At 69.8% G+C, this 57,671-nt stretch carries 45 protein-coding genes and 3 pseudogenes (1 of these 48 running past the window's edge); 26 read left to right on the top strand and 22 right to left on the bottom strand.

Annotation, left to right across the window (positions count from 1 at the left end; translation table 11 throughout):
• From JW592_RS00240 to JW592_RS00230, 3 genes are all read right to left on the bottom strand, one after another.
• Window positions 1-382, bottom strand: partial view of a hypothetical protein gene (locus tag JW592_RS00240; protein WP_229374965.1) — the 5' portion only. 62 nt of this gene lie to the left of the window's left edge; 382 of the gene's 444 nt are visible here — the first part of the coding sequence; its start codon is at window positions 380-382; the stop codon falls past the left edge of the window.
• A 48-nt stretch (window positions 383-430) separates the two neighbouring features.
• Window positions 431-808 (bottom strand): hypothetical protein, encoded by a 378-nt coding sequence (locus JW592_RS00235; protein ID WP_209262750.1) that lies wholly within the window; start codon window positions 806-808, stop codon window positions 431-433.
• 156 nt (window positions 809-964) lie between these two features.
• Window positions 965-1,603, bottom strand: a complete 639-nt coding sequence (locus JW592_RS00230) for a hypothetical protein (RefSeq protein WP_209262749.1) — start codon at window positions 1,601-1,603, stop codon at window positions 965-967.
• Between the two features lie 146 nt (window positions 1,604-1,749).
• Between JW592_RS00230 and JW592_RS00225 the strand changes: the two genes are divergently transcribed.
• From JW592_RS00225 to JW592_RS00210, 4 genes are all read left to right on the top strand, one after another.
• Window positions 1,750-2,184 (top strand): SMI1/KNR4 family protein, encoded by a 435-nt coding sequence (locus JW592_RS00225; protein WP_209262748.1) that lies wholly within the window; start codon window positions 1,750-1,752, stop codon window positions 2,182-2,184.
• A gap of 306 nt (window positions 2,185-2,490) precedes the next feature.
• Window positions 2,491-2,751 carry a hypothetical protein gene (locus JW592_RS00220; RefSeq protein WP_209262747.1) on the top strand — a complete coding sequence of 87 codons (261 nt, stop codon included), beginning with the start codon at window positions 2,491-2,493 and terminating at the stop codon, window positions 2,749-2,751.
• Window positions 2,748-5,915 (top strand): helix-turn-helix transcriptional regulator, encoded by a 3,168-nt coding sequence (locus tag JW592_RS00215; RefSeq protein ID WP_307805236.1) that lies wholly within the window; start codon window positions 2,748-2,750, stop codon window positions 5,913-5,915. The genes JW592_RS00220 and JW592_RS00215 overlap by 4 nt, the downstream gene beginning before the upstream one ends.
• Before the next feature lie 388 nt (window positions 5,916-6,303).
• Window positions 6,304-6,732, top strand: coding sequence for a MepB family protein (locus JW592_RS00210; RefSeq protein ID WP_229374964.1), 429 nt, complete (start codon window positions 6,304-6,306; stop codon window positions 6,730-6,732).
• Window positions 6,733-6,873: 141 nt separating this feature from the next.
• Here the strand turns inward: JW592_RS00210 and JW592_RS00205 are convergent, their stop codons facing one another.
• Window positions 6,874-7,611 (bottom strand): NIPSNAP family protein, encoded by a 738-nt coding sequence (locus JW592_RS00205; protein ID WP_209262746.1) that lies wholly within the window; start codon window positions 7,609-7,611, stop codon window positions 6,874-6,876.
• Between the two features lie 128 nt (window positions 7,612-7,739).
• Between JW592_RS00205 and JW592_RS00200 the strand changes: the two genes are divergently transcribed.
• The 3 genes and pseudogenes from JW592_RS00200 to JW592_RS00195 all read left to right on the top strand — a co-directional run bounded on the left by JW592_RS00200 (window position 7,740) and on the right by JW592_RS00195 (window position 9,729).
• Window positions 7,740-8,759 carry a helix-turn-helix transcriptional regulator gene (locus JW592_RS00200; RefSeq protein WP_209262745.1) on the top strand — a complete coding sequence of 340 codons (1,020 nt, stop codon included), beginning with the start codon at window positions 7,740-7,742 and terminating at the stop codon, window positions 8,757-8,759.
• A 69-nt stretch (window positions 8,760-8,828) separates the two neighbouring features.
• Window positions 8,829-8,976: pseudogene (locus JW592_RS32385) on the top strand (IS5/IS1182 family transposase); the annotation flags it as partial.
• A 42-nt stretch (window positions 8,977-9,018) separates the two neighbouring features.
• Entirely contained in the window at window positions 9,019-9,729 is a 711-nt protein-coding gene (locus JW592_RS00195) for an MOSC domain-containing protein (protein ID WP_209262744.1), read from the top strand.
• Between the two features lie 671 nt (window positions 9,730-10,400).
• Here JW592_RS00195 and JW592_RS00190 read toward each other — a convergent pair.
• From JW592_RS00190 to JW592_RS00160, 7 genes are all read right to left on the bottom strand, one after another.
• Entirely contained in the window at window positions 10,401-10,784 is a 384-nt protein-coding gene (locus tag JW592_RS00190) for a VOC family protein (RefSeq protein ID WP_209262743.1), read from the bottom strand.
• Window positions 10,781-11,074 (bottom strand): ArsR/SmtB family transcription factor, encoded by a 294-nt coding sequence (locus tag JW592_RS00185; protein ID WP_209262742.1) that lies wholly within the window; start codon window positions 11,072-11,074, stop codon window positions 10,781-10,783. The genes JW592_RS00190 and JW592_RS00185 overlap by 4 nt, the downstream gene beginning before the upstream one ends.
• A gap of 71 nt (window positions 11,075-11,145) precedes the next feature.
• Window positions 11,146-12,726: a S41 family peptidase gene (locus JW592_RS00180; RefSeq protein WP_209262741.1), complete on the bottom strand. Its 1,581-nt coding sequence runs from the start codon at window positions 12,724-12,726 to the stop codon at window positions 11,146-11,148.
• Complete coding sequence (locus tag JW592_RS00175) at window positions 12,723-14,276, bottom strand: amidohydrolase family protein (RefSeq protein ID WP_209262740.1); 1,554 nt, start codon at window positions 14,274-14,276, stop codon at window positions 12,723-12,725. The genes JW592_RS00180 and JW592_RS00175 overlap by 4 nt, the downstream gene beginning before the upstream one ends.
• Window positions 14,276-15,043 carry a uracil-DNA glycosylase family protein gene (locus JW592_RS00170; RefSeq protein ID WP_209262739.1) on the bottom strand — a complete coding sequence of 256 codons (768 nt, stop codon included), beginning with the start codon at window positions 15,041-15,043 and terminating at the stop codon, window positions 14,276-14,278. Before JW592_RS00170 ends, JW592_RS00175 begins: the two co-directional genes overlap by 1 nt.
• A gap of 392 nt (window positions 15,044-15,435) precedes the next feature.
• Complete coding sequence (locus tag JW592_RS00165) at window positions 15,436-17,061, bottom strand: esterase/lipase family protein (RefSeq protein WP_307805235.1); 1,626 nt, start codon at window positions 17,059-17,061, stop codon at window positions 15,436-15,438.
• Between the two features lie 340 nt (window positions 17,062-17,401).
• A complete protein-coding gene (locus JW592_RS00160; RefSeq protein WP_209262738.1) occupies window positions 17,402-17,554 on the bottom strand; it encodes a hypothetical protein in 153 nt (50 codons plus the stop codon).
• Between the two features lie 426 nt (window positions 17,555-17,980).
• On the opposite strand from JW592_RS00160, the gene JW592_RS00155 reads away from it, so the two are divergent.
• Window positions 17,981-18,586 (top strand): hypothetical protein, encoded by a 606-nt coding sequence (locus JW592_RS00155; RefSeq protein ID WP_209262737.1) that lies wholly within the window; start codon window positions 17,981-17,983, stop codon window positions 18,584-18,586.
• A gap of 34 nt (window positions 18,587-18,620) precedes the next feature.
• On the opposite strand, the gene JW592_RS00150 is transcribed toward JW592_RS00155, so the two are convergent.
• Both JW592_RS00150 and JW592_RS00145 read right to left on the bottom strand, forming a co-directional pair.
• Complete coding sequence (locus JW592_RS00150) at window positions 18,621-20,093, bottom strand: glycoside hydrolase family 5 protein (RefSeq protein ID WP_209262736.1); 1,473 nt, start codon at window positions 20,091-20,093, stop codon at window positions 18,621-18,623.
• 199 nt (window positions 20,094-20,292) lie between these two features.
• Complete coding sequence (locus JW592_RS00145) at window positions 20,293-22,014, bottom strand: BCCT family transporter (RefSeq protein ID WP_229374963.1); 1,722 nt, start codon at window positions 22,012-22,014, stop codon at window positions 20,293-20,295.
• Between the two features lie 516 nt (window positions 22,015-22,530).
• Here JW592_RS00145 and JW592_RS00140 point away from each other — a divergent pair.
• The 4 genes from JW592_RS00140 to JW592_RS00125 all read left to right on the top strand — a co-directional run bounded on the left by JW592_RS00140 (window position 22,531) and on the right by JW592_RS00125 (window position 27,610).
• Entirely contained in the window at window positions 22,531-22,893 is a 363-nt protein-coding gene (locus JW592_RS00140; protein WP_209262735.1) for a bifunctional 3-phenylpropionate/cinnamic acid dioxygenase ferredoxin subunit, read from the top strand.
• Window positions 22,894-23,060: 167 nt separating this feature from the next.
• On the top strand, window positions 23,061-23,927 hold the full coding sequence (folP, locus tag JW592_RS00135; protein ID WP_229374962.1) for a dihydropteroate synthase: 867 nt from the start codon (window positions 23,061-23,063) through the stop codon (window positions 23,925-23,927).
• 148 nt (window positions 23,928-24,075) lie between these two features.
• On the top strand, window positions 24,076-25,197 hold the full coding sequence (locus JW592_RS00130) for an aromatic ring-hydroxylating oxygenase subunit alpha (RefSeq protein WP_209262733.1): 1,122 nt from the start codon (window positions 24,076-24,078) through the stop codon (window positions 25,195-25,197).
• Window positions 25,198-25,243: 46 nt separating this feature from the next.
• Window positions 25,244-27,610 (top strand): FdhF/YdeP family oxidoreductase, encoded by a 2,367-nt coding sequence (locus tag JW592_RS00125; protein ID WP_209262732.1) that lies wholly within the window; start codon window positions 25,244-25,246, stop codon window positions 27,608-27,610.
• Here JW592_RS00125 and JW592_RS00120 read toward each other — a convergent pair.
• Together JW592_RS00120 and purU are read right to left on the bottom strand one after the other, a co-directional pair.
• Window positions 27,598-28,389: an IclR family transcriptional regulator gene (locus tag JW592_RS00120; protein ID WP_229374961.1), complete on the bottom strand. Its 792-nt coding sequence runs from the start codon at window positions 28,387-28,389 to the stop codon at window positions 27,598-27,600. The genes JW592_RS00125 and JW592_RS00120 overlap by 13 nt on opposite strands.
• Before the next feature lie 107 nt (window positions 28,390-28,496).
• Window positions 28,497-29,369, bottom strand: a complete 873-nt coding sequence (gene purU / locus JW592_RS00115) for a formyltetrahydrofolate deformylase (protein WP_209262731.1) — start codon at window positions 29,367-29,369, stop codon at window positions 28,497-28,499.
• Between the two features lie 435 nt (window positions 29,370-29,804).
• Here purU and JW592_RS00110 point away from each other — a divergent pair, with 435 nt between their 5' ends.
• The 13 genes and pseudogenes from JW592_RS00110 (at window position 29,805) to putP (ending at window position 51,600) form a co-directional block, all read left to right on the top strand.
• Window positions 29,805-32,243 carry a GcvT family protein gene (locus tag JW592_RS00110; RefSeq protein WP_209262730.1) on the top strand — a complete coding sequence of 813 codons (2,439 nt, stop codon included), beginning with the start codon at window positions 29,805-29,807 and terminating at the stop codon, window positions 32,241-32,243.
• Between the two features lie 14 nt (window positions 32,244-32,257).
• Entirely contained in the window at window positions 32,258-33,220 is a 963-nt protein-coding gene (locus tag JW592_RS00105) for a bifunctional methylenetetrahydrofolate dehydrogenase/methenyltetrahydrofolate cyclohydrolase (protein ID WP_209262729.1), read from the top strand.
• On the top strand, window positions 33,217-34,449 hold the full coding sequence (locus JW592_RS00100) for a sarcosine oxidase subunit beta family protein (RefSeq protein ID WP_209262728.1): 1,233 nt from the start codon (window positions 33,217-33,219) through the stop codon (window positions 34,447-34,449). Before JW592_RS00105 ends, JW592_RS00100 begins: the two co-directional genes overlap by 4 nt.
• A 10-nt stretch (window positions 34,450-34,459) precedes the next feature.
• Window positions 34,460-37,572 (top strand): annotated as a pseudogene (locus JW592_RS00090) (sarcosine oxidase subunit delta family protein).
• Complete coding sequence (locus JW592_RS00085) at window positions 37,565-38,230, top strand: sarcosine oxidase subunit gamma (RefSeq protein WP_209262725.1); 666 nt, start codon at window positions 37,565-37,567, stop codon at window positions 38,228-38,230. Before JW592_RS00090 ends, JW592_RS00085 begins: the two are co-directional and overlap by 8 nt.
• A 141-nt stretch (window positions 38,231-38,371) precedes the next feature.
• The gene (locus JW592_RS00080; protein ID WP_209262724.1) at window positions 38,372-39,457 is read left to right on the top strand and encodes an S-(hydroxymethyl)mycothiol dehydrogenase; all 1,086 of its coding nucleotides are present in this window, start codon (window positions 38,372-38,374) and stop codon (window positions 39,455-39,457) included.
• Window positions 39,454-40,086, top strand: coding sequence for an MBL fold metallo-hydrolase (locus tag JW592_RS00075; RefSeq protein WP_209262723.1), 633 nt, complete (start codon window positions 39,454-39,456; stop codon window positions 40,084-40,086). The genes JW592_RS00080 and JW592_RS00075 overlap by 4 nt, the downstream gene beginning before the upstream one ends.
• 262 nt (window positions 40,087-40,348) lie before the next feature.
• Window positions 40,349-43,039: a SpoIIE family protein phosphatase gene (locus JW592_RS00070; protein WP_229374986.1), complete on the top strand. Its 2,691-nt coding sequence runs from the start codon at window positions 40,349-40,351 to the stop codon at window positions 43,037-43,039.
• Between the two features lie 353 nt (window positions 43,040-43,392).
• A complete protein-coding gene (locus JW592_RS00065; RefSeq protein WP_209262721.1) occupies window positions 43,393-43,716 on the top strand; it encodes a bifunctional 3-phenylpropionate/cinnamic acid dioxygenase ferredoxin subunit in 324 nt (107 codons plus the stop codon).
• Window positions 43,713-44,915, top strand: a complete 1,203-nt coding sequence (locus tag JW592_RS00060) for an NAD(P)/FAD-dependent oxidoreductase (protein ID WP_209262720.1) — start codon at window positions 43,713-43,715, stop codon at window positions 44,913-44,915. Before JW592_RS00065 ends, JW592_RS00060 begins: the two co-directional genes overlap by 4 nt.
• Window positions 44,916-45,072: 157 nt before the next feature.
• Window positions 45,073-46,338 carry a serine hydroxymethyltransferase gene (gene glyA / locus JW592_RS00055; RefSeq protein WP_209262719.1) on the top strand — a complete coding sequence of 422 codons (1,266 nt, stop codon included), beginning with the start codon at window positions 45,073-45,075 and terminating at the stop codon, window positions 46,336-46,338.
• 69 nt (window positions 46,339-46,407) lie between these two features.
• Complete coding sequence (locus JW592_RS00050) at window positions 46,408-47,790, top strand: L-serine ammonia-lyase (protein ID WP_209262718.1); 1,383 nt, start codon at window positions 46,408-46,410, stop codon at window positions 47,788-47,790.
• A 177-nt stretch (window positions 47,791-47,967) separates the two neighbouring features.
• Complete coding sequence (gene putP, locus JW592_RS00045; protein ID WP_209263102.1) at window positions 47,968-51,600, top strand: sodium/proline symporter PutP; 3,633 nt, start codon at window positions 47,968-47,970, stop codon at window positions 51,598-51,600.
• A gap of 27 nt (window positions 51,601-51,627) precedes the next feature.
• Here putP and JW592_RS00040 read toward each other — a convergent pair whose 3' ends face one another.
• From JW592_RS00040 to JW592_RS00020, 5 genes are all read right to left on the bottom strand, one after another.
• Window positions 51,628-52,419: an ABC transporter permease gene (locus JW592_RS00040; RefSeq protein WP_209262717.1), complete on the bottom strand. Its 792-nt coding sequence runs from the start codon at window positions 52,417-52,419 to the stop codon at window positions 51,628-51,630.
• A complete protein-coding gene (locus JW592_RS00035; protein ID WP_209262716.1) occupies window positions 52,416-53,351 on the bottom strand; it encodes an ABC transporter ATP-binding protein in 936 nt (311 codons plus the stop codon). Before JW592_RS00035 ends, JW592_RS00040 begins: the two co-directional genes overlap by 4 nt.
• A 166-nt stretch (window positions 53,352-53,517) precedes the next feature.
• The gene (locus tag JW592_RS00030) at window positions 53,518-53,841 is read right to left on the bottom strand and encodes a winged helix-turn-helix domain-containing protein (protein WP_209262715.1); all 324 of its coding nucleotides are present in this window, start codon (window positions 53,839-53,841) and stop codon (window positions 53,518-53,520) included.
• Window positions 53,838-54,302, bottom strand: coding sequence for a hypothetical protein (locus tag JW592_RS00025; RefSeq protein ID WP_209262714.1), 465 nt, complete (start codon window positions 54,300-54,302; stop codon window positions 53,838-53,840). Before JW592_RS00025 ends, JW592_RS00030 begins: the two co-directional genes overlap by 4 nt.
• A gap of 222 nt (window positions 54,303-54,524) precedes the next feature.
• Window positions 54,525-55,499 (bottom strand): ArsR/SmtB family transcription factor, encoded by a 975-nt coding sequence (locus JW592_RS00020; RefSeq protein ID WP_209262713.1) that lies wholly within the window; start codon window positions 55,497-55,499, stop codon window positions 54,525-54,527.
• A gap of 48 nt (window positions 55,500-55,547) precedes the next feature.
• Between JW592_RS00020 and JW592_RS00015 the strand changes: the two genes are divergently transcribed.
• The gene (locus JW592_RS00015; RefSeq protein ID WP_209262712.1) at window positions 55,548-56,171 is read left to right on the top strand and encodes an isochorismatase family protein; all 624 of its coding nucleotides are present in this window, start codon (window positions 55,548-55,550) and stop codon (window positions 56,169-56,171) included.
• Window positions 56,172-56,367: 196 nt separating this feature from the next.
• Here JW592_RS00015 and JW592_RS00010 read toward each other — a convergent pair.
• Both JW592_RS00010 and JW592_RS00005 read right to left on the bottom strand, forming a co-directional pair.
• A pseudogene (locus JW592_RS00010) lies at window positions 56,368-56,802 on the bottom strand (LmrA/YxaF family transcription factor); the annotation flags it as partial.
• Between the two features lie 154 nt (window positions 56,803-56,956).
• A complete protein-coding gene (locus JW592_RS00005) occupies window positions 56,957-57,565 on the bottom strand; it encodes a hypothetical protein (protein WP_209262711.1) in 609 nt (202 codons plus the stop codon).
• Window positions 57,566-57,671: the final 106 nt, after the last annotated feature.

Raw genomic sequence — 57,671 nt, 5'->3', positions numbered from 1 at the left:
TCTTCTGACCTGCCCCGGCGTCGTACCGACCGTCCGTTGTCCTGCGTGAGTACTGGACTTTGGCGATGACTTTGATGCGCCCGTCGGCGCCGAACACATGCCCCTCATAAGTGAAGCTGGAACCATCCTTGCTCACGGGATGGTTCTTGAGCGCCGTGTTGACGATGGCGCACTTCTTGATGTTGTGCTTTGCCGAGAAGTGCTTCCAGCCGAGCTCGCTGTTTCCCACCCGGGTCGGAATCTTCCGGTCGTCCGCGTCCCGCTGCTCACATTTCACGGTTTTGCTCCAGGCCGGGGCGGCCTGCGCGGGAGTGACCGTACCGACGAAGAGCGCGGCTGCGCCTACGGTCGCCGCGGTGAGCGATGAGGTGAGCTTCTTCATTTGTCCTCCATGGCATGAGGGATGTCCGCTGGTCGGGCTGCCAGGAGGTCAGGCCGAATGAATTCCGCTGTTCGGACCGATACCGACTACGCACGGGCCGGCCTGCAGACGCTGAGTCGGGTTTCCGTCCTTCCGGTAGATCCAGTTGGACGCCAGGTCGGGTGTCCGGACGCAGTCGGCGATCAGTCGGACCCTGCCGCTGTAAACGCGGCACCAGGTGTAGGCGTAGTGGTCGGTGGTGTGGATGCGCGGGCACTCGTACGAGGCGTTCGCTGACGCGAGCAGGGTGACGCCGCCCCCGAGGCCGACCTCCGTCCCGGACGCCGCGGAGGCGGAGGACAGCGGAATCAGTGCGACTCCGGCGGCCATCGCGGCCGTGACCGCGGCGACGACCTTGGACCGTGTGCCGAGCATGATGCGAGCCATGGAGAAAACCCCACTTCGTCTGAGTGCTTCGATTGCTTCGGAGCATCACGAACGGCATGAGGCAGCGCAACGATTCATCCTTGTCCCGGACAGAGTTGAGCTGTCCTTCCTGGTAGGCGTGTTGTACGGGACAGGCCGCGCGGGAGCCGGACGAGGTCACCAGTAGGTGAGATCAACCGCGTACGAGGCATGCGGGTCCGCTTCCTCGGCTGCCACCCTGCCCTCCTCGGTGATCAGGGAAGGCAGCGCGGCCAGGAGAGCGGTGAGCGCACCCGAGGGACGTACGTCCACGGCGAGTACTCCATGGGTGTCCTCGGTGTCGACGTAGAGGCGCAGCAGGTCGGGCTCCCGACAGAGGAAGCCGAGCAGGCGTGGGACGGGTTCCGTCTCGGTGAACGGGTGGACGAGCGTGCGCAGAATTGTGAAAGCCCTGTCGCCCGGAGATTCCCTCACCGTCTCCGCGACGGACGGATCGACCTGGACCAGAGGCATGCCCAGAACTCTGCCGACTCGGACACTCGCGGCGGTGTACGGACCGGTGTGCACAGCCCGGAGGACGGCTGCGACGTCGTACACGTGAAGAAACTCCTCGCCCGCACGAAGGGGAATCTCGTAAACCGTCAGGCCGTCCGGAACGTGCGTGCGTTCGTCTCCTGTGACGATCCGGGTCGATTCGCCCGCGCCGGGGACGGGGAGAACTCCGCGCACACAACTGGTCCCGGCGAAGGGGGCCTGGGTGTAGTAGATCAGCAGCCGGGTGATCTCCGCCTGCCGTTCAGCGACTTCCTCGTCCATTCGGTCTCCCTCTCTCCCGCCGGATCGCGGTTCGCCTGGACGAAAGGTAGGGCACGGGCTCTGCACTTGTTCTTCGGCCTCGCTGCCGATGTGTCCTTGCCGGGGGTGCCAGGGAAGCGCTCGGCCGATTTGCCTAGGCTGAGCGCATGTGGAGAGAGACCGCCCGTCAGGCGTTCCCCGGGGTGGAGTTCAGCGAGCCCGCAGACGCGGCGAGGGTGGCTGCCGCTGAGCAACGGCTGGGATGTCCGATGCCGTCTGAACTGGTGAGCTTGCTCCGGGAGACGGATGGCATGGTGGGGCAGGATGGAGTGGACACGGTCTGGCCCTTGCAGCAGATCGTCGAGCAGAATCTTCATTCCTGGTCCGATCTGGCCCTCGCTGATCTGTATATGCCGTTCGACGCGCTGCTCTTCTTCGGCGACAACGGCGGCGGCGATCAGTTCGCCTTCGTCCGTCTCCCCTCACGAGCCGACATCTTCGTGTGGGAACACGAGGACGACAGCCGCCGGTGGGTCGCCCGCGACCTGCAGGACTACCTCGTCCGGTCGCTGACCGACGGCGGAGACGACTGGTACCGGTAGTCGATCAGATCCGGCGCCCGGTTTCAGCAAACTTGTTCCTCACGGAGGCCCTTGGGGGGAAGGAGTCTGCTGCAACCTGGCGCGTTCGGGGGGAGAGAGAGCGTTCGCGGTGGCGTCACACGTCCGGGAACGACTTCTTTGACTGCCTGACCGTGGCGGTACACAGGGCAACTCATATAAGGCCCCTCATCCCAGGTCCTAAGGACCCTCCGTGCGGCAAGATGCGCAGGTCTCCCGATGTGGCGCCCCCACCTTGGACACGACGCTGGAAGCACGGCAAGAGCCCAGTTCGTCCAAGGAGACGCCATGATGCACCACGAGTTCCAGGCCGCTCGCCAGGCCGCATTCCTCGCCCGGGCCGCGCAGCGCCGCCTGGTCCGGGAAGCCGAGCGCGCCGCCGAGGCAGCCCGCAGCGCCCTCGGCTCCGACGACGCCCTCGGCCCTGACGACGCCCTCGGCCCTGACGACGCCCTCGGCCCTGACGACGCCCTCGGCTCCGAGGACGCCCTCGGTCCCGGCGACGCCTTCGGCGCCGACAGCCGCAAGCACCGCTTCCGCGCCGCGTGACGGAGCAAGGGCGCCGCATCGCCGGGCACCCGGCTGCGGCGGTCCCCGCCGACTCCGAATCCACTGTCCCTCACTTCGTACGGCATGCGATGCTCAGCACCGTGCACAGCAGTCATATAAGCCCCGTGTTCGTAGGCCGCAGGGCCGAGCTGACCACCCTCGGCGAGGCGCTGTGCCGGGCGGATGCCGGGGAGCCCCGCGCCGTGTTCCTGGGGGGCGAGGCCGGCGTCGGCAAGACGCGGCTGATGCAGGAGTTCCTCGGCCGGGCGGCCGCCGGCGGGGCCGTCGTCGCCCTCGGCGGCTGCGTCGAAACCGGTGGCGACGCCCTGCCGTACCACCCTGTCTCGGCTGCCCTGCGCTCCCTGCACCGTCAGCTCGGCGCGGAGCTGCTCGCCGCCATCGAGGGCCAGGAGGGCGAGCTCGCCCGGCTGCTGCCCGAGCTGGGCGAGATGGACCGGGAACGGCCTGAGGCCGATGGCCGTTCCCGCCTCTTCGAGCTCACCGTCCGCCTCCTCGAACGCCTCGCCGCGGAGCGGACCCTCGTCCTGGCCCTGGAGGACCTGCACTGGGCCGACCGCTCCACCCGCGAGCTGCTCAGCTACCTGCTGCGCGCCCTCACCGACAGCCGGCTGCTCATCGTCGCCACCTACCGCGCCGACGACCTGCACCGCCGCCATCCGCTGCGCCCTGCCCTCGCCGAGTACGAGAGGCTGCGTACCGTCACCCGGCTCGAACTGCCCCGTTTCGACCGCGTCGAGGTCGGCCGCCAGCTCGCCGCGATCCGGGGCGAGGCCCCGCCCGAGCAGATGCTGGACCGGGTCTTCGAGCGCTCCGAGGGCAACGCGTTCTTCGTGGAGGAGCTGGCCTGCAGCATCCTGGACGGCTCCCCGGGCGGTCTCAGCGACTCCCTGCGTGATCTTTTGCTGGTCAGGGTCGAGGCGCTCCCGGACGAGGTGCAGCGGGTGGTGCGGATTGCCGCTCAGGGCGGCTCCCAGGTGGAGTTCCGGCTGCTGGCCACCGTCACGGGCCTCGCCGAGGGCGAGCTGATCGAGGCCCTGCGTACGGCTGTGGGCGCCGCCGTCCTGCAGCCCGCGGAGGAGGGCGAGTCCTTCCGCTTCCGGCACGCGTTGATGCGCGAGGCCGTGGTCGGCGACCTGCTGCCCGGCGAGCGCTCGCGGCTCAGCCGCCGCTACGCCGAGGTGCTGGAGGTCGACCCCACGCTCGTGCGGTCCGAGGAGCGGGCCGGGCGGCTGGCCGGCTACTGGTTCGACGCCCGCGACCCTGCCAAAGCGCTGCCCGCCCTGATCGCTGCGGCGGCCGCCGCCCGCGGCCGGCACGCCTTCGCTGAGCAGCACCATCTGCTGGAACGGGCACTGGAGCTGTGGGAGGACACTCCTGCGGAACTGCGCCGCCAGGCGATGCGGCAAGCCGTCGACGACGGCTTGTGCCCCGCCATCTCCCCGGACGCGTCAGGGGGCTTCGTCGACCTGCTCGCCGCGCTCACCGTCGCCGCGCGCCTGACGGGAGAGCGGGAGCGGGCGCTCGCCCTCTGCAAGCGGGCGCTGCGCACGCTGGAGGGCGACTCCTCGACGAGCTCCCGGGAAGGTCTCGGCTCCGCGGAGGCAGAGGATGTTCCATCGGGCAGTGGAGATCCCATCCGAGCGGCCTGGTTCTGGACCGAGCGCTACCAGCTGATGCGCGACCTCTCCCGTTCCGACGGCTGGGACGAGATCGCCCACGCCCAGAAGCTGGTGAAGGGCCTGCCGCCGTCCGTCGTACACGCTGATGTGCTGACCCACGCCGCGTACTGGTACGCGGTGCACCAGCCGGGGCCGACGGCGGTCGAGACCGCGAAAGAGGCGGTGGAGCTGTGCCGGATGACGGGAGCCGAGACCACCGGCCTTGTCGCGCAGCACACCCTGGCCTGGCTCACCATCGACTCGGGCGACGTCGAGGGCGGGCTCGCGCAGGCCCGCGCGGTGTGCGCCCGGGACCCGGAGCCGGGCAACGCACACGTCGTGCTGCGCGGCTACGGCAATCTCTCCACGGCGCTGCACGGCCTCGGCCGCTACCTCGAGGCCGTCGAGGTCGCCGAGAAGGGCAGCGGACTGGCCGACCGGCACGGATTGCCGGACACCGCCTCCTTCATCGACGCCAACCTCGCCGAGTCCCTCATCCAGCTCGGCCGCTTGGCCGACGCGGACGACGTACTCGAACGGGCCGCAGGCCGCCGCGGGGTGAGCCTCCGCACCCAGGGACAGATCGCGGAACAGAAGGCCGAACTGGCCCTGGCCCGTGGCTGCTACGACGAAGCCCGCCGCTGGCTGAAGGAGTCCGACCGCGGGACCACCGGCGCCTACCCGGAGCCGCAGCACACCCTGGCCATGGCCAGGGTCGCCATCGCGCTGGCGGCCGCTGACGGCCGGATCCTCGACGTCCGCTCCCTGCTCGATGCCGCGGTCGGCGAAGCCATCGCCCCCGGCCACCAGCGTTACGTCTGGCCACTGTTGTACGAGGCAGCCGCGGCGGAGGCGCGGGCCCGCGGGCTCGCGGTGGCCGAGCCAGGGCGCAAGGCAGCGGTCGAGCTGATACGCAAGGCGATGAAGGGCCAGCCCAAGTTCGTACCGACATGGGCCACGCAGGCCCTGATGACCGAGACCGAGCTGCTCACCGCCGAGGGCCGGGACGCCGCCGACCACTGGAGGCAGGCCGTTGCCGCGGCGGAACAGCTGGAGGCCCCGCCGCTGCTCGCCACCGCCCGGCTGCGCTTCGCGGAGGTCCTGATCACCCACGGCGGTCCCGGGGCCCGCCGAGCAGCCGGTGAGCTGCTTCGGCAGGCCGAGGCGGTGGCGCGTGAACTGGGGACGCCGCTCCAGACGGAGATCGCCACGCTGGCCGGCCGGGCGCGGATCCCACTGCAGCAGAACGACGGGGAGGCGGACCCGCCCCCGGCGCCGACGGCGGCTCTCGGGCTGACAGTCCGGGAGCGGGATGTACTGCGGCTGGTCGCCGCCGGGCGGAGCAACCGGCAGATCGCGGAGGAACTGTTCATCTCGCCGAAGACCGCGAGTGTGCACGTCTCCAACATCCTCGCCAAACTGGGCGCCTCAGGCCGCGGGGAGGCCGCGGCCATCGCGCACCGGCTCGGGGCTTTCGACGAGTGACGCTCCGCCTGAGGCTCCCAGCTCGACGTGCCGGTGACCACTACCCGTTCCGCCACAGGCTTCAACCGGGGGCATCCGCTGCCCTCGTCCCTCTCGCGGCTCGGGCGGGGCCGGGTCTGCGGTCCAGCTCGCCCGTGTCGCCGAACGCGGCCGATGACCGACCAGTCGGCACCCGTGCGTCGCACTCCGAGCCACGGCCGGTGGGCCACTGTCGGGTCCGGTCAGCAGCGGTGACAGAATGGGGCGGATGACGCCGAATCGTGAGGGCTGTTCGGATTCCCCGACCTCGGAGAGCGAGCCTTGGTTCGACCTGGGTCAGGCCCATGCTGATCTTCTCGCCGCGAAGAGACTGGTTTACGACCCGAACGGCTTCACATGCTCGCAACCGATGGCCGAAGCTGAAGGTGCCGAGTACGGGGCCCAGCAACTGACAGTGGACGGTCTGTCGGTGCGGTTCCGTGCCGCCAAGACCACCCCCACCAAGGTCGGCCAGTTCGTCACCGTGTGGAAGAGATCCGCGCAGGGGCCGATCCAGCCGTTCGACGTCGGCGATCCTCTCGACCTCATCGTCGTCAGCTGCCGTGACGGTCACCACTTCGGACAGTTCGTCTTTCCGCGGGACGTGCTGTACGAACGGGGTATCCTCGCGCGAGGTGGTGTCGGAGGCAAGCGCGCGTTCCGTGTCCATCCGCCCTGGGTGACCACGACAGCGCGCCAGGCCCGCAGCACACAGGCATGGCAGACCAACTACTTTCTGCACATCCCTGAAGACCGCCCCGTCGATTCCACCCGTGCTCGGGCGCTCTACCACCCTTGAAGCCACGGCCGTTCGCCCTGGCGGCTGGGAAGTGTGACAGTTCCGCGACCTCGTCCGGTGCGCCGCAACGCTGCGGCACACCCATTCCCCCCAGCGGTCCTGATGAACTCGCTTCGCTGAGGCAAGGCTGGATGAGACAGGTCAGGAGATGAGCGAGCGGCCTGTCGGCGCCAACCGTAGGGTCCGGGGGGCTGTTGTCTGTTCTCGCTCGATGCCCGGCAGGACCTCGTGGGTGAGGGGATGGGCCAGTACGTCAGCGAGGTGGCGTCGGTACGCGCTCTCGTCGGGGTACGAGGTCAAGATCACGGCGACGTTCTCCCCGGTGCGGACCGGCAGCCTGGCGAATGTGTTGTGCGCCGTCTCGGAGGTGAGGGCGGCGAACGGCGCGGGTCCCGTCTTCTGGAGCACTGGCAGGAGACCGTCCCGGATCAGTGCGATGCCGTCGTGTCGTCCGGGAGGGAAGGACCACACGCGGGCGGACACGAATCGGTCCGGTGCCGGAGCACCGGCCTGCGGCCGCTCGGACGGGGAGACGGCGAAGCCGCTCTCGTCCGACAGGGGACGCAGGAGGAGGACATCGTCCGAGTCGAGCATGGTGGCGTTGGCCTGCGGGCCGTGCGCGGCCCAGACGGGGCCGCCGTAGAAGGCTGTCAGGGCCTGGTGCCGTACCGCCATGTCCCGGAACCCGCGCAGCCAGACGAAGCGATCCGGATCGTCGAGGTCCCGGAACTGGCCGAGCACGACCATCCCGGCCTCTTCCTGGGTTTCAACGAATGCCCGGTCGAACAGCTCGATGAGCTCGTCGCGCCGACCGGAGCGCAGCGTGTACTGGCGAAGTTCGATCACGGCGAGGCAGTCGGCGGGGTTGGTCGGGGGCACGGCAGGCTCCTGTTGCGTTCTCTTCCGCGGGCACGTGATGCCGGCTCGTTCGGTCGGAGCCGGGCGCGAGCTGACAGTAGGGGGGCCGTGTGCCAGGTGCTGTCAGGGTTTCGGGGGAGAATGCGCCCATGTCTGCCGGTCGACTGCTGTCGGTACTGCTGTTGCTGCAGTCGCGTGGCCGTATGTCCGCGCGAGGGCTCGCCGATGAGCTGGGCGTCTCTGTACGGACCGCATACCGTGACGTGGCGCGGCTGCAGGCCGCTGGGGTCCCGGTCTATGCGGAGCCGGGCCGCGGAGGCGGCTATCAGTTGGTCGACGGCTATCGCACCCGTCTGACCGGGATGAGCGAGGGCGAGGCGCGGGCGCTGTTCTTCGCCGGACTGCCCGGCCCCGCCGCCGACCTGGGGCTCGCGGCGGAGGTGACGGCAGCACGGCTGAAGCTGCTGGCTGCGCTGCCGACGGGACTGCGTGAGGAGGCCGCGCGGACCGCGGCGGTGTTCCACCTGGACGCTCCCGGCTGGTACCGGGAACCCGAGCAGACGCCGTATCTGCCCTTGTTCGTCGATGCGGTGCTCACCCAGCGTGCGGTAGACGTCCGCTACCGTCGCTGGCGCGCGCCGCAAGAGGTGCGCCGCCGCCTTCGACCTTACGGCCTGGTACTCAAGTCCGGTGTCTGGTACCTCGTGGCCGCCGGAAAGGACCGGATCGCGACCTACCGGGTGACCCAGGTCCTCGACGCGGTGCTGAGCGACGAGCGGTTCGACCGGCCGCAGGATTTCGACCTCGGCGCGTACTGGACCTCCTACCTCGACGATTTCCAGACACGCCGCTACACCGGCACGGCCACCGTCCGCCTGTCCCCAGAGGGACGCCGACGCCTGCCCGACAACGTTCCTCCGGAGGTGGTGCGGGCAGTCGACTCCACCGCGACCGCCGTCGGGGACGAGGGATGGGTCGAGGCGGTCATCCCGACCGAGAGCACCGAGCACGCGTGCGGAGAGCTGCTGCGGCTCGGTATCCACGTCGAGGTCGTCGCGCCGACCGAACTGCGCCAAGCCATGGCCGACACCGTGGGCGTACTCGCCAGAGCCTACGGAACCGCCGACGTGGTTCAGGCGACCGGCTCACTCACCAGCAACCTCGAATGAGGCGGGACATACTGACGCCCGACCGCATCATCGCCCACCTCGACCCTGCGCCCGCGCTCCAGCGGCGCAAGCAGCAATCGCAACGACTGCAAGGCATGGGAGATGTCCGGTGTCAGGGATGCCGTCGGGAAGAACACGGTGCTCGCGCGGCTACCGGGGCACCGGCCTGATCACCCCGCATCGCCGCGAGAGCGGCCAGGCCGAACTTCCGGCATGGCCCGGCCAGTGAGTACACCCTCGCTCTTGTAGCCTCATCCGGATGGTGACCGAAGCGGCCGTGATCGAACGGATCTGGCGGTATCCGATCAAGTCGACAGGGGGCGAGATACTCGACCAAGCGGAAGTCGAGGAAAGAGGGTTTGTCGGCGACCGTCTCTTCGCGGTGCGCGACGCTCAGGGCAAGTTCGGCTCGGGGAAGAACACGCGTCGCTTCCGCAGGATGCCGGGACTGCTGCATCTGCGTTCCCGCTACGTGGACGACGCCGGTGAGCCTGAACTGCTCGACCCGAGAGGCACGGTGGTACCGGAGCCGAACGCCTATCTCCGTCGTTACCTCGGTCGCGAGGACGTCGAGGTAGCTCGCGAGGCGGCAATCTCTCACTTCGACCAACTGCCCATCAGCGTGTTGACCACGGCCACCCTCGACTGGGTGCGTTCAGCGGTGCCCGATGTACCCGTCGATGAGCGACGCTTCCGGCCGAATCTCCTGGTACGCACACCACCAGGCACTCCTCCCTTCGTGGAGGACGAGTGGTTCGGAAGTAAGGCGCGGATAGGCGACGCGGTATGCGTTGAGTTCGTGCGGTCGAGTGAGCGATGCGTGATGACCAACGAGGCTCAGCAGGACCTCCCGCACTCCTCGCTGGTATTGCGGGCCATCACGAAAGCGCACGACATGCGGTTGGATGGGCTTGCCACGGTTGTGTCGCCAGGGCAGGTGCGGACCGGAGACCCCGTCGTTCTGCTCTGACGGCCGCCGAAAGCGGGGCGGCCGGCCACCAAGGGCCGACCTCGTGGACTGCAAAGCGCATCACACGGTCGAGCGAGGGATCAATTCAGTGGCGCATCTCAGCTGACCCGTCGGGGCGGGTGTCACTCCTCTCCGCCTGTTCGGGCTTCCGCGGCTGTCTCGGCATACGCCGCCCGGCGCTGGGACCGCTGCTCCACGCGAAGCAGGAAGCTCACGATTGCGCAGCCGAGCGCTCCGGCGAGGAGAAGGCCGGTGTACCCCATCTGTTGGATGTGGCGCGCATTGCACTCGGGAGTCTCGACGAAGGGAGTCTTCGGTGCGACGGACGACCCGCAGGGTGGCGGGTAGGCGCTTTGATCGACACTGTGCACGGGGACAAGCAGCGCAACAGCCGCCGCGACGACGAGTGCCAGAGCCAACCCGGCCAGAAAACGAGACCAGGCAACCGCCTTATCCGATGGCTCCGCTCCACCGATGCGCCCAGCTTCTCCCGACACACTGCCCCCTCACATCTCCACTCTTTCCCTGGCCCTGGATGAGAGTACGGGGAACTGCCGCAGCCCACACCCGGAGCCTCCGGGTGAGCCGTCACCGGGGTGTGAGTTTGCGTATCTCCTGTATCCAGGTCAAGGCTTCCGCTCTGGGCTGACGAAGGGCGGCCGTCGCCGCGCCTACTGCTGGTGGATCTGGATCAGGTTGCCGCAGGTGTCGTCCAGCACAGCCGTGGTGACCGGCCCCATCCGGGCGGGCTCTTGGACGAACTGCACGCCCAGTCCGCGCAGCCGCTGGAACTCCGCGTGTGCATCGTCCACTGCGAACGACGTGGCGGGGATGCCGTCCGCGACCAGCGCGTCCTTGTAGGGCTGCACAGCGGGATGGGTGTCGGGCTCGAGCAGGAGTTCGGTGCCGTCGGGGTCCTCGGGGGAGACCACGGTCAACCAGCGTGCTCCGCCGAGGTCGAGGTCTGTCTTCTTCGTGAAGCCGAGCTTCTCCGTGTAGAAGTGCAGGGCCTTGTCGAGGTCGTCGACGAAGACGCTGGCAAGCTGAATCCTCATGGATGACGCTCCGGTCGTTCGGGCTTGAGCCATCGGGACACGATGTGCTCGAGGGGTTCGGTGTTCAGGTCGTGGAACTTGTAGCGCCCCTGGCGCCTGGTGCGGATCAGTCCGGCGGATTCCAGCACGGCAAGGTGCTGGCTGATCGCTTGGCGGGACGAGGCGAGGCCGTGCTTGGTGGTGAGCCGCGCACAGATCTCGAAAAGGGTCTGACCGTCCCGCTCGGTCAGCTCGTCCAGGACCGTCCTGCGGGTGGGGTCGGCCAGGGCCTTGAAGACATCGTCCGTCATAACCACATGATATGCAAGTGGCGACTTGCCTGTGAGCGGCGCGGAGCGAAGCCGGCACCGCGCCCGGTGAGTCACGACAGCAGGGCGGCGGCAGCCGCCAGGAGGTCCTGGTTGCGTCCGGTGACATCGCGTTCGGTCAGCTCGTGCAACTCGTCCGTCCGCACTCCGAGGTCCTCCAGCGGGACATCGACGTTGCCGCGCGCCCTGGTGGCGCGCCGGAGCGCGACGCGGAACCCGGCACCGCGCGGCAGCTCACCGAGCAGCTCGGGCAGCCATACGCGCAGCAGTTCGTGCGTCCACACGTTGGCGCCGCCGGCCCCGGTCCGCCAAGCGGTCCCCAGGACGGGGCCGAGGCCGTTGTCCTGGAAACCGGCGGCGAAGACGTCGGCGGCTGAGTAGGACAGCGCGTCGGTGATCAGGACCTTCGGTCCGGTGTAGCGCGGAAGACCGGCTGTGACCGCTTCGGGGTCGGTGAGCGGGAAGCCCTGGGAGTGCACCTCGCCGGTCTCCACGGCGGCGCGGATCGAGCTCGACCAGACGCGGAAGCCCGGGTTGGACCGGGCCAGCGTGAGCGCGGCGCGCGTGGTCGGCAGCGAGAAGCTCACGGGGACGACAGGATGCCCGCTGAGGATCTGCAACGCGGACTCCGCCGCCGGGACATGGCCGCCCGGGTTGCCGCGGATGTCAACGATCAGCCCTTCCGCTGGAGCGCGCGCCACCATCCGTGCCAACTGCTCGGCGAACAGCCGGGCCCCCGAGACGTTGAACGAGAAGATGCGCAGATACCCGTACGAACGTCCGCGCAGCCGCAGCGTGCGGTAGGCGACCACACCGCGGAAGGCCCGCGGGGACGGGCGCCGTGCCTGGGGCGGGGCGAACAGCGCACGTTTGATCTGCCGCGTGGCCTCGTTCCCGGCGTCGATGCCGAGGCTGGTTGCCAGCGTGGGCACCGGGTCCTGTGCGCGCCCCGCCCGCCACTCGGCGGCGCGCACCCGCCACGGGAGGCGCGTCTCGCGGCGGCGCCCGGCACGGGTGCGGTAGGTCAGCAGTACCCAGCGCTCGTCGGGCGGTGGACCGGTGCGCAACGAGCGCAGCGTCAGCGACTCCAGCCCGCGCGCCAGGCGCGCGTCCGGGTTGGAGCCCGCCTGCGCTGCCGCGTTGCGTTCGATTGCGCGTTCGATCGGTACGCCGTTCCAGGTCTCCAGTTCGGCGCCGACGTCGAAGCCCGCGTGCGCCAGCGAGCGGTCGATCTTGGAGACGATGTGGTGCGGCCTGCCGTCCGGGTCGACGTAGCGTTCGACGAGGAAGCCCAGCGTCGCCACATGACCGCGGTACGGGTCCGGCAGTTGGTAGCCGGTGTGCAGGTCCCGCAGCTCCTGGAAGACACCCGCCAGCTCGGCGTGGAACTGAGGCTCGCTGAGCGGCCTCAGGCGGCGTTCCAGCAGCCTCAGGCGCTGGACCGGGTCGGTGGCGTGCATCGCCCGCTTCAGTGGGAGGTGTACGTACAGCTCCTCGAGCAGCACCCGGGCCGCGGCCACCAGGCGGTGGCGGTCCGCGAGCGGCAGCGGGTCGTCGGCGGCCCGTTCCAGGAAAGCGTCGAGCCCGATCGAGTCGGGCAGGGTGTGGGTCGGCTGTGCCACCGTCGCGCTCATGTGTAGTACTCCGCGAGGTGCTGGAGCTGGGGCACACCGCTGCGGGCCACGGCGGCGAAGTATGCGGCGTCGTGCGTCAGCGGGTCCGGACGCGGTACGACCAGGTCCTGCGGGACCTCCGCCGCGGCGGCGAAGGTGCCCGCGTCGCCCTCCGGCATGTCGCCGAAGAGCACCAGCGGCGCCTCGGGATCGTCCAGCGGGCCGCCCCAGTCCGCGAGCGCGTCCTGCGCGGACCGCCAGGCGGCCACCGGATCGGCGCGTACCCTCTCCAGCGCGCGCTTGACGCCGGGCCAGTCGAGGGTGGCGTCGCCGCGGTCCGGCTGCCGTACCGCCACCCGGCGCTTGAGCCCGGCCACCGTGAGGGTGTCGGTGTGTGTCGCACCGGCGGCGGTCATCAGCCCCGGCGTGCCGTAGAACGGCCGGCCGCGCACCAGTACCAGCCGTACGTGCCGCTCGGTCGCGTTGATCAGATTGCGGTAGACGTCCCGGCCGGGGTCGTGGCGATCGAGTACGAGCAGGTCCGCGGCGCTGCCCCGCCGCAGCCGGCCCACCTGCGGCCCCCAGGCGGTCGCCAGCGCGTCACCGGGGTTGGCGGTGACCATGTCGCACAGCTCCCGGTCGCTGAAGTGCCCTCCCATTTCGAGCTGGTTGACGGCGTCGGCGACCTTCAGCTCGCCGAGCACATGCTTGGTTCCCGACGGCGACCAGTCGGAGCCCAGCGCGATCCGCAACCCCTTCCTGTCGGCGTCCACCACGCTCGTCGTCTCGTGGTAGAGCCAGTAGTTGGAGAACGGCGACCATACGACCGTCCCCCGCGCGGCGGCGTCGATCGCCGCCACCGCGTCCTGCCACGTCCCGAAGTCGGCACCGGTCAGCGCGGTGCCGTGCACGCCGATCAGGCCGGGCTTCAGACACGGCCCGAGTTCGACGAACTCGTCGTGCACGGTCGAGCCACGCCTGCCCTCCGCGACGTGGTAGATCAGCACCCGGGTGCCGTCGAGCTTGTCCGCCCGGGTGTCGCGCAGTTCCTCGGCGTCGAGCTGGAGCGCCGCGGTCATCACCATGTCGGTGCCCGTCGGCAGCTTCTCGTTGTCGACGATCCGCAGCAGCCAGCCGTCGACGGGACGGGTGGAGCGCGGGGCGCCCTGGATGGCTGTTGTGCCACCGATCAGCGCTTTGACCTCGACGTACTTGACCAGCGCCTCGGGCGCCGCGTGACCGAGCACCTTGGCGGGCCAGGTGACAGAGGTGGAGTAGTCGGGCGGATGCCGTTCGCCGACCCAGCGGTCGTGGTGCGCGTAGGGCACACCGACCGCCTCCCACAGCGGGAGCGTGTTGTACGCGAGGTGGTTGTGGAGGTCGATCAGACCGGGGAGGATCATCGCCTCCGTGTCGATCCGCGGCGCGTCGGAGAACCCCGCGGGCGGAGCCTGACCGGCCGACCGTACCGCGGCCAGCCGGCCGTCGTCGCCGACGTACACGGCGCCCGGGTCCAGGACCCGGTGCTCGTCGTCGAAGGTGACGACCGTGCCGCGGAGCACGAGTGCCATCAGTCCGGCGCCTTCCAGACCAGCGTGTGCCCGTCGTCCGGCGAGGGGCGGCTGACGGAGTTCTGCGCTCCACTCGGCCTGGCACGCACCCACGCGTCGTCGCCCAGGAACGCGGGCGCACCGAAGGGCAGGTCGCGGCGGGGGATCGGGCTGTAGTCGGCCTCCACGAAGTCCGCCCCGTAGTTGGGGCCGGTGTTGTCACCGTCGTCGTCCGGCGTCACGGTCTCGCGCAGCTGTGTGACGGCACCGCGCCAGGCATCGAGCAGCGCCTCGGGGTCATGGCTGGAGGGGTGGGGCACCTCGACCAGCGTGACCCGCGGTCGTGACGTCCACAGCCGGACCGCCTCCCGGGCCATGAACCCCATCGCGACGACGGCCTGGAGCGTCGGGTCGGTCGCCCGGTCGAAGACGGCGTTCCGCCACTGCGTCTGTGCCGGTTCGGCCAGGCGGTCCTTCATCGCGAACGCCTGGCTCGGGTGCACCGCATACGCCCATGCGTTCAGACAGACGTAGGAGCGGGTCAGCCCCAGTTTGGTGAGGAAGCCCTGCACCCGCTGGCCGGCGTTGCCGACGAGGCTGCGCCCGGCGATCCGCTCGGTCGGTCCGGGGTCAGAGGCGACGATCAGCACACGGGCTGAGCCGTCGAGCCGGCCGCGGTAGAAGATCGGCCCCCAGTCGTACCAGAAGGCGGACTCGACGGGCGGGTCGGGCACTTGCGCGAAAAGCTCCGCGAACTGGGCCGTCGGCCCGCGGTCGAACTCCGGCATGGCGCAGTGCCTCCTCGCCCTTCTGACGGGTACTCGTCGCCCCAGCTGCGACAGCACACCTCGGCACTCCAGGGCGAGCTGCGGGCCTGTCGGCCGTGACGGGATCCGACTCCATGGATCACTCCGCGCCACTCCGCACAAACCACCACAGCCGCCAACTGGCCGAGATGAGGAGCCCGGACGACAGCTCGGAGAACCGCCGCGTCCCCCGATCGGCTGACACCTGCTGTCGCCTGGCATGCGTCGATCGGCGTGCGTCGATGCAGGGAGGGGCCCGCCGTGTCGGCTGCCGCGACAGGTGCTTGTTGCTCTCCGGCACACGTCGCCGGCCACCGCCGATGGACCCGCCTCAGCCGGCTCGACCGGCAGTCGGCCGACTGCGCACGAATCGGTCACCGAGTGGTGCGGCGGTCATGCACATGAATCCTCACCGTGGCGTCAGCGCCCAGAACGGGGAGAGCGCGCGCGGTGGGAGGCAGAGCGATACCGCAAAAGCGGTCCTCGCCGTCGCGCTCCATCGTCGCCGGGTGGCGCTGTGCCGGGGGCAGGCCGTCGGTGATCGGGTCGAAGCTGTCGCTTGAGCCCTCGACCATGGAGTTCCACGCCGCCCATGCCTGGACATCGCCGCCCTGTGCGTCGGGCCCGATGTCGACGATGAGGGAGTCGCTCCAGGCCGGCACCTGCTCCAGATGGTCGGCGAAGCGGAAGTGGTCGTCGTGTGCGTCGAGTTTGAACACCCGAAGCGTGAGGCTGTAGCGCATCCGCGGAGCGGCACTCTTGTCCGAGGGAATCCCCGGCTCGGGGCGAGCAGGCTCCAGCAGAAAGGTGCGGGCCAGCGGAACGGTGCCGTCGGGTCTTCCTTCAAGGCGTCGGATCTCCCGGCTGAGCTGAATCGGACACCAGTGGGAAGTCTGCTGTTCGCTGATGATGACCGGAAGCCCACGGATGGCGAGGCGCATGTCCGCCTGCCACTGTTCGTCGTCCACGGCGGCAGGCAGGCCGGTGAGACCGAGAGTGACCTGCCAGGGGCCGAAGAGGAAGCGGCGCAGGTTCTGATAGCCCTCCTCGGAATTCACCTCCCCGTAGGGACCTGAATGGGAACGGTGGATGTAGGCGCGGGGGGCGCGGCGCACATAGGCGTGGTCGATGGACACCAGGCCGTCGCTCTTGGGGCCGACGGTGAGCCGGGCGAGCCCGTAGTCCTTGGGGTTGGTGCCCACGAGACAGAAGATGTTCTCGGTGGGGAAAGCTTCCTCCGGCACGTTCTGCGGATCGAAGGCGGACGAGCGCGGGGGAGTGTCGCCGAACTTCGCGCCGGGCTCGAGGTAGCCGTACATCTTCTCCGGGGCGAAGATGTCCGAACCGGCCGGGCCGAAGGTCTGCTGCGCCCAGTCGAGGGCATCGAGCTGGAAGTCGATACCGCCGTGCGGGGTGCCGTAGGTGAAGAACTTCGCCACCAGGTCCTTGGCCGGCAGCCGGGACCGGCCGTCCTCCTGTGGCTGGAAGCAGATCTTCTGCATCATGCAGCGCACGACCAGACCGCCCATCGAATGGGCCACGACGTGGACTTTGGGGGCTCCGGTTTTCTGCCGGATCAGCGTGATCAGGTCGTACAGGCCGGCGGCTGCCGCCTCGATGTTGAAACCGTCGGCGGTCACCCGGTGGTGCACCTTGTTCCAGAGGTGCTTGAACACGTTCTCGTGCGGGGGCGGGACAAAGGTGGTGGCTGCCTGGTCGTAGAAGCGGTACACCCACAGTGAGGCAGGTGTGAGCGCCGCGTCGGCGGAGTCGAGGAGGTGCCGGTGCTGGTCTCCCTGTACGAGCAGCCGGTAGCCCTCGTCCCCCATCAGCCGCAGCAGCGGACCTTCGAACTGGTAGAAGCGAGGATCGCCGTCTCCTCCGATACGGACGTGGGTGGCACCGCGGTTGAACCCGTAGAAGGGGTCGTCCACCACGTTGTCGATACCGGCCGTCGGCCCGGCGTATCCCCGTACGTAGATGATCGGCAACTTGTCCACCCGGAACCTCCCGAAGCGCGCGACGTGGCGAGGGGCTACCGGAACAGCTCCGGTCCAGACGCACCCGGTCTGCGAGGCAAGCGTGCCATGCGAATGCGCGATGGCTGCGCACCGCCGCAGCCAGGGGCGGACACACCAGTCGGACAGCGGACACGACGGGGGTTACGGGCGGTGTGACACGGGGGCCGCCGCTCCTCCCGGGGCAGTCGGCCACGCAACTGTCAGCGGAGGCAGATCGCTGAGGGGGGTATGGGCGACAGCGCCCGTACGTTCCAGTGCGGCGGCGCAGACGAATGCCCGACTCCACTGCGAAGCCGGGCAGGAGGCACTCCGCCGGTTGTCAGGGGGCCAGGACGAAGAGCCCGAAGAGCAGGAAGCCCACGCTGAGGAGGAAGATTCCGCCGAACAGGAACAACTCCGCACGGCGACTCAGCGGGTTCTCCTGGAAGTATTTCAGGGGCTCTACTTGTATGCCGTGCGGTCCCAACGCCATTGGCTTCCCCTCTCCTGCCTGACTGACCGTCACTTACCCGGCTCCGCGTGTTTCATCCTCTGCTCTGGGGAATGGGCGGGCAGGTGATGGCGGCGGAGTTCGGCCGTGCCGATGCCTTCACCTTGTCGGTCCTGTGTGCGGCGGCCGAAGGCAGGACTGCACCACTCCCCGCAGTCGAACAGACACCAAGGGATACGATGTTCGACGATGACTGTTCCTCCGCCCCAGCCTCCGCAACAGCCCCCTGGTGCTCCTCCCGCACCGCCGTACGGGGGCGGGCCCTACGGCCAACCCGCACCCCAGCCTCCCCATACGGGATACCTGTCGTACCCGGCGTACCCCTCCTATCCCGGGCGGCCCGGCGGAGGATGGGGGGCTCCTCCGCCGCCCCCGCGGAACCGGGGCGGCTGGAAGGCCGTCGGTGTCGTGGTGGCTCTCCTCGCCGCCGGATCGGTGTTCTCCTTCCTCGGCCAGCAGCGGGACTCGAACTCCCGCCCGGAGGGAGGGGCGGCCGAGGAGAGCGGAGGCAGCCGCTACCACGTCTCGCTGCCCAAAACCGTGGACGGCGGACGACTGGCGCTCGACGAGGACCTCAGTGACAAGCCCGAGAACCAGAACCCCGACCTGAACCCCGGGGACGCCCAGTACGTGGCCTGGTATGCCTCGGACTCCGGCGACGAACGTTACCTCTTCGTCGGCTACAACTCCGCGGCCGCCGAGGACGGCAGTTCCGCGGACAAGATGCTCGACGGTCAGGTGGACGCCTCCGACACGTCCAGCCCGCCCAAGCGGCACCACATCACCCCGCCAGGAGCCGACGAGCCCCTGACCTGCATGGTGATACCGGCCCCGGAATCAGGCCGGGGCGCAGTTGCCGCTACCTGTGCCTGGGACGACACCGGCTCGGCCGCCTCCGTCAGCGACGGTGGCGACACTGCCGCGGCAGCCACGAGTGTGAAGGACTACGACCTCAAAGCGTTCGCCGAGAAGGTCGACCGCATCCGACGCGACGTCCGCAACCCGGCTTCCTGAAGCCCGTGGCCCGAACCACAGTGGATCGCCGACGTCACCGCCCCGGTCCGGGCCTCTGTGGGGGGCGGGGGAGGGGAGTGACACGAACCGTGACCGTCGCGCCCGGCCGCGCGTGCACCCGTGCCATGGCCGTCCGGTCCGAGGGGAGCACCGGCGTCGCGGTCCCGGCAGGGCCCGTCACCTGGACCCGCCATCCGCCCGGGTGCGGCGGTACGCGCACTTCGGTGCTGCCGTGGCCCGCGCGGTAGGCCAGCCGGTAGGCACCGGTGTCCGGGGCGTGTTCCTCCGTGGTGACCTTGCCCGCCACGGCCGCGGCGTACGGGGCTGCGGTCTGCTGCTTGTTGGTGCGGAAGCGGCCCTTCTCGTCGACGGCACAGTAGCCACTCCCGTAGCACCAGACATAGCTTGCCCAGCCCGAGCTGTAGCGGTTCAGCGAGGCGAGCGCGTCGCGGTAGAAGCGCGCCATGTTCGGCAGGGCGTTGTTGAGCGGCCCCCACTCTCCCACTACCACCGGGATGCCGTACCGCGTCGGGTAGTCTGTCACGGCTGCCTCGTAGCCCTCGATCCAGCCGGCGGCGGGGTCGTAGTCGGCGCCGGCCTCCATCGCGGTGTTGTAGAAGTGCGGCGCGTAGACGACCTTGGAGGCGTCGATGCGGCCGAGGCCGGTCGGTACGCCCTCGCCCACAATCGGAGTCGGCTCGAAGAAGATCCAGTTGTCGTCGTCCACGGAACGGATCGCGTCCGCGAGGCGGTTGTACGTCGGGGTGAGGTGCTCCGCCTCGATGCGCCGGGCCGCCGTCGGCAGGTCCTCGCCGGGCCGGGTCTCGCCCATCGGTTCGTTGATCAGGTCGTAGCCGATGACGGCCGGGTGGTCGTGGAACCGGGCCGCCAGGACCCGCCACATACGTACCTGAGCCTGCTGCAGGTCGGCATCCGTGTAGAGGTGGGTGAACGCGCGCTGCACGGCCGGCTCGAAATACTCCGCGAACCAGTCGTCAGGATGCGGCTCGAAGGGCAGGCCATCGGTCCTGGTGGCCCATGCGGGAATCCCGCGGTGTCCGAAGGCGGGCCCGAAGACATCCTGGTGCGCGTCGAGCAGCACATGGACGCGGTAGCGGTGTGCCCAGTCCAGGATGCGCTCGATCTTCTTCAGGTAGTCCACCCGGTAGTGGCCGCGCCGGGGTTCCAGGTCGTCCCAGAAGATCAGCAGCCGGGCGAAGTTGAAGCCCTGGTCGTGCAGGTCTCTGAAATGGCGCTCGGTGATGGCGGAAAGCGCCTGTCGGCCCCGGTGCTTCTTGTCCTCCACGTTCCAGCCCCGCAGGGTGAGCACCCGTCCGCGCCCGTCGGTGAGGCGGGACGGCCGCAGCGGCCCGGTGCCCGGGTCAGCGGTGACCGCAGGGGCGGTACCCGCCGTCTCCGCGTCGGCGGCGACCGCAGGGGCGGTACCCGCGCCGAGCACGACGAAGCAGACCAGCAGCGCGAAGGCGGTGAGCAGGCGTCGGTACACGGGCGGACCTCCGATGCGGTCGTCGGCTCCTCGGTGCCGCAGATCCCATCAGCCGACCTGACGGCCCATCAAGAGGCCATTCGGCCACGGAGAGCGGGGTGTATCGCCGATCGGCGGCACGCAGAGGGCCGAGCGGACGGGACGGAGCGGGAACGTTCCCGAGCCGCCCCGTCCACACCAACACCGGGTCCGGGACCTCCTACTTGGCAGGAGTATCGGTCGCGGCCGGGCTCTTCTCGGCGCCGTTCGACAGCGTCCCGTTCTCCAGACCTTCCTCCACCGCAGTGACGGCCTGGTCGACGAGCCGCTGCTCCTGCTTCAGTCGGCGGGCGACCAGGTATGCCTGGCGTTCGCTCCGGAAGGACCTGACTGTGGCGACGCACAAGCCGATCATCACCAGGCTGAACGGCAGCGCGGTGATGATCGCCGCCGTTTGCAGGGTGGTCAGCGATGCGGTCCCGCTGCCGCTGGCGACCAGGAGCGCGATGGCCACGGCGCCTTCGGAGCCGGCCCAGAACACGCGGCTCCACACCGGCGGTTCGGGGTCGCCACCCGAGGCCAGCATGTCGACCACGAAGCTGCCGGAGTCGGAGGAGGTGACGAAGAACAGCACGATCAGCAAAAGCGCCGCCCCGGCGACGAGCGCTCCGCCCGGCAGGGTGTCGAGCAGTTGGAAGAAGGCGCTGTCGGTACCGACCGTGCCGTCTTCCCCGACCAGTCCGCCGCCACCCAGCGTCTCGCGGTGCAGCGCCGAGCCGCCGAAGACCGCGAACCAGACGAAGGTCAGCAGAGTGGGTATCAACAGCACCCCTGTGACGAACTCGCGCACCGTCCGGCCGCGGGAGATCCGGGCGATGAAGATACCGACGAACGGCGCCCACGAGATCCACCAGCCCCAGTAGAAGACCGTCCAGCTGCTGACCCAGGCTGTGCCGTCATGGCCTTCGGTGGCCCCGGTGTTGAAGCTCAGCGTGACGATGTTCTGCAGATACGCCCCGATGTCCTCGACGAACGTATTGAGGATGAAGAGCGTCGGGCCCGTGATGAGCGCAAAGATCAGCAGCACTCCGGCCAGTGTCATATTGATGTTCGACAGCCATTTGATGCCCTTGCCGATGCCCGTGACCACCGAGATGGTGGCGATCAACGTGATGCCGATGATGAGGGCGACCTGCACGGACTTGTCGGGGTCGGCCACCCAGCCCCGGGACTCCAGACCCGAGGCGATCTGCACCACGCCGAAGCCGAGAGAGGTGGCCACGCCGAAGAGGGTGCCGACGAGGGCGATCACATCGATCGCGTCACCCCAGCGACCCCTGATCCTGTCACCGAGGATCGGCTCCAGTGCCCAGCGGATCGAGACCGGGCGGCCCTTGCGGTGTACGGCGTAGGCGACGGCGAGGCCGACGACGATATAGATGGCCCATGGGTGGATTCCCCAGTGCAGGAACGTCTGGACCATGGCGAACTCGCTGCGCTCGGCCTCTGCCTTACCGACGCCGGGCCTGGGGGAGACGAAGTGGTTCAGCGGCTCGGCAACGCCCCAGAAGACGAGCCCGATGCCCATACCGGCAGCGAACAGCATCGCCAGCCATGAGCCCATGCTGAACTCGGGCTTGTCGTCGTCCGCGCCGAGCCTGATGTCGCCGAAGCGGCCGATTCCGACCCAGAGGGCGAAGATCACGAAGAGCGAGACCAGGGCGGTGTAGTACCAGCCGAGACCGCCGACGATCTCCTCCTGCACCGTGCTGATGGTCGTCTGTGCCGAGGTCCTGAACACCGTGGCGTACAGCACGAAGCCGGCGACGATGATCGCGGACGGCCAGAAGACACCCGGCGCGATCGACGACTTACGGGGTGGGGGCCCGGCTGTCTCTTCGCCGGGGGAGTTTCCTGGCGATTTCGCCATGGGGACAGCCATGCTGTCATCCCTTCTGCTGGTCGTGCGTGCGGGCGGGCGTGCGGTCGTGCGGGCGTGCGATCGGAATCGGGCTCGGACGGGGCGATGGGGCGGCGGCCGATGCGGCGCCACGGGTCCGGTCGTCTCCGGCGGCCTCAGCGGTCTGCAGTCCCGGCAGTCATGGCGCGGTGCCGGCGCACCGGCGGAACCGGCGCACCGGCGGTGCCGGAGTGCAGTACGGAGCACCGGCGGCTGGTACGGAGCAACAGCTGAACTGTTGCGTAATAAGAAGCCTGTCTCTATGAGCGCAACAGAGAACACTTCGTGAATCCAGCCGTCAAGGCCCTGGTCCACAGAATCTCCGAGCGATCCGCCAAGGTCCTGGCCGCCGGAACCCCTCAGTGGCAGGCGGTCGCGAGCTGCGCTGAGGCATCCGTCCGGGCCGGGTCCACCTGCTTGACAAGGGGTGGGGGGAACCTCAAACTTGCGTTGCGTCTTACGCAATCAGTTTCACATTACGCATCAAGGGTGATCACGATGATTCCTGTGTGCCGTCTCGCCGACCTGCCGCGAGGCGAGGCCAGTCGGTTCGAGGGGGACCCGCCCATCGCCGTGTTCCACACCGAGGACGGTGAGGTCTACGCAATCGACGACACGTGCACTCACCAGGACGCTTCGCTCTCCGACGGCTGGCTGGAGGGGTGCGAGGTGGAATGCCCGCTGCACGCCTCGAAGTTCGACCTGCGCACGGGCAAGCCCGACGGTCCGCCCGCCCGGCGCCCTGTGCGTACCCACGAGGTCGTGGTCGAGGACGGCATGGTCTGCGTACGGCTGTCCGAGGCCGTCCCCAGCGTCCCGGCCTGCGCCGCCCGCCGCCTGGCCGTCGAGGGGGCCGTATGAGGGCAGCGGCTGTGGCCGGTGCGTCGCGCCCCGAGCTGTTGTCGGCTGAGGCGTCGCACGCCGAGCCGTCGCCCGCCCGGGCCGCCGTCCGGACAACCGTCCCATCGCACCCCGGAAGACCGGCACTCCATCCGTACGGGCTTCCGCGGCCCGGTCGGACCCTGGTCATGGGGGTGGTGAACGTCACGCCGGACTCCTTCTCCGACGGCGGGCTGTCCCTCGCCCCTGAAACGGCCGTCGCACACGGACTCGCACTGCTCGAGCAGGGCGCGGACATCGTGGACGTGGGCGGTGAGTCGACGCGGCCCGGTGCGGTACGCCCGTCCGCCGAGGAGGAGGTGCGGCGCGTCCTGCCCGTCGTCCGGGAACTCGCCGCGGCAGGCGGGACCGTCAGTGTTGACACCATGCGGGCCGAGGTCGCCGCTCGCGCCCTCGACGCGGGGGCGCGGCTGGTCAACGATGTCTCGGGCGGTCTCGCCGATCCGGCGATGCTGCCTTTGATGGCGCGGGCCGGCGCGCCGTACGCGGTGATGCACTGGCGCGGGCACGCCGCCGGCATGCAGGCGAACGCCGTGTACGACGACGTCGTCACCGATGTGGTCGATGAGCTGTCGCTGAGGATCGAGGCGGCGCTGCAGGCCGGGGTCCCACCCGGCTGCTTGATCGTCGACCCCGGGCTGGGCTTCGCCAAGACGGCCGGACACAACTGGGAGCTGCTGGCCCGTCTCGGGGAGGTCGCCGCGCTTCGGTATCCCCTCCTCGTGGGCGCGTCTCGCAAGTCCTTCCTGGGTTCTCTGCTGGCGGACCCGGAGACGGGAGAGTCGCGCCCGGCGCGGCTGAGGGACCCAGCGACCGCCGCCGTATCCGTCCTGGCGGCCGCGCAGGGGGCCTGGTGCCTGCGCGTGCACGATGTGGCCTCGACCCTCGACGCGGTTCGGGTGACGGCCCGCTGGGGCGATGACACGGCACCTTCGTCGCAGGTCCCTCTGCGGCAGCGACTCAGTGGCGGGTTCAGCGCACATCCCCGCTCTTGACACCAGCCGCCTCCCCCCGATTCCCTTGTTGCGTGATGCGCACGCCGTTGCATATAAGGAAACACGGCGCTGTCCTTGAACCGCCTCTGGCACCCCTCCACGACGACCCTCGCCGCGTGGGCGTCCGACGTCTTTCGAAGGTGGCACGATGACCGTGACGAATCCGTCCCCGAGTCTGATCTCCACGCTGCCCGGGGAGCACTACACCGACCCTGAAATCTTCCGCATGGAGCAGGAGCGGATTTTCGAGGCCATGTGGTTCTGTGTGGCCAGAGCGTCGGACCTGGCCGGACCGGGAAGTTTCCAGACGCGCCAGGTAGGGCGCGAGAGCGTGCTCATCTCCCGCGCCCGGGACGGCTCGGTCAAGGCATTCCTGAACATTTGCCGGCACCGTGGCGCGAAGCTGTGCACCCAGGAATCGGGTGAGGTCAAGCGGGCCTTCCAGTGTCCGTACCACGCCTGGACGTACGGGCTGGACGGCAAGTTGGTCGCCGCCCCCAATCTGACGTCGATGCCGGATGTCGACCGGACCGAGTACGGGCTGATCAAGGTGCACGTCCGGGAGTGGCTCGGGTATGTGTGGGTCTGCCTGGCCGACGATCCGCCTTCGTTCGATGACGAGGTGAGGGGCGCGGTGGCCCAGCGGCTGGGGAGCGCCGAGGCGATCGACAACTACGGGATCGACGGCCTGGAAGTGGGCCGCAGGATCACCTACGACGTCAAGGCCAACTGGAAGCTCATCATCGAGAACTTCATGGAGTGCTACCACTGCGCCACCATCCACCCCGAACTGACCGAGGTGCTTCCCGAGTTCGCCGACGGATTCGCCGCCCAGTACTACGTGGGGCACGGTGCGGAATTCGGGGAGGACGTGGCGGGGTTCACCCTCGGCGGGGCCGAGGGTCTGGACCGGATTCCGGGCGTAGGTGAGGAGCAGGACCGCCGCTATTACGCGATCACGGTCAGGCCGCAGGTGTTTGTCAATCTCGTCCCTGACCACGTCATCTTCCACCGGATGTTTCCGGTGGCCGCCGACCGGACCGTGGTGGAATGCGACTGGCTCTACCTCCCGCACGTCACGGCGAGCGGCAAGGACCTGGACCATTCGGTCGAGCTCTTCCACCGGGTGAACCAGCAGGACTTCGACGCCTGTGAGCGCACGCAGCCCGCTATGAGTTCCCGTGCCTATGCCCAGGGCGGTGTCCTGGTGCCCAGCGAGCACCACATCGGTGAGTTCCACACCTGGCTCCAGAAGCGGCTGACCGCGTAACGGCGGCCGCGTTCCGTATCCGAGGAGGGGACGAGAAGGGGGAACGATGGCACGCAAGGCGCCGCGCGAGGAGCCCGGTGAGGACGCGCTGGAGGTGGGCGAGGCGAAACGCTGGGCCGCCGGACTGCCTGCCGTGACCCATGCACTGCGCATGGGGTACGAGCAGATGGGTGCGCGGCGCACGGCGCTGACGCTGCTCAAGGTGAATCAGCAGGACGGTTTCGACTGCCCGGGCTGCGCCTGGCCGGAGGGCGAGCACCGCAGCCGGGCCGAGTTCTGCGAGAACGGCGCCAAGGCCGTCGCAGAAGAGGCCACCGTCCGGCGGGTGACGCCCGAGTTCTTCGCCGCACACCCGGTGGACGAGCTCGCGCGTCGCAGCGACTACTGGCTGGGTCAGCAGGGCCGGCTCACCGAGCCGATGTACAAGGCGGCCGACTCGGAGCACTATGTGCCGGTCGGCTGGGAGGAGGCGTTCAGTATCGCAGCCCGTGAGCTCAACGCGCTGCGAAGCCCGGACGAGGCCGCCTTCTACACCTCGGGGCGCACCTCCAACGAGGCGGCGTACCTCTACCAGCTGCTCGTACGGCAATTCGGCACGAACAATCTCCCGGACTGCTCGAACATGTGCCACGAGTCGAGCGGCTCGGCCCTCACGGAGACGATCGGTGTGGGCAAAGGCAGCGTCCGCCTCGACGATCTGTACTGCGCCGACCTGATCTTCGTCGTCGGACAGAATCCCGGCACCAATCATCCGCGGATGCTCTCGGCGCTGGAGAAGGCCAAGCGGCGCGGTGCGCGTATCGTCGCGGTGAACCCGCTGCCCGAGGCCGGGCTGCAGCGCTTCAAGAACCCGCAGAACGCCCGTGGCATCGCAGGTGGCGGCACGCCCCTCACCGACCGCTTCCTGCAGATACGGCTCGGTGGTGACCTGGCGCTCTTCCAGGCGCTGTCCCGGCTGCTGGTCGAGGCCGAGGACGCCGTGCCCGGTACGGTCCTCGACCACGACTTCATCACCGCGCACACCGACGGCTTCCAGGACTACGCTGCACACCTGCGGGAAATCGACTGGGCCGACATCACCGAGGCGACCGGACTTGCGCGCGAGGCCATCGAGGCGACCGCGCGCGAGGTCACCGCCGCCCGGTCGGTCGTGGTGTGCTGGGCCATGGGGCTCACCCAGCACAAGCACTCCGTGCCCACCATCCGCGAGGTCGTGAACTTCCTGCTGCTGCGCGGCAATCTGGGACGGGCCGGAGCCGGAGTGTGCCCCGTGCGGGGCCACTCCAACGTCCAGGGCGACCGGACGATGGGGATTCACGAAAAGCCGGACCCGGAGTTCCTCGCCGCGCTGGGCAGGGAATTCGGCTTCGACCCGCCCCGCCACCACGGTTGTGACGCGGTGGAGGCGATCCGTGCGATGGCCGCGGGTGAGGTGAAGGTGTTCTTCGCCATGGGCGGGAACTTCGTATCCGCAGCGCCGGACACCGCCGCCACCGAGCGGGCCCTGCGAAGCTGCCGCCTCACCGTGCAGGTCTCCACCAAGCTCAACCGCTCCCACGCCGTCTGCGGCCGGGAAGCCCTCATCCTCCCCACCCTGGGCCGCACCGAGCGAGACCGGGGTCCGGGTGGCGAGAGGCGGTTCGTCACCGTCGAGGACTCGATGGGGATGGTGCACGCCTCACACGGGACGCTGCCACCCGCCTCGCCGCACCTGCTCCCGGAGCCGGTCATCGTCTGCCGGCTGGCACAGAGCCTCTTCGGCACCGGCGGTCCGCGTCGTGGTGATCGGGACGGCGGCGCGGGCGGGCCCGTGCCCTGGGCCGGTTTCGAGGCCGACTACGACGCCGTCCGCGACAGCATCGCCCGGGTCGTGCCGGATTTCGGCGGCTTCAACGCCCGGGTGCGGCAGCCCGGCGGCTTCACCCTGCCCCACGCACCCCGCGACGAGCGGCGCTTCCCCACCCGTACGGGCAAGGCCAACTTCACGGTGAACACCCTGGAGGTGCTGCGCGTCCCGCCCGGTCGCCTGCTGTTGCAGACGCTGCGCAGCCACGACCAGTACAACACCACGATCTACGGGCTCGATGACCGCTACCGTGGCATCCACAGCGGACGCAGAGTGGTCTTCGCACATCCCGACGACCTCGCCGAGCGCGGGATCACCGACGGCGATCTGGTGGACCTCGTCAGCGAGTGGACGGACGGCCTGGACCGGCGTGCCGACGCCTTCCGAGCCGTCGCCTACGACACCGCCCGCGGCTGCTGCGCGGCCTACTTTCCCGAGGCCAACGCACTGGTCCCGCTCGGCTCGGTGGCCGACACCTCCAACACGCCGACCTCCAAGAGCATCGTGGTACGCCTGGAGCGCCGTGGCTGCTCTTCCCACGGACCGGGGGAGGATCAGCCGGGGTAGCCCATCCGGTGGCTGATCTCCTCGGCGCCCTTGAGGAGGGCCGGGGCGACCTCGTGCATGCGCTCCTCGGTGAAGCGGTAAGCGGGTCCCGACGCGCTGATCGCGGCGATGACCTCGCCGTCCCGGGAGCGGATCGGGGCCGAGATGGCGTTCAGCCCGACCTCGAACTCCTCCAGCGCCAGCGCGTACCCCTGCTCCCGCACCTGGACGAGGCTCTTCTCTAGCTTCGTCTTGGCGGTGATGGTGTGGGGTGTCTGCCTTCGCAGCCCGGAGGCGAGCAGTTCGGCGCGCTCCTTCGCCGTCAGGTGAGCCATCAGGACCTTGCCGCTGGATGTGGCGTACGGCGGGGTGAGCCGTCCGACCCAGTTGTGGGCGCCGACCGCGCCGGGGCCGCGCACCTGGTAGAGGTTGACCGCGTAGTGCTCCTGCAGCACGCCGATGTTGACGGTCTCGCCGATCTCCTCGGCGAGGCGTTCGCAGACCGGTCTGCCCTGCTGGGTGATGTCGATGCGACCGGTGACCGCGCTGGCCAGGCGCACGATGCCGAAGTCGAGGCGGTACTTTCCGCGCTCGGCCGTCTGCTCGACCAGACCGCGTGCCTCCAGCGCCCCGAGCAGGCGGAAGGCGGTCGACTTGTGGACCTCGAGCTCGGTGGCGACCTCGCTGACGCCTGCCTCGCCACGCTCGGCGAGGATCTCCAGGACACTTACGGCACGGTCGACGGACTGCACTCCGCTGTTCACGGGGCCTGTTCCCTTGGGTGCCGCATGGTTGCTCATGACGCAACTATACCCACTGGTAGCACTCGCCTGCGAGTAACGGCACCGTCGGCGGTGGCCCCCTGCGAAGTCCTCGTCCTGTCAGCGGAGGCGGGCTGCTGCTCCTGTCAGCGGAAGACCACTGTGCGGTTGCCGTTGACCAGCACCCGGCTCTGGCTGTGCCACTCCACAGCGCGGGCGAGGACCTGTGCCTCGACGTCACGGCCGAGGGTGACCAGTTCGCTCGGGTCGTGGGAGTGGTTCACGCGGACGACGTCCTGCTCGATGATCGGCCCCTCGTCGAGGTCGGGAGTGACGTAGTGGGCCGTGGCGCCCACGAGTTTGACGCCGCGCACATGTGCCTGGACGTACGGCCGTGCCCCCTTGAAGCTGGGCAGGAAGGAGTGGTGGATGTTGATGGCCCGGCCGTCGAGCTGCTTGCACAGGGAGTCCGAGAGGATCTGCATGTAGCGGGCCAGCACGACCAGGTCGATGCCGAGTTCGTCGACCAGTTCCAGCAGCCGTGCCTCGGCCTCGGCCTTGCTCTGCGGCGTCACAGGGATGTGGTGGAACGGAATGCCGTAGTTCTGTGCCAGTGGCTCCAGGTCGCGGTGGTTGGAGACGATCGCCGGGATCTCGATGTTGAGCGCCCCTGTGGACTGGCGGAAGAGCATGTCGTTCAGGCAGTGGCCGAACTTCGACACCATGATGAGGGTGCGGGTCGGAGCTGAGGCGTCGTAGAGCTGCCAGGTGATCCGGTACGCCTCGGCGACCGGACCGAAGCCGGAGCGCAGATCCTCCAGCGACACCGCCGGCTGAGAGGTCTCGAAGTGCACCCGCATGAAGAAGCGGCCCTGCGTCCGGTCCTCGAACTGCTGGCTCTCCCGGATGTTGCCGTAGTGGCCGACGAGGAACGTGGTCACAGCGTGGACGAGACCCGCCTGGTCAGGGCACGAGAGCGTGAGGACGAACTCGCGGCCGGGCTGCGGTCGAGGAGACATTGAGATCCTCCATTGGTGCGCATTACGCAACGCGATGAGCAATGCGCAACATGGTTCAGGTCTGGGCCCGACTGGTCAAGGGGGTGCGCCGCAATGGCTCCGCGTTCTGAGATCCCGTCCCCGGCAGCTCCTTCGTCCGGACTCGTGGCGCAGGTGCCACAGGAGGGGGCTTTCCTTTATGCGCAACGTGATGCACGATACGCAACAACGCTGTGCTGCGGCCGAGCTGCCCGTCATGGGTTGTCCCCCAGGTTTCCGTGACTGCCTGAAGTGCTGTCCCGGTCGTTGCCCGGGCTGCTCCGGTCGCCGCCAAGGCTTACCCCGGCGGTCGCGCAGAGTCCCCGAGGTAACCCCTTGACAGCGTTCAAAGAGGCCCGGCACCGTGAGTTGCATAATGCGAAGCGCGTTGCGTACACGGCAACTGGAGGTTGTGCCATGGCGGGACCACGCGTGGTCATCATCGGAGCGGGCGTCGTGGGAGCGGCACTGGCCGACGAGTTGTCCGCCCGGGGCTGGACCGAGGTCACGGTCGTCGATCAGGGCCCGCTGCCCGCCACCGGCGGCTCGACGTCCCACGCCCCAGGTCTGGTCTTCCAGACGAACCCCTCGAAGACCATGACGGAGCTGGCCCGCTACACCGTGGAGAAGTTCAGTGCCCTCGAGGTCGACGGGCAGCCCTGCTACCTCCAGGTCGGCGGATTGGAGGTCGCTGCCAGCCCCGAGCGGCTCGCCGAACTGCAGCGCAGGCACGGCTGGTTGACCTCCTGGGGGATCGAATCCCGGCTGATCGGCCCGGACGAGTGCGTCGAACTGCACCCGCTGGTGAACCGCGCACGGGTATTCGGCGGGCTGCTCATCCCCACCGATGGCCTGGCCAAGGCCGTCCTCGCGGTCGAGGCCCAGCTCGAGGCCGCACAGGAGCGCGGTGTGCGGGCCCTCGCCCACCATGAGGTCCTCGACATCAGCACCGAGGACGGCCGCGTCAGCGCCGTCGTCACGGACCAGGGGGAGATCCCCGCGGACATCGTCGTGTGCTGCGCCGGAATCTGGGGCCCCAAGATCGCCCGTATGGTCGGGATGAACCTCCCGCTGACGCCGCTGGCACACCAGCTCGCCTGGACCGGCTCGGTGCCGGCCCTCGCCGGGCAGAGCGAGGAAGCCGTCCGCCCGATCCTGCGCCACCAGGACGCCGATCTCTACTACCGCGACCGCTTCGACCAGCTCGGCATCGGCTACTACGGTCACCGTCCCATGCCCGTCGACCCGGACGACATCCTCTCCGTCGACGCTGCCGAGCAGATGCCCTCCGTGCTCCGCTTCACCGAGGACGACTTCGCCGACGCCTGGACCGAGACCCAGGACCTGCTGCCCGCGACGAAGGACGCCAAGATCGAGGAGGGCATCAACGGGCTCTTCTCCTTCACCACCGACGGGCTTCCCCTGCTCGGCGAGTCACCCGACGTCAAGGGCTTCTGGGTCGCCGAAGCCGTATGGGTCACCCACTCGGCCGGCGTCGGCCGTGCCGTGGCCGAGTGGCTCGTCGACGGCCACTGCTCCTCCTTCGACCTGCACGAGTGCGACGTCAACCGCTTCGAGGCGCACCAGCTCGCCCCGGAGTACGTCCTGGCGCGCGACTGCCAGAACTTCGTCGAGGTCTACGACATCCTCCACCCGCTCCAGCCGGCCGGTGCTCCCCGGCCTTTGCGGACCAGCCCCTTCCACCCACGCCAGCAGGAGCTGGGCGGGTACTTCCTGGAGGCGCACGGGTGGGAGCGGCCCCAGTGGTACGCCGCCAACGAGCACCTGCTGGAAGGGCGGGACATCCCCACGCCCAACGACTGGGCAGCCCGCTACTGGTCGCCCATCGTCGGAGCCGAGGCCCAGGCCACCCGCGAGTCCGTCGCCATGTACGACATGACGGCCCTCAAGCGGCTGGAGGTCACCGGGCCAGGCGCCGCCGCATTCCTCCAGAGCATGACGACGGCCAACGTCGACAAGTCCGTCGGCTCGGTCACCTACACCCTCATGCTGGACCACGACGGCGGTATCCGCAGCGACATCACCGTCGCCCGTCTCGGCCGCGACCGCTTCCAGATCGGCGCCAACGGCAACCTGGACCTGGAGTGGCTCACCCGGCATCTGCCCGAGGGGGGCTCGGTCCAGGTCCGCGACATCACGGCCGGCACCTGCTGCGTCGGCCTGTGGGGACCCAAGGCGCGCGAGGTGCTCCAGCCGCTCGCCGACCAGGACTTCTCCAACAAGGGGCTGCGCTACTTCCGCGCCAAGCGTGCCCACATCGGCTCCGTACCCGTCACCGCCATGCGGCTGAGCTACGTCGGGGAGCTGGGCTGGGAGCTGTACACCACAGCCGACATGGGGCTGAAGCTGTGGGACACGCTCTGGGAGGCGACCCGGCCCTACGACGGTATCGCGGCCGGCCGCGGCGCCTTCAACAGCCTGCGCCTGGAGAAGGGGTACCGGGCCTTCGGCACCGATATGACCTATGAGCACGACCCGTACGAGGCAGGCGTCGGCTTCGCGGTGAAGATGGACAAGGGCCACTTCATCGGCCGCCCGGCGCTGGAGCGGCGCGCGGCCGACGTACGCCGCCGTCTGACCTGCCTGACCATCGACGACCCGCAGGCCGTGGTGCTGGGCAAGGAGCCCGTGTACGACGGCGACCGGCCCGTCGGCTACGTCACCAGCGCCGCCTTCGGCTACACGATCGGCAAGGGCATCGCCTACGCCTGGCTGCCCGCCGGACTCTCCACCGCGGGCCGCGCCCTGACCATCGGCTACTTCGACCAGCGCATCCCCGCGGTCGTCGCCGAGGAGCCCCTGTTCGACCCGACCATGCAGCGCCTGCGGGGCTGACGAAAGGAAGCGCTGTGACCGCAACGACCCTGGACGGCCGACGCACCGCGGCCGCCATCCGCGCCGAGCTCACGGAGCGCGTCGCAGCGCTGGCCGAGCGCGGCGCCGCACCGGGCCTGGGCACCGTGCTCGTGGGCGACGACCCGGGCAGCCGGGCCTACGTCGCCGGCAAGCACCGCGACTGCGCCCAGGTCGGCATCGCCTCGATCCGGCGCGAACTCCCCGCCGACGCCACCCAGGCCGAGGTCGAAGCCGTGGTCGACGAGCTGAACGCCGATCCCGCCTGCACCGGGTACATCGTTCAGCTCCCCCTTCCGCGCGGGCTGGACGCCAACGCCGTACTGGAGCGGATGGACCCGGCCAAGGACGCCGACGGACTGCACCCCGCCAACCTCGGGCGGCTGGTGCTCGGCGTCGAGAGCCCGCTGCCCTGCACCCCGCGTGGGATCGTCGAACTGCTGCGGCGCTACGACGTACCGCTCGCCGGTGCCCGGGTCTGCGTGATCGGCCGCGGTGTGACGGTGGGACGGCCGATCGGGCTGCTGCTGACGCGCAGATCGGAGAACGCGACCGTGACGCTGTGCCATACCGGCACCAAGGGCCTGTCCTGGCATGTCCGCGAAGCAGACGTCGTCGTCGCGGCGGCCGGATCACCCGGGCTCATCACACCGCAGATGGTCCGGCCCGGTGCCGCCGTGCTCGATGTCGGTATCACACGCACCGAGGGCGGTCTGCTCGGCGATGTCCACCCCGACGTGGCCGAAGTCGCCGGCTGGTTGGCGCCGATGCCCGGCGGCGTGGGCCCCATGACCAGGGCCATGCTGCTGGCAAACGTAGTAGAGGCAGCCGAGGCCGCCGAGGCAGCCGAGTCAGCCGGAGCTGCCGAGGCAGCAAGGACCCGGGCCACCGAAGCCCCGCCGGGCCCGGACCACCCGGCACCCACCCCTCCCGCGCACCTGTCAGGAGATCCGCGATGAGCCCCCGCACCCCGGGCGCCGACCTCCCCGAGCACCCCGACTTCCTGTGGCGCACGCCCGAGCCCAAGCGCTCGTACGACGTCGTAATCGTCGGAGGCGGTGGGCACGGTCTGGCCACAGCGCACTACCTCGCCAAGAACCACGGCATCACCAACGTCGCCGTCCTGGAAAAGGGATGGCTGGCCGGCGGCAACATGGCCCGCAACACCACGATCATCCGCTCCAACTATCTCTGGGACGAGAGCTCAGGGCTCTACGAGCACGCGCTCAAGCTGTGGGAAGGGCTCGAGGACGACCTCGGCTACCCCATCCTGTTCTCCCAGCGCGGCGTGCTGAACCTCGCGCACAGCCTTCAGGACGTCCGCGACAGCGTGCGCCGCGTCGAGGCCAACAGGCTCAACGGCGTGGACGCCGAATGGCTCGACCCCCAGCAGGTCAAGGATGTCTGCCCGATCGTCAACGTCTCGCAGGACGTGCGCTACCCGGTCATGGGCGCCACGTACCAGCCGCGCGCCGGGATCGCCAAGCACGACTACGTAGCCTGGGGTCTGGCCCGCTCCGCCGACGCCGCCGGTATCGACCTCATCCAGAACTGCGAGGTCACCGGCATCGACGTCCAGGGCGGGCGGGTGGTCGGAGTGCAGACCAGCCGCGGTCGGATCGCGGCGGGGAAAGTGGCGCTCTGCGCGGCCGGCCACTCGTCCGTGCTCGCCGGGATGGCCGGGTTCGAGCTGCCCATCCAGAGCCATCCGCTGCAGGCTCTGGTCTCCGAGCTGCTCGAGCCCGTGCACCCGACCGTGGTGATGTCCAACGCGGTGCACGTGTACGTCAGCCAGGCACACAAGGGCGAACTGGTCATGGGTGCGGGCATCGACTCCTACAACGCCTACACCCAGCGCGGCGCTTTCCACATCATCGAGCGCCAGATGGCCGCGGCACTGGAGCTCTTCCCCATGTTCGCCCGCGCGCACGTCCTGCGGACCTGGGGCGGCGTTGTCGACGTCAGCCCCGACGCCTCCCCGGTCATCGGGCTCACCCCCGTGGACGGCCTCTATGTGAACTGCGGCTGGGGCACCGGCGGCTTCAAAGCCACCCCGGGCGCCGGCTGGGTCTACGCCCACACCATCGCCCACGACGAGCCGCACCCGCTCAACGCACCCTTCTCGCTCGACCGTTTCACCACCGGCGCGCTCGTCGACGAGCACGGCGCGGCCGCGGTGGCCCACTAGGAGCCCGCTCATGCTGCTGATTCCATGCCCCTGGTGCGGTTCTCGTGACGAGGCCGAATTCCACTACGGCGGCCAGGCGCACGTGCCGTATCCGGAAGACCCCGCGTCGCTCGACGACACGCAGTGGGCGCGCTACCTCTTCTTCCGCGCCAACCCCAAGGGGCCGCTCGCCGAACGGTGGTGCCACACCGACGGTTGCCGCCGCTGGTTCAACGCCGTCCGTAACACGGCGACCCACGACATCCTCGCCGTCTACAAGCCCGGCGAGCCGAGGCCGGTGATCGCATGACCGCACAGACCTTCCGGCTGCCACAGGGAGGCCGGATCTCCCGCGAGGAGGCGCTGACCTTCTCCTTCGACGGCCAGGAGTACACCGGCTTCCGCGGCGACACGCTCGCCTCGGCGCTGCTCGCCAACGGCGTCCACCAGATCGGCACCAGCGTCAAGCTCGGACGGGCTCGCGGTGTGTTCGCCGCGGGCAGCGAGGAGCCGAACGCCGTCGTACAGATCGAGAAGCCCTTTCCCGAGCCGATGCTCCAGGCGACGGCCGTCGAACTGTACGAAGGGCTCGCGGCGAGCAGCCTGCCGGGCCGAGGACGCCTCGCGGACGAACCCGACCCGGCCCGCTATGACGCCGTGCACACCCACTGCGACCTGCTGGTCGTCGGCGCCGGACCGGCCGGCCTCGCCGCCGCTGCGGCCGCAGCGCGTACCGGGGCCCGCGTGATCCTCGCCGACGAGCAGCCGGAACTCGGCGGCAGCCTGCTGGGCACCGGGACGCTGCTGGACTGGGCCGCCGACGTCGGTGCCGAGCTCGACGCAGCCCCTGAGGTGCGGGTGCTGCGGCGGACCACTGTCTTCGGTCACTACGACGACAACTACGTCCTCGCCGTCGAGCGCCGCACCGGCCACCTGGGCGAGAAGGCGCCCGCTCACCTCTCCCGCGAGCGCGTGTGGCGTATCCGGGCCCGCCGGGTCGTCCTGGCGACCGGGGCGCACGAGCGCTCCCTGGCCTTCGGGGACAACGACCGGCCCGGCGTGATGCTCGCCGGCGCCGCCCGTACCTATGTGAACCGCTACGGGGTCCTCCCCGGCCGCCGCGCGGTCGTCTTCACCACGAACGACAGCGCCTACGCCGCCGCACTCGACCTGGCCGCGGCGGGCGTCGAGGTGGCGGCGGTCGTCGACACCCGGCCCGAGCCGGGGGAGGCGGCGCGGGTCGCGGCGCAGGCCGGGATCGAGGTGCTGCGCGGCTACGCCGTCACAGGCACCACCGGTGAGCCGCACGTGACGTCGGTGACTGCTGCCGCGCTCGGCGAGGAGTCCACGGGGAGGGAGCTCGCAGCCGACCTCCTCCTCGTCTCCGGCGGATGGAACCCCGTCGTCCACCTCTACAGCCAGGCCGGTGGGAAGCTGCGCCACGACGAGGCGCTCGGCTCGTTCGTCCCCGACACCTGCCGTCAGGCGGTCGAGGTCGCGGGCGCCGCGGGCGGGCCGGCGAGTCTGCCGGCCTGCCTGGCCGACGGCGCGTCAGCCGGGACCCGCGCGGTCGAGGCGGAGGGCTTCGCGATCCGCGAACCGCTCCAGCTCCCGGCGGCGGCCGACTCGGCCACCTCGGAGCCTTCGTCACCCGCGGCACAGCTGTGGGTCGTCCCCGGCGCGGACCCTGACCGCAGCTTCGTCGATCTCCAGCGCGATGTGACGGTGGCCGACCTCGCGCGCGCGACGGGCGCGGGGCTGCGGTCGGTCGAGCACGTCAAGCGCTACACCACCGCAGGAACAGCCCACGACCAGGGGAAGACCTCCGGCGTGCTGGCCAGCGGCGTCGTCGCGCACCTTCTCGGCGTCGAGGTCGGTGAGCTGGGCACCACGACGTTCCGCTCGCCCTACGCGCCCGTCTCCTTCGCCGCGCTCGCCGGCCGCGACCGAGGCGCGCTGCACGACCCCGTCCGGGTCACAGCGCTGCACGACTGGCACATCGCACACGGTGCAGAGTTCGAGAACGTCGGCCAGTGGAAGCGCCCCTGGTACTACCCACGGGACGGTGAGGACATGACGGCGGCCGTGCTGCGCGAGTGCCGTGCCGCGCGCGAAGGCGTGGCCCTCATGGACGCCTCGACTCTCGGCAAGATCGAGGTGCGAGGGCCGGACGCCGGGGTCTTCCTCGACCGCCTCTACACCAACATGATGAGCAATCTGAAGGTCGGCAGGATCCGCTACGGCGTGATGTGCGGCGCCGACGGCATGGTCTTCGACGACGGCACGGTCATCCGCCTCGCCGAGGACCGCTACCTGACCACGACGACGACGGGCAACGCCGCCGCCGTCCTCGAATGGATGGAGGAGTGGCTTCAGACGGAGTGGCCCGAGCTCAAGGTGCACTGCACCTCGGTCACCGAGCAGTGGGCCACCGTCGCGCTGGTCGGGCCCCGCTCCCGCGACGTACTCGGCTCCCTCGCCCCGCACCTCGCCGTGGACAACACGGACTTCCCGTTCATGACCTGGCGGGACACCGAGGTCGCGGGCATCCCCGCACGCGTCTGCCGGATCAGCTTCTCCGGCGAGCTGGCGTATGAGATCAACGTCCTGCCGTGGTACGCGACGGCACTGTGGGAGGCCCTGTACGAGGCGGGCCGGCCGCAGGGCATCACCCCCTACGGCACCGAGACCATGCATGTGCTGCGCGCCGAGAAGGGCTACCCGATCGTCGGGCAGGACACCGACGGCACCGTCACCCCGCAGGACCTCGGTATGAGCTGGGTCGTCTCGAAGAAGAAGCGCGACTTCGTCGGCAAGCGCAGCCACGCCCGCGCCGACGCGAGCAGGCCGGACCGCAAACACCTGGTCGGGCTGCTCCCGGACGACCCGGGCACCCTGCTGCCCGAAGGCGCACACCTGGTCGCCGACGCGCCGCTCCCCGAGCCGCCCGTACCCATGCTCGGACACGTCACCTCCAGCTATCGCAGCGCTGCGCTCGGCCGGACCTTCGCTCTCGCCCTGGTCAAGGGCGGCCGGGAGCTGATCGGCGACCGGCTGTACGCACCCGTCGGCGGCGCGCTGGTTCCGGTGACGGTCACAAGCTCTGTTCTCTACGACCCCGAGGGGGCACGCCGCGATGGGTGACACCGCTGACCGCCGCAGCCCACTGGCGCACACCGCCGACCGGTTCGCGGCCGCGACCCGCGCGTCGGGCGGCGCGCTGCGGCTGGCTGAACTCCCCTTCCTGGCCCAGGTGAATGTGCGCCTCGACCCCAAGGGCCCGGCCGCGGACGCCGTCGGCCTCGCGCTCGGCATGACGCTGCCGCTGGAGCCGAACACCGTGGTACACGGCGGCGGTCTCACGGCCGTGTGGCTGGGCCCCGACGAGTGGCTGGTCGTCGGCCCGCCCGGCAGCCAGGAGGGTCTCCAGGAGAAGGTGCGCACCGCCATCGGCAGTGAGCACGCCTCCGTTGTCGATGTGTCGGCGCAGCGCACCACCCTGCTCGTCGCCGGGCGGCACGCTCGCGACCTGTTGGCGCACGGCTGCTCCCTCGACCTGCACCCAAGGTCGCTGGGCGCCGGACGCTGTGCGCAGACCACCCTGGCACGCGCACAGGTCGTCCTGGTCCCCCGGGACGCGTACAAGCCGGGCTTCTGGGTACTGGTGCGCTCCTCTTTCGCGTCGTACCTGGCCGACTGGCTGCTCGACGCCGCGGCGGAGTACACCGCGCCGAAGGCCACCGCGTCCGCCCATGCCACGTCCGAGTACGCCATGCCCCAGTTCGCGGAGACGTCCTCTTGACGGCGACCGTCGCTCTCCCTGAACGACCTTCACCTGATCCGGACCTTCCCCCTGATCCCGGCGCGGGACCGCTCCAGCGGACCGGTCCCGCGTCCCGTCCAGCACACCCGCCGCAGGCGGCCCCCAGCGAGGAGCTCGACAGTGACACATGAGGTACGCGCCGTTGTCGCCCGGAAGAAGGGCGCTCCGGTTTCGGTGGAGACCATCCTGGTGCCCGACCCCGGTCCGGGCGAGGCGCTGGTGGAGGTGCAGGCGTGCGGCGTCTGCCACACCGACCTGCACTACCGGGAGGGCGGCATCAACGATGAGTTCCCCTTCCTGCTCGGTCATGAGGCCGCCGGTGTGGTGGAGGCGGTCGGTGAGGGGGTCACCGGCGTCGCACCCGGCGACTTCGTCGTCCTCAACTGGCGAGCCGTCTGCGGTCAGTGCCGCGCCTGCAGCCGCGGACGGCCGTGGTACTGCTTCGACACCCACAACGCCACCCAGCCCATGACCTTGGCCGACGGGACTCCGCTGTCCCCGGCCCTGGGGATCGGGGCCTTCGCCGAGAAGACCCTGGTCGCCGCCGGCCAGTGCACCAAGGTCGATCCGACCGCCTCCGCGGCAGCCGCCGGCCTGCTCGGCTGCGGTGTGATGGCGGGCTTCGGCGCCGCGGTCAACACCGGGGGGGTGGGCCGGGGCGACTCGATCGCGGTGATCGGCTGTGGCGGGGTCGGTATGGCCGCCATCGCCGGGGCCGAGGTGGCCGGAGTCTCGAAGATCATCGCCGTCGACGTCGACGAGCGGAAGCTGGAGTGGGCCGGGCAATTCGGGGCCACCGCCACCGTCAACTCCGCCAAGACCGATCCCGTCGAAGCCATCCGCGAACTGACGGGCGGCTTCGGCGCTGATGTCGTGGTGGAAGCAGTGGGCCGCCCCGAGACCTATGAGCAGGCATTCTACGCCCGCGACCTGGCCGGAACCGTGGTCCTGGTCGGCGTACCCACCCCCGAGCACACCATCGAACTGCCGCTGCTGGACGTGTTCGGCCGCGGCGGGGCGCTGAAGTCCTCCTGGTACGGCGACTGTCTGCCGGCCCGCGACTTCCCCGCCCTCATCGACCTGTATCTGCAGGGCCGCTTCGACCTGGACGCCTTCGTCAGCGAGAAGATCGGCCTGGACGATGTGGAGAAGGCGTTCGACAAGATGCACCACGGCTCGGTCCTGCGCTCGGTGGTGGTCCTGTGAGCGCCCGTATCGAGCATGTCGTCACCAGCGGCACCTTCGAGCTGGACGGCGGCAGCTGGGAGGTGGACAACAACGTCTGGCTGGTCGGCGACGACCGGGAGGTCCTGGTCATCGACGCGGCACACGACCACGCGGCGATCGCCGCCGCCGTCGGCCCCCGGCGACTGGCCGGCATCGTGTGCACCCACGCCCACAACGACCACATCAACGCCGCCCCCGCGTTGGCGGCGCTGGGTGGCGGCGCGCCCATGATGCTGCACCCCGCCGATACGGTGCTGTGGAAGGCCACGCACCCCGGGATCGTCCCCGAGGTGGCGCTGGCGGACGGCGACGTGCTCACCGTCGCCGGCACCGACCTGCATGTGCTGCACACTCCGGGCCACGCTCCCGGCGCGGTGTGCTTGTACGCGCCGGAGCTGGGAGCCCTCTTCTCCGGCGACACCCTCTTCCAGGGCGGCCCCGGCGCCACCGGCCGCTCCTACTCCGACTTTCCCACCATCATCGGCTCCATCCGCGATCGGCTGCTCACCCTCCCCGCCGACACCACGGTCCACACCGGCCACGGCGGCAACACCTCGATCGCGGCCGAAGCGCCCCATCTGGAGACGTGGATCGCCCGAGGGCACTGACGTCACTTCAGCTACCTGAGCAACCCTTTGCTCTTCAGACTGCAGCCGTATCTCCCCGTCTCATTGTCATTGGAGCTCTCATAATGTGACCATGCGCACTTCCATATCGCGGCGATTCCCCGTACCGCCTTCCCGCCGCGTGTTCAACCGGTGGCGTACGGGGAATCGCCGCGCGGTCCCGCGTCAGGGATCAGGGCGGCGTGAGCAGCCTGAAGACGCACGGACGGCCCCGCGCCGCTCCACGGAGCGGCGCGGGTATTCGCTGCTGAGCGTGCGCACCGCCGCGGGCCAGGTGTTCGCGCTGCAAGTCGTGCTGGTGGCGCTGCTCGCCTCCGCAGCGGTGATCGCTCTCGTCCTCCAGGCCCGGGGGGCGAGTCTGGAGGAGGCCCGCGACCGCTCGCTCGTCGGCGCGCAGACCTTCGCGCGGGCCCCGGGGACGCTGGAAGCCATGAAGTCCTCCGACCCGACCGCACTGTTGCAGCCGCGCGCGGAGGAAGCCCGGAAGGGGTCCGGTGTCGACTACATCATCGCGTTCGACACGGAAGGCTTCCGCTGGACCCACCCGGACCCGGATCTGATCGGCAAGCACGTCGTCGGTTCCTACGCCGAGGCGCTCGGCGGCCACGTGCACCAGGAGACCTATGACACGCCGGGGGTCGGCCGTGCCGTGGACTCGATGGTTCCCGTCTTCGACACGGACGGCTCGGTGGCCGGGCTGGTGTCCGTCGGGATCAAGGTCAAGAGTGTGAACGCCGCGGTGGTGGACCAACTGCCGATGATCTTCGGGGCGGCGGGCGGTGCGCTCCTTGTGGCCATGGCCGGATCGGCGCTGGTGAGCCGGCGGCTGTTGCACCAGACGCACGGGCTGGGCCCCGCGGAGATGACCCGGATGTACGAGCATCACGACGCGGTGCTGCATTCCGTGCGCGAGGGCGTGCTCATCATCGACGACGACGCCCGGCTGCTGTTGGCCAACGACGAGGCACGCCAGCTGCTCGAACTGCCCGAAGAGGCCGAGGGCCGGCCGATCACCGAACTGGGGCTGGCCCCCGGCACGGCCGATCTGCTGGGCTCCGGCCGGACGGCCGACGACGAGGTGCACCTGGCGGGGGACCGGCTGCTGGCCGTCAACATGCGGCCCGTGGACAGCTACGGCAAAGGGCCCGGCAGCGTGGCGACGCTGCGGGACTCCACCGAGCTGCGGACCCTGGCGGGCCGGGCCGAGGTGGCACGGGAACGTCTGCAGTTGCTCTACGACGCCGGGGTACGGATCGGCTCCACGCTGGACATGGTGCGCACCACCGAGGAACTGGCCGAAGTCGCGGTTCCCCAGTTCGCCGACTACGCCACAGTCGAGTTGCTGGACGCTGTCCAGCGGGGTGAGGAACCGGACGGCGCGAGTCTGACCATGCACCGCACAGCCATGTGCGGCGTCCGGGACGACCATCCGCTGTACCGGGTGGGGGAGAGGATCACTTTCCTGCCGACGATGCCGCAGGCGCGGGGGCTGCGGGATGGTCGTGCGGTGCTGGTGCCCGAGTTGCGCGCCGCGCCGGACTGGCAGGCTCTGGATCCCGAACGCGCGCAGCGCATCGTGGACTTCGGGCTCCGCTCCATGATCAGCGTTCCCCTGCAGGCCCGCGGTGTGGTGCTGGGCATGGTCGGGTTCTACCGCTCGGACAAGGAGCCCTTCACCGAGGACGATCTGTCCTTCGCCGAGGAGTTGGCCGCCCGGGCGGCGGTGTGCATAGACAACGCCCGCCGCTACACCCGGGAGCACGCCACGGCGGCCACCCTGCAGCGCAGTCTGCTGCCCCGTACGTTGCCCGAGCAGTCGGCGCTGGAGGTGGCCTACCGCTATCTGCCGGCTCAGGCCGGAGTGGGTGGCGACTGGTTCGACGTCATCCCGCTGCCGGGCGCCCGCGTCGCCCTGGTCGTGGGCGATGTCGTCGGGCACGGACTGCACGCGGCCGTCACCATGGGACGGCTGCGCGTGGCCGTACACAACTTCTGCGCCCTGGATCTGTCCCCCGACGAGCTCCTGAGACACCTGGACGAGCTGGTCGCCCGTATCGACCAGGGCGAGCCCGGCGACGGCGAGGGCGAAGGCATGCTGGGCGCCACCTGCCTGTTCGCGATCTACGATCCGTCCTCGGGTTCCTGTTCCATCGCCCGGGCCGGCCACCCGGGCCCCGCGCTCGTCCACCCCGACGGCACCGTCTCCTTCCCCGAAGTCCCTGTCTCACCGCCGCTGGGCCTCGGTGCCGGACTGCCGGTCGAAACCGCTGAACTGCAGCTGCCCGAGGGAACCCGGCTGGCTCTGTACACGGACGGGCTCATCGAGGACCGCCGTCGCGATCTCGACACCGGCTTCGCACTCCTGGGCGAAGCGCTGGCACGCTCCGGCCAGGATCCGGAGCAGACCTGTCAGGCGGTACTCGACGCGATGCTCCCCGCACGCCCCGGCGACGACATAGCCCTCCTGGTGGCCCGGACCCGGCTGCTGGATCCGGACCAGGTCGCCGAGTGGGAGGTGCCCGCCGACCCCGCCGCCGTCTCCCGCATCCGCGCCGCCTGCGCTCGCCGGCTGGAGACCTGGGGCCTGGACGAGGTCGCCTTCCCGACCGAACTCATCCTCAGCGAACTGGTCACCAACGCCATCCGCTACGGAACCGAGCCCATCCGGCTCCGCCTGCTGCACGACCGCTCCAGCCTGATCTGCGAGGTCGCCGACGGCAGCAGCACCTCCCCGCACCTGCGCCGGGCCAAGACCACCGACGAGGGCGGTCGCGGCCTGTTCCTCGTCGCCCGGTTCGCGCAGCGCTGGGGCACTCGGTACACCCCGCACGGCAAGGTCATCTGGACCGAGCAGTCCCTGCACGACGCCGCAGCCGCACCCGGTGGAGCAACCGGCGATGAGCTGCTGGACCAGTGGACCGACCTGGAGCTGTGAGCGCGGCCCTCGCTTCCTCAGCGAGGGCGACAACGAGGCCGGTCGGCACGCTCCGGCGGTGTGGGCCCCTGTGCCGACGGCGGGTGCGGCCACGGCTGGGGCCCGCCTGTGAGCCGGGGCGGTGTCGCGCGCCTCGTCCTCCGGCGATACGCCGTCGCAGCCTGCTCCGGTTTCCTCTTGACAAGCCGCCGGGGCGACCGAAAGCATGTTGCGTATAGCGAACCGCGTTGTGCTATTCGAGACACCTGGCAACGCCACAACGTTCCATCTCTTCCTCCGTCCCATGGCTGGGCGTGGCTGCATGCCGAGGGCTGCCCATCCCTGTCGGCCCCCCCGTACCCTGGAGGTTCCTCATGATCACGGTGTGCCGGATCGAAGACCTGCCACCCGGCGAATCCATCCGTGTGACCGACGGCGTCCCCGCCCCCGTCGCGGTGTTCCACACCGAGGAAGGCGAGTTCTACGCCATCGACGACACCTGCACCCACCAGGACGCCTCGCTGTCCGACGGCTGGCTGGAAGGCTGCTTCGTCGAATGCCCCCTGCACACCGCCTTCTTCGACCTGCGGGACGGGCGCCCGACCTGCCCGCCGGCGAAGTACCCGGTGCGCACCCACCAGGTTTCCGTGCAGGACGGGTACGTCCTGCTCGGCGTCGCCGTCGCGGAGCCGGCATGAGGAGCATCACCGTCGTCGGGGCCTCGCTGGCCGGCCTGTACACCGCACGCGCTCTGCGTACCCAGGGGTTCGACGGCCGGCTGGTGATCGTCGGCGACGAGAACCACCAGCCCTACGACCGCCCCCCGCTGTCCAAGGACTTCCTCACCGGCGCCGCCGACCAGGGGCAACTCGCCCTCACCGACACGGACGAGACCGCCGAGCTCTACGCCGAGTGGTATCTGGGCACCAGCGCCACCGGACTGGACACCGCCGGCGGTGCGGTGCTGCTGGACGGCGACAGGTCGCTGGACACCGACGCCGTGGTCATCGCGACCGGAGCCTCCCCCCGGCTCCTTCCCGGTCAGGAACCCGTCGAGTCCGCCGAGCCCGCCGACCCGGCCGGAACCGGGGTGCACACCCTGCGCACCCTCGACGACGCCCAGGCGCTCCGCGACGACCTGGCCCGCGGCCCGGCCCAGGTCGTGGTCATCGGCGGCGGGTTCATCGGCTCCGAGGTCGCCTCCTCCTGCTCGGTCCTCGGCCATGACGTGACCGTGGTCGAGGCCGCCCCGCTTCCCCTCGTACCCCAGCTCGGGGAGGAGATGGCCCGGGTGTGTGCCGGTCTGCACGCGGACCACGGCGTCACCCTGGTCACCGGCACGGGCGTTGCCGGGCTGCAGTGCGGCGGCAGGGAGGGCCGCGTCACGGGAGTGGAGTTGAGCGACGGGCGGCTGCTGCCCGCCGATGTGGTCGTCGTCGGGATCGGCGTACGGCCCAACACCGGCTGGCTGGAGGGCTCCGGGGTGCCGTTGGACGACGGCGTGCTGTGCGACGCGGGCTGTGTCACCGCGCTGCCGAACGTCGTAGCCGTCGGGGACGTCGCCCGAGTGGACGGCAGCCGTTCCGAGCACTGGACCAGCGCCACGGAACAGGCCACCGTCGCCGCGCAGAACATCCTCGCCGGCAGCACGGTCGCCCGCCACGGGAGCCTGCCGTACTTCTGGTCCGACCAGTACGGGGTGCGGATCCAGTTCGCCGGCCGGCGGCTGCCCACCGACACCCCGCGGATCGTCGAAGGCTCCGCCGAGGACCGCAGCTTCCTCGCCTGCTACGACCGTGACGGGGAGACCACCGCCGTCATCGCCGTCAACCGTCCCCGCCCCTTCATGCGGAAGCGCCGCGAACTCATGCGCGCCATGCAGCCGGTCACCACCTGAGCCGGGCCCGACCGCCGTCGGCCTTCACACGCCGCAGGTCTTCGCACGCCGCAGGCTCTTCGTACGGCCGCGGCCGGGCCCGCACCGCCGCCGCGTCCCGGCGGCCGACAAGCACCCTCGCCGGGATCACATCGACCGCCGTCAGGAAGGCACCGCCATGTCGCCTCTCGACAGTTCCCTCCACGAACTCGACCCGGACATCGCCGCCGCCGTCGACGCCGAACTCCACCGCCAGCAGCGCACCCTGGAGATGATCGCCTCCGAGAACTTCGCCCCGGTCGCGGTGATGGAGGCCCAGGGCTCGGTCCTCACCAACAAATACGCCGAGGGCTACCCGGGCCGCCGCTACTACGGCGGCTGCGAACACGTCGATGTCGTCGAGCAGATCGCCATCGACCGCGTCAAGGCACTCTTCGGCGCCGAGGCCGCCAACGTCCAGCCGCACTCCGGCGCCCAGGCCAACGCCGCGGCCATGTTCGCCCTCCTCAAACCGGGCGACACCATCCTCGGACTCGATCTCGCCCACGGCGGGCACCTGACCCACGGAATGAAGATCAACTTCTCCGGCAAGCTCTACAACGTGGCCGCCTACCACGTCGACACCCAGGCGGGGCAGGTGGACATGACCGAGGTCGAGCGCCTCGCCAAGGAACACAAGCCCAAACTGATCCTGGCCGGCTGGTCCGCCTACCCCCGACGGCTGGACTTCGCAGCCTTCCGCCGCATCGCCGATGAGGTCGGTGCCTATCTCATGGTCGACATGGCCCACTTCGCGGGTCTGGTCGCAGCCGGTCTGCACCCTTCGCCGGTCCCCTACGCACACATCGTGACCACAACCACCCACAAGACCCTGGGCGGCCCGCGCGGCGGCGTCATCCTCTGCACCCAGGAGATCGCCAAGAAGATCAACTCAGCGGTCTTCCCCGGACAGCAGGGCGGCCCGCTGGAGCATGTGATCGCCGCCAAGGCGGTTGCCTTCAAGGTCGCCGCGAGCGACGGCTTCAAGGAGCGCCAGCAGCGCACCCTGGACGGCGCCAAGATCCTCGCCGACCGGCTGCACAGGGCCGACGTCCAGCAGCACGGTGTCTCCGTCCTCTCCGGCGGCACCGACGTCCACCTGGTCCTCGTCGACCTCCGCCACTCCGAACTCGACGGCCGGCAGGCCGAGGACCGACTCCACTCCGTCGGTATCACCGTTAACCGCAACGCCATCCCCGACGACCCGCGTCCGCCGATGGTCACCTCCGGCCTGCGCATCGGCACCCCGGCGCTGGCCACCCGCGGCTTCACAGCCGAGGACTTCCACGAGGTCGCCGACATCATCGCCGAAGCCCTCAAACCAGGCTTCGACGCCGCAGCGCTCACCGCGAGGGCCACGGCGCTCGCCGACAAGCACCCGCTCTACTCCGGCCTCGGCCGGTAACCGGTACCACTCCCACGGGGCGTGTTCCGCGACAGGCGCGATACGCCCCCTCAACCCACGGAGCACGGCGTGGCAATCAGCGTCTTCGACCTGTTCTCCATCGGCATCGGCCCGTCCAGCTCGCACACGGTCGGCCCCATGCGGGCCGCCCGGACGTTCGCCGTCCGGCTGAAGCAGGACGGCCTCCTCGCCCAGACGGCATCCGTGCGGGCCGAACTGTTCGGCTCCCTCGGTGCCACCGGGCACGGCCACGGCACGCCCAAGGCCGTGCTGCTCGGACTGGAGGGCAACGAGCCGCATTCGGTCGACATCGGCCGGGCCGAGCTGGATGTCGTACGCATCCGTACCACCGGACGCCTGCGCCTCCTCGGCACGGAGATCGGCCCGTCCTGCGAGATCGACTTCGACGCCGACACCCAGCTGATACTGCACCGGCGCCGCTCGCTGCCGTACCACGCCAACGGCATGACTCTCTTCGCCTACGACACCCACGGCGCGCCGCTGCTGGAGAAGACCTACTACTCGGTGGGCGGCGGCTTCGTGGTCGACGAGGACGCGGTCGGCGCCGACCGCGTCACGCCGGACGACACCGCTCTGAAGCATCCTTTTCACACCGGCGACGGACTCCTTCGTCTCGCCCGCGAGACCGGCCTGTCCATCTCGGCCGTCATGCTGGAGAACGAGCAGGCATGGCGCACCGGAGAGGAGATCCGTACCGGCTTGCTGGAGATCTGGCGGGTCATGGAGGAGTGCGTCGCGCACGGCCTGTCCCACGAGGGCATCCTGCCGGGCGGGCTGAAGGTCCGCCGCCGGGCGGCTGCCTCGGCCCGGCAGCTGCGCGCCGAGGGCGACCCGGTCGGGCGAGCCATGGAGTGGGTCACCCTCTATGCGATGGCCGTCAACGAGGAGAACGCGGCCGGCGGCCGGCTGGTGACCGCGCCGACCAACGGCGCGGCCGGCATCATCCCCGCGGTTCTGCACTACTACAAGAACTTCGTGCCGGGCGCCGACGAGGAGGGCGTCGTCCGCTTCCTGCTCGCCGCGGGCGCGATCGGCATGCTCTTCAAGGAGAACGCCTCGATCTCCGGCGCCGAAGTCGGCTGCCAGGGCGAGGTCGGTTCCGCCTGTTCCATGGCCGCGGGCGGCCTCGCCGAAGTCCTCGGCGGCTCTCCCGAGCAGGTCGAGAACGCTGCGGAGATCGGTATGGAGCACAACCTGGGGCTGACCTGCGACCCGGTTGGCGGCCTGGTCCAGGTCCCGTGCATCGAGCGGAACGGGATGGCGGCGGTCAAAGCCGTCACAGCCGCCAGGATGGCGCTTCGCGGTGACGGCCGCCACCATGTCTCCCTCGACAAGGTCATCAAGACGATGAAGGAAACCGGCGCCGATATGAGCGTCAAATACAAGGAGACGGCGCGCGGCGGGCTCGCGGTCAACATCATCGAGTGCTGAACCCGTGCCAGGTGGTCTCTCCTTTGGAGCACCTGCGCATGGAGACCTGCACGCCGACACACAAGCGGTGGTCAAGTTCCGGCTACCGGTTTCAGTACATTGAGACGCCAGAGCGTGCGACTGCCAGGCGTGTCGATGGTCGCCTCCGGGCTCAGGAACCTCTCCAGCGGGAACAGCATGTTCGAATTGAGTGCGCCGATCGTGACCGTGGTCGCCGTGTACGTGGCCGCCATGGTCGGAATCGGCGTCTGGGCTTACACCCGCACCCGCACCTTCGCCGACTTCGCCCTCGGGAGCCGCAGGCTGAGCGCGCTCGTCGCCGCTCTGTCCGCAGGAGCCAGCGATATGTCCGGCTGGCTGTTTCTCGCACTCCCCGGAGCGGTGTACGCCGCCGGCCTCGGTGCCAGTTGGATCGCGGTCGGCCTGGCGGCCGGCACCTATCTCAACTGGCTCTTCGTCGCGCCGAGGCTGCGCACCTACACCGAACGCGCCGGGAACGCGGTAAGCCTGTCGGCCTATCTGGAAGAGCGCTTCGAGGATCGCACCCGGATGCTCAGGATGGTCTCGGCGGCGGTCACCCTGGTGTTCTTCACCGTCTATGTCGCCAGCGGTCTGGTGGCCGGAGGGTTGCTGTTCGAGCAAGTATTCGACTTCCGGTTCGGGCTCGGCGTCACGGTGACGGCCCTGGTGATCGTCACCTACTCCTGTCTCGGAGGCTTCCTCGCAGTGAGCCTGACGCACGTGATGCAAGGCGCGCTGATGTTCCTCGCCCTGGTGGTGCTCCCGGTGACGGGCGTCGCGGCCCTCGGGGGTTTCGGGTCACTGGGCACCGGCCTCGACGACAAGGGGCCGGGACTGCTGGACATGGGGTCCGATGTCCAGTACGCCGACGGCCAGTGGTCAGCGGGCGGGGGGCTCGGCGCCGTCGCGATCGTCTCGCTGCTCGCCTGGGGCCTGGGCTACTTCGGCCAGCCGCACATCTTGGCCCGCTTCATGGGCATCCGCAGTATCCGTGCGGTTCCCGCGGCCCGCCGTATCGGCACCGGGTGGGTCGTGGTCGTACTCGCCGGGGGCACGCTCGTCGGCCTGGTGGGCATCGCCAAGCTCGGCACGCCGCTGTCCGACCCGGATACGGTGTTCATCGTCCTGAGCCGGACGCTGCTCAATCCATGGGTGGCCGGGGTGATGCTGGTCGCCGTACTGGCCGCCATCATGTCGACCGCGGACAGCCAGCTCCTGGTGTCATCCGTGGCTCTCACCGAGGACTTCTACCGCGCGTTCCTCAACCGGCGTGCCTCGGACAAGGCGCTGGTGTGGGTCGGCCGGGCCGCGGTCGGCCTGGTCATCGTGGTGGCCTTCGTGATCGCGCTCCAGGCCGGCGGGCTGCTGAGCATCGTCGCGTATGCCTGGGCCGGATTCGGTGCGGCCTTCGGGCCGGTCGTCCTCCTCTCGCTGTACTGGCCCCGGATGACCTGGGCGGGGGCCATGGCCGGGATCGTGTCGGGCGCGGCCACGGTGCTGCTCTGGGAGCAGATCAATCCGCTGCTCGGACCACTGGAGTCAGGAATCTACGAAATGGTTCCCGGCGTGCTCGTGGCCACGGGGGCCGCACTGCTGTTCGGCAGGTTCGTCGGTCGGCCGCCGACACGGGCCTTCTGGCGGATGCCCGGCGGCGGGGTGAGCCAGCTGAAGCTCGTGCCGTCCCTCACCCACGCACCTGTCGGCATGGCCGTTCTGGACACGGACCTGCGCTACGTCTGGGTGAACGAGCCACTGGACCGCCTGATCCCCCTTGAACAGCGGTTGGGGCGACAGGTGACGGACGTGCTGCCGAAGGAGGAGGCGCAGGCGTTCGAGGAGAAGATGCAGTCGGTCCTGGAGACCGGGGCCCCGGTGATCGACTACGAGTTCCGCGGCCCCCGGTACGCGGACCCGCGCCGCAAGCGTGCCTTCTCCGCGTCCTTCTTCGTCATGAAGGACCGCCAGGGCCGGCACGTGGGCATCTGGTACATGATCATCGACGTCACCCAGCGCTGGCAGGCGCAGGAACGGCTGGCCCTGCTGAACGAAGCCGCCGTCCGCATCGGCACCACGCTGGACGTGACGCGGACCGCGCAGGAGCTGACCGACCAGGCCGTGCCCTCGCTCGCCGACTTCGTCGCCGTCGACGTACTGGACTCGGTCATGAGGGGCGAGGAACCCGCCCCCGGACCGGTCGGCATGACACCCGTTCTGCGGCGCGCGGGACAGCAGTCGGTGCGCGAGGGCTGCCCGGAGGCCAGCTGGGCCGTGGGGGAAGCGGTCCGGCGTGCTCCGTCGTCGCCCGTTACCCGCTGCCTGCTGCAGAGCAGAACGCTGGTGGAACGGACCCTGGACCCCTCCACCAGTCCCTGGGTGGTCCAGGACCAGCCCCTGGGCGCCTCCGTCCGAGCGTTCGACTTCCGCTCGCTGATGGTGATCCCGGTGCGGGCGCGCGGCGTCACCATGGGCGTGGCGACATTCGCCAGGTCGCAGGACCGGGAGCCCTTCGAGGAGGACGACGTGCGTCTCGCCGAGGAGCTCGTCTCCCACGCGGCGGTGTGCGTGGACAACGCGCGCCGCTTCACCCGTGAGCGCACCGCTGCCCGTTCCATGCAGAGTTTCCTGCTGCCACGCGAGCTGACCGCGGGCTCCGCACTGGAGGTGGCGTCGTGGTACCTGCCGGCGGATGCCCCCAGCGGCGTGGGCGGGGACTGGTTCGACGCGATTCCGCTCTCCGGAGCCCGGGTCGCACTGGTCGTCGGGGACGTGGTCGGACATGGCATCAACGCGGCGGCAACCATGGGGCGTCTGCGTACCGCGGTGCGCACACTCGCCAACCTGGACCTCCCCCCGGACGAATTGCTCGCCCATCTGGACGACCTCGTCATCGGCCTCATGGAGGCACCCGACAGCGAGGAGCCGACGGAGGAAGCGACGGCGGCCGAGGGCGAGACCGCACGCGCCGCGTTCCTGGGGGCCACATGCCTGGTCGCGGTGTACGACCCGGTCAGCAGGCGGTGCACCCTGGCACGGGCCGGCCACCTGCCGCCCATGGTCGTCGGCCCCGACGGAGGCGCCGACATCCTGGACCTGCCGGCCGGGCCACCACTCGGCCTCGGCTATCTCCCCTTCGAATCGCTCGAACTGGAGCTGGCCGAGGGCAGCCTCATCGCGCTCTACACCGACGGCCTCATCGAGACCTACGACCGGGACATCGACGTCGGACTCGCCCGACTGGGTGAGGCCCTCCTGGCATCGAGGCCGACGCTGGAGGAGACCGGCCGCAACGCGCTCGACGCCATGCTGACCGGCCCGCCGGCCGACGACGCGGCCCTGCTGCTGGCACGGACCCGTGTCCTGGCCCCGGACCAGGTCATCTCCTGGGATGTGCCCAGCGATCCGGCCGCAGTCGCCCAAGCGCGCACCCTCGCGGGCGAACAGCTGGGGGAGTGGGGTATGGACGAGCTGACGTTCACCACGGAACTGATCGTGAGCGAGCTCGTCACCAACGCCATCCGCCATGCGACCGGGCCGGTCTGCCTGCGCCTGATCCGCGACCGCTGCCTGATCTGCGAAGTCTCCGACGCCAGCAGCACATCGCCGCGCCTGCGCCACGCCCGCACCACCGACGAGGGAGGCCGGGGCCTGCTGCTCGTGGCCCAGCTCGCCCAGCGGTGGGGTACCCGCCACATGGCGACCGGCAAGGTCATCTGGACGGAGCAGGCCATCCCCGCCTCTCCGGCCGTCCAGGAAGCGGGCCCGACCCACACCAGCCACGGCCCCCAGTAGCGACGCGATTCAGGAAGAGCTGCGTCGTCATTCGGGCCTGGGGTCCCAGCGGAAGCGCCGGACCGCCACCGCCGCTCCGAGGACGCCCCAGAGCACCAGTACCAGCAGGTGCCGCCAGGCGAAGCCGCCGTCGGGGCCGATCGCCTGCAGCAGTGCTTGGTTGAACGGCCGTACCGGCAGCAGGCCGGTGATGTTCTCCAGGATCGCGTTGTGGACGGGCATGTACGTGCCGGACATGAATACGAGCGGGAAGAGGATGAACTGCACGACGGCGGGTGCGGCTTCCGCGTTTCTGATCAGTGAGGCCACCGCGAAGCCCAGCGCGCAGAAGCTGGCCGAGCCGAGCACGAGTGTCACCGCGACGGGCAGCCACGCCGCGGCACTCGGCACCGGGACGTTGTAGAGGCGTCCGACGCCGACGATGAGCAGGACATCGATGATGCTCACCATCACGCAGTGCGCCAGCAGGCCGACGAAATACATCCACGGCGGCAGCGGCGTGGCTCGAACCCGTTTGAGTATCCCGTTCTGGCGTCGCGTCGACAGGACAATGGCCAACTGGCTGTAGCAGGAGCCGAGCACTGACATGGCGGCGAGCGTCGTCACGTAGTACTGGAGAGCTGAGAGTCCGCCGAAGTACGGGCTGGGCGTGGTGCCGTCGAACATGAGGCCGAAGACCGCGATGACCACGACCGGCAGGACGAAAGTGAAAAAAGCACTTTGCGGATTGCGCCAGAAGGTGAGCTGCTCGTAGCGGATCTGGTGCAGAAGGACAGTCAGGTCGCGCCGGGCAGCGCGCTGGATGACGGTGCTGGTCACAGTGCGTTCCCTCTCGTCGCCGGCTCCGGAGCGTCGCGGTCGGTCAGGTCGAGGTAGATGTCCTCCAGGCTCGGCCGCTCGACCGTCAGCTGATCGAGGACCGTGCCGCGCCGCAGCGCCCAGTCGGTCAACCGGTGCAGGGTCGCGGTCGGTTCGTCGGTCTCGGTCACGACCCGTGCGCCCTTGCCCGGTATCGCGTCCACCGGCAGATCGGCTGCTGTGGACCCGGCCGGGGGGACGAAACTGATGCGCACGCGTGAGGTGTCGCGGCCACCGAGGTTCTCCGGCGTTCCCTCGGACACGATGCGCCCGTCGGAGATCACTGCCACACGGTCGGCCAGCTCTTGCGCCTCCTCCATGTGGTGTGTGGTGAGCACGACGGTGGTCCCGGCCTCGCGCAGATTGCGAACGACCTGCCACGCGCTCCGGCGTGCGCTCGGGTCGAATCCGGTTGTCGGCTCGTCAAGAAAGAGCAGGTCCGGGTTGCCGATCATGCCGAGTGCCAGGTCCAAGCGGCGTTTCTGCCCACCCGAGAGCGCTCGTACCTTCCTGCGCTCCAGACCTGAGAGATCGACGAGCTCGATCAGTTCGTCGACGTCGCGCGGGTTCCGGTAGTAGCCCGCGTTGCGGGCGATGGCTTCGCGGACCGTCAGGTACGGCTCGACCGCGATGTCCTGCAGCACCAGTCCGATGCGTTCGCGCAGCTCCCGGGCCACTGCCCGGTCGCCGGGATCCAGCCCGAGCACTTCGACGCGTCCGCCGTCCCGAGCGCGGAATCCCTCGAGTATCTCCAGCGTGGTGGACTTCCCCGCGCCGTTCGGCCCGAGCAGCGCGAATATCTGCCCCCGCCCGACCGTGAAGCTCACCCCCGCCACGGCCTTCACGGAGCCGTAGCTCTTGCGCAGCCCTTCCACAACGACCACGTTGGACATGAACACCTCTCTTCCGGTGCGACACCCCGGCGGTGGGACGCACCTGTGCCGCAGCCCCCGTGCGGTGCCGCGTACAACTTCGATACGAGTCGCTGCGGAGCTCAGCCGTCCGTCGGTCCCACTCCTTGCTCGCTACAGCGGGAGGCACGCCGGTCGCCTTGAGCCGTCACGGATTGGCCGCTGGTCCGTCAACCGGCTCCGCGGCTGAGGCAACGATCTGTCGCAGAGCTGCGACATGCCCGTTGAAGGCATCCCGGCCGGCAGGCGTCAGCCGGGCCCGGACCCTCCACCGTCTGCCGTCGAGACGGCGTTCCGTGACGATGTACCCCGCGCCTTCGAGCGTCGCCAGCTGCTTCGACAGGGCCGAGTCGGACATCCCGAGCCGGTCCTTGAGGAAGGCGAACTCCGCCCAGTCGGCGGCTGCCAGGGTGGCGACCAGGGAGAGCCGGGTGCTGGGGTGGATCAGCTCATCGAACTGGGGGTCGGTCATGCCCGCGTCCAGCGGCGGAGTACGCGCAAGATCTCGGGCCCGCCGAACCCGGTGATCGCAGCTGTCAGCAGCGCCGCCCAGATGGCCGGATGGTCGGCGCCATCGGCGTTGAGCGCGAGTGCCGCCAGTACTGTGATCCCGGCGAGCCCGAGGAGCATGCCGACGACGATCAACGGGATCCGTCGACCGGCGACCGCCGCGCTGACCTGGAGCCCGCTCGTGCGCCGACGACCGCTGAGCAGCCGTGCGGCGAACGCTGAGTGCCCCATGCCGAAGCCCAGGGTCGCAACCGCGGCCAGCCACGCGGGCCCGGCCTGGGCGATCAGGCTCAGGACGAGCCAGCCGGCTGCCATGGCCCACCAGTAGCCGCGAGGCAGGCCCACCTCCGCAGCCACCTGGCGCTGGGCGTGGTCCACCAGGCCGAGCGCGTCGCCGGCCTGTTCTGCGGCGGATTCTTCCATGGCGTTCTCACTTTCCTGGTGGGAAAGTGATGACACCACTTTCCTGGCGGGAAAGTCAAGGGTGGGAACCGGAGGCGCCCTCTCCGATCGGGGCGCCGTATCCGCAACAGCGTGGACTGGCCCGACCCGCCTGGCAGGAGCATCCTCGTCGGGCGGCCACTCAACGCGGGTGCTGCAGCGGAGACCGAACCGGAGACGGGCGTCCTCGATCCGCCCGCCTCGTCAGACCGCGCACAGCGAATGCCCCAACTGTGAGCGCTCGTAGTAGACCTCACGTCCGCTGCGCTTCCGGGTGATCAGACCGCTTTCGTGCAGCACCTTGAGATGCTGGCTGACCGCCCCCGGGGCCATGGCCAGCCGCCGCGCCAGAATGCTGGTGGTAGCGGGCCCGCCGAGGGCGACCAGGACTCTGGCGCGGGTGTGGCCGATGAGGGCGCCGAGCGCGTCCGGGGTGGGAACGACGCCCTGCGACCAGACCGTGCCGACACCGGGGACGGGATACACCAGGTTCGGCTGATAGGGCTCGGCCATCACGAGTGTGTCCGGCCAGTGGAAGACGCTCGGGACGAGGACCATGCCGTCACCGTCGAGGGGGCCGCTGCGCCGCCACGCTTTGGTGCGGACGCGCAGGCACCCCTGGGTCCAGGTGATGTTCGGATGGAGGTCGTTGAACATCACCCCGGCGCCCTCGCGGGCCAACTGACGGGATCGGCGCAGCACTTCCGCCTCGAACAGGCCGCGGATCTGCGGCCAGAACTCGGCCAGCGCCGCGTCCCAGTACCGGCGCAGCTCATCGGCGGCGCGGACCACACCGGCGGCCGGGTCGGCGAGGAATTCCCGTACGGGCGGGGTGTCGGCCCCCGGAACCCGGCCCGCCTCGCGGGCGGCCTCGTCCGGGTCCGCCGTAGCGACGAACTCCAATTCGGCGGCGACGTCCGGCAGCGGCCGGACCGGCGGCGGAGTCAGGAAGTCGGCGATGTAGGGGCCGAGCGGAACCAGCGCGAGGAGCAGTCGCAGGTCCAGCCCGGCGAGCCGGGGGCGGACGGCGCGAATCCACGGCAGGTGCAGGGCGTGGCGGCCGGGGTCCTGCAGCGTACGAAGGCTGGCGACCGCTTCGGACACCGGCGAGAAGGCGAACCTCAGGCGGGCGAGATCGGCGGAGGAGAAGTCGAACTCCGCATACGAGGTTTCAGCCACAACTGAAACATTCACGGAGTCGGATGCTCTTCGTCAACCATCGTCCCCATGACGAAGAACCGCTTCCACGAAGCCCTCACCACGGACAACGCCGCCCTCCTGCTGGTGGACCACCAGGTCGGACTGTTCACCGGCGTACGTGACATCAGCGTGGGGGAGCTCACGCACAACGTCGCCTGTCTGGCCAGGGCCGCCCTGCGCCTGAGCATCCCCGTCGTCGTCACCACCACGGCGGCAGACAGCATGTGGGGACCCCTCGTCCCCGAGTTGCGGGCCGTACTGCCGGAAGGGCATGAGGTGATCGACCGGAGCACCGTCAACGCCTGGCACGACCCCCGGGTCCGCAGCGCGATCGAGGCGACCGGGCGCGACAAGATCATGATCGCAGGGGTCTCCCTGGAGGTCTGCGCGGCCTTCCCCGCGATGGCCGCGGCCGCCGAGGGCTACGGGGCCTACGTCGCCGTCGACGCCTCCGGCACCTTCTCCGCGGCCAAGCGGGAAACCGGGCTGTTGCGTCTGCAGCAGGCCGGCGTGGTCGTGAGCGACTACGCCGCCCTCGCCGTCGAGATGCTCGCCGACAACGCACACCCCCTTGCACCGAGCGTGTACGCGGACCTGGACATGCCGTTCGCCTCTCTCGTCGGACAGCTCGCGGCCGCTCACAACCGCTGAGGCAAGTGGCAGGACGGTGCTGAGCACGGTGTTTCCGACCGTGCCAGGCACCGGCCCGCCGCCCCTTTTGTCCGGGCAGGCTCCCCGCCCGACCTCCTGAAGGTGCCCCCTGCTCCCGCCCCTTTGCGGCACTCGCTCGCCCCGCGAGCGGTGAGGGCAGACATGCCCTGGGTTTCGTGGCAAGCCGAGACGTACCTCAACGGGCACGCGGCTGCGAAGCGTTGACCACGGCGGAGTCCAGGAGGGGAGCCAGCTCCCGGGCTGCGCTCGTCAGCGCACCGGTGTCCTGCGCGGACCGCGCCATGAGGAGAGCCCCTTCCAAGGTGCTGATCACGAGCGTGGCGAGCGCGCCCGCGCGCCCCTCCGGCACGCCCATGTCGGCGAGAGCCTGGGCTGAGCGCCTCGTTCCAGGTGGCGAACGCGGCGGCGGTGGCTTCCCGGGTCGCCGTGGTGGACTGTGCGAGTCCACCGTCGCTGCGGCCACCGGACAGCCGCCCGCGAAGCCCGTCTTCTCGTACTCGTCGGTCCACTGGCGCACCATCTCGGCGAACAGCCTGCTCGGTGTCGGCTCGGGCAGCGCGGCACGGAAACGCGCGATCCGCTTGCCCGCGTAACGACCGGCCCACGCCACCGTGGCGACGACGGCTGCACGCCGAACCGCTGATCCGTGAATCATCGAGACGGCTCGACTGCGGACGAGCCGAGAACGGCGGTGCACCGTGTACGTGGGATTCGTCGGTCTCGGAGCTGATCGGTCACCAGGACCGGCTGAGTACGACGACGGGTCAGTCGACGAAGAAGTTCCAGAACGCGCCGACCTCCGTCTCGGAGACCGCCAGGATGCCGAAGTCCCCGATGAGTCCGTCCCGCTGCGCGTCCACCCCGGCGAAGCAGGAGAGGGAGAAGCCGTCGCGGTACCAGTGGGGGTCCGTGCCACCGCTGAGGTCCTCGGCGTTGGTGGCGTACTCCGCTTCGGGGCCGAACCTGGCCAGGAGGGTGCGGGCGGCTGACCACAGCCGGCGCCGCCGCACCGGGTCGGACGCACCGGGCGGCTCGGCGCCGCCGTAGGGCGTGGCGGTCCAGCGCAGCGCGGTCAGTTCCACGGCTGCCTCGTGGGTCAGCAGTTCCAGATGGTGGTCGAGGTGGTGCGGCTCAAGCCGGTCGAAGGGGTAGTACGGCGAGTGCCTGGTGCGCTCAAGCCACCTGGTGTGGTCCGTGGGCAACCAGCCGCGCGGATCGCGGGTGCGGAACTGGAGCACCGCCGCGGCGTCCACCAGCCAGTCCTCGTGCCGCCGTGGCCCCACAGCGGCCAACTGACAGCCCAAGATGGCCAGCGCCTGCTGCCATGCCTGCCGCTCGACGGCGAGGGCAGGCCCGGAACCGTGTGGAGGCATGACGACACCCTAACGGCGGGTCGGTTCGGCTCAGTCGCGCGGGCCTGTGGTCCGCCGGGAAGTTTTCGTCCCCTCGGCGAGCAGCCGGCAGACAGTGCTGGTGCGC

Origin of the sequence: Streptomyces spirodelae (assembly GCF_017676385.1) — a bacterium.
In the GTDB taxonomy this organism is placed as follows: domain Bacteria; phylum Actinomycetota; class Actinomycetes; order Streptomycetales; family Streptomycetaceae; genus Streptomyces; species Streptomyces spirodelae.
The sequence above is the reverse complement of the archived record's forward strand: the minus strand, read 5'-3'. Positions and strand labels throughout refer to the sequence as shown.

Coding starts and splice junctions, on each gene's coding strand:
- JW592_RS00235 (WP_209262750.1), bottom strand. CDS start 808: ATGGCTCGCATCATGCTCGGCACACGGTCCAAGGTCGTCGCCGCGGTC.
- JW592_RS00230 (WP_209262749.1), bottom strand. CDS start 1,603: ATGGACGAGGAAGTCGCTGAACGGCAGGCGGAGATCACCCGGCTGCTG.
- JW592_RS00225 (WP_209262748.1), top strand. CDS start 1,750: ATGTGGAGAGAGACCGCCCGTCAGGCGTTCCCCGGGGTGGAGTTCAGC.
- JW592_RS00220 (WP_209262747.1), top strand. CDS start 2,491: ATGATGCACCACGAGTTCCAGGCCGCTCGCCAGGCCGCATTCCTCGCC.
- JW592_RS00210 (WP_229374964.1), top strand. CDS start 6,304: ATGGCCGAAGCTGAAGGTGCCGAGTACGGGGCCCAGCAACTGACAGTG.
- JW592_RS00200 (WP_209262745.1), top strand. CDS start 7,740: ATGTCTGCCGGTCGACTGCTGTCGGTACTGCTGTTGCTGCAGTCGCGT.
- JW592_RS00195 (WP_209262744.1), top strand. CDS start 9,019: ATGGTGACCGAAGCGGCCGTGATCGAACGGATCTGGCGGTATCCGATC.
- JW592_RS00190 (WP_209262743.1), bottom strand. CDS start 10,784: ATGAGGATTCAGCTTGCCAGCGTCTTCGTCGACGACCTCGACAAGGCC.
- JW592_RS00185 (WP_209262742.1), bottom strand. CDS start 11,074: ATGACGGACGATGTCTTCAAGGCCCTGGCCGACCCCACCCGCAGGACG.
- JW592_RS00180 (WP_209262741.1), bottom strand. CDS start 12,726: ATGAGCGCGACGGTGGCACAGCCGACCCACACCCTGCCCGACTCGATC.
- JW592_RS00175 (WP_209262740.1), bottom strand. CDS start 14,276: ATGGCACTCGTGCTCCGCGGCACGGTCGTCACCTTCGACGACGAGCAC.
- JW592_RS00170 (WP_209262739.1), bottom strand. CDS start 15,043: ATGCCGGAGTTCGACCGCGGGCCGACGGCCCAGTTCGCGGAGCTTTTC.
- JW592_RS00160 (WP_209262738.1), bottom strand. CDS start 17,554: ATGGCGTTGGGACCGCACGGCATACAAGTAGAGCCCCTGAAATACTTC.
- JW592_RS00145 (WP_229374963.1), bottom strand. CDS start 22,014: ATGGCTGTCCCCATGGCGAAATCGCCAGGAAACTCCCCCGGCGAAGAG.
- JW592_RS00140 (WP_209262735.1), top strand. CDS start 22,531: ATGATTCCTGTGTGCCGTCTCGCCGACCTGCCGCGAGGCGAGGCCAGT.
- folP (WP_229374962.1), top strand. CDS start 23,061: ATGGGGGTGGTGAACGTCACGCCGGACTCCTTCTCCGACGGCGGGCTG.
- JW592_RS00130 (WP_209262733.1), top strand. CDS start 24,076: ATGACCGTGACGAATCCGTCCCCGAGTCTGATCTCCACGCTGCCCGGG.
- JW592_RS00125 (WP_209262732.1), top strand. CDS start 25,244: ATGGCACGCAAGGCGCCGCGCGAGGAGCCCGGTGAGGACGCGCTGGAG.
- JW592_RS00120 (WP_229374961.1), bottom strand. CDS start 28,389: ATGAGCAACCATGCGGCACCCAAGGGAACAGGCCCCGTGAACAGCGGA.
- purU (WP_209262731.1), bottom strand. CDS start 29,369: ATGTCTCCTCGACCGCAGCCCGGCCGCGAGTTCGTCCTCACGCTCTCG.
- JW592_RS00110 (WP_209262730.1), top strand. CDS start 29,805: ATGGCGGGACCACGCGTGGTCATCATCGGAGCGGGCGTCGTGGGAGCG.
- JW592_RS00100 (WP_209262728.1), top strand. CDS start 33,217: ATGAGCCCCCGCACCCCGGGCGCCGACCTCCCCGAGCACCCCGACTTC.
- JW592_RS00085 (WP_209262725.1), top strand. CDS start 37,565: ATGGGTGACACCGCTGACCGCCGCAGCCCACTGGCGCACACCGCCGAC.
- JW592_RS00065 (WP_209262721.1), top strand. CDS start 43,393: ATGATCACGGTGTGCCGGATCGAAGACCTGCCACCCGGCGAATCCATC.
- JW592_RS00060 (WP_209262720.1), top strand. CDS start 43,713: ATGAGGAGCATCACCGTCGTCGGGGCCTCGCTGGCCGGCCTGTACACC.
- glyA (WP_209262719.1), top strand. CDS start 45,073: ATGTCGCCTCTCGACAGTTCCCTCCACGAACTCGACCCGGACATCGCC.
- putP (WP_209263102.1), top strand. CDS start 47,968: ATGTTCGAATTGAGTGCGCCGATCGTGACCGTGGTCGCCGTGTACGTG.
- JW592_RS00035 (WP_209262716.1), bottom strand. CDS start 53,351: ATGTCCAACGTGGTCGTTGTGGAAGGGCTGCGCAAGAGCTACGGCTCC.
- JW592_RS00030 (WP_209262715.1), bottom strand. CDS start 53,841: ATGACCGACCCCCAGTTCGATGAGCTGATCCACCCCAGCACCCGGCTC.
- JW592_RS00025 (WP_209262714.1), bottom strand. CDS start 54,302: ATGGAAGAATCCGCCGCAGAACAGGCCGGCGACGCGCTCGGCCTGGTG.
- JW592_RS00015 (WP_209262712.1), top strand. CDS start 55,548: ATGACGAAGAACCGCTTCCACGAAGCCCTCACCACGGACAACGCCGCC.
- JW592_RS00005 (WP_209262711.1), bottom strand. CDS start 57,565: ATGCCTCCACACGGTTCCGGGCCTGCCCTCGCCGTCGAGCGGCAGGCA.